This window comes from Chryseobacterium edaphi (assembly GCF_025628985.1).
In the GTDB taxonomy this organism is placed as follows: Bacteria; Bacteroidota; Bacteroidia; order Flavobacteriales; family Weeksellaceae; genus Chryseobacterium; species Chryseobacterium edaphi.
The window spans coordinates 230,687-288,357 of sequence record NZ_JAOTEM010000004.1 but is presented as its reverse complement, the minus strand read 5'-3'; the positions used below and the strand labels follow the sequence as shown (position 1 = coordinate 288,357).

The following is a 57,671-nucleotide window of genomic DNA, read 5'->3' as shown; positions in this document are numbered from 1 at the left end:
TTAATCTGCTTCATCTGCAAAATCTGTAGGAGTAATTTATTAGCAGAGATTTATCCTAAGTAGATCCGTGTGATATTTGGGAAGCCTTAGAATCTTTCCCAGAAAAAAGGAGGTTCAATTCCTAAAGCTCTTAGATAAACAAATCCTTGTCCGCGGTGATGAACTTCATTATCCACAAAATAAAGGATATTTTGATACACCGGAAATTCGTATTGACCAAATAAATTAAAAGTTTCCTGAAATCTTTCTTCTGAGATTTGGTTAAAATAATGATTAATCACTTCCGTTTCAGAATCCCATTTTGTTAAAATTTCTTCTTTCGTTTTTGGTTGAAAAGCTTCTTCAGAAAATTCATTTTCCTGTGTCTCAACAATTCCTTTCAAAGCCGGACCTGCAATGCTGATCAATTCTATGGCTAATTTTGCAAATGGTCTCATTCCGCCAATTGAAAATTCGAATAATTCTTTTTCAGGGAACATTTCAATCACTCTTCTTGTCAGATTTCTGTGACCTTGCCAATGTTCTAATAATTGTGCTGAAGAGATAAACTGTTTCGTTGCTGTCGCTGTAGTTGTCATAATGTTTTGTATTATTTGTTAATGTTAAGACAAAGGTATGAACCGGTGATGACAACAGTTTGTCAGTAGGGTTTTTTATGTTTAAAAATTATTTTATTTCTTTTCAAATAATTATATATTTCTCACGTTAGATGGATATCCGATACACAAATGTTTCAAACGAAAATATGTAGAGGTAGATAAATAATTTTGAGTGAGGCCAATCTTTCGGGGTTGGTCTTTTTATTTTATTAAATTTTTTAGGAGCTTAATCCGGCTATCCGCTGTATCTTTTTTTTTCAAAAAAAGGATGCCGCTTCTATCCGGGCTAGGAATTCAGTTTTTTTCAGAACATTTGGGTTTTCATTTTTTCCTCTTTGTAAAAAAAACTAATTTAGTATCATGAAAAAGCCTTGATTGATTGGGCATTCAGAAACCATGATAATTTACCTATGAAAATATATACTAAGACAGGAGATAAAGGACAAACCGCTTTATATGGTGGAACCAGAGTTTCTAAAGCCAGCGCAAGAGTAGAAAGCTACGGAAATATTGATGAGCTCAATTCATTTATCGGAATTTCAAAGAGTCATATTACGGACGATGAGGTTTTAAAGCAACTGAAAAAAATTCAGTTTGACTTATTTACAGTCGGTTCTGAAGCAGCAACTCCTGTTGATAAACTGATGTTAGCGAATGGAAAATCCCGTCTTCCGTTAATTATTTCCGATACAGAAATTGAAGAATTAGAAAACTGGATGGATGCTTTTGAGGAAAAACTAGAACCATTACAATATTTCATCCTTCCCGGAGGCGGAAAATCTGCAACATTTTTACACGCCGCAAGAACGATTTGCAGAAGAGCAGAACGGTCATTGGTTTTTTTAAATGAATCGGAAGAAGTGCGACCGGAATTGATTAAATATTTAAACAGACTTTCAGATTATCTTTTTGTTTTGGCGAGATACATTTCAAAAATCAACAACGAACCGGAAGAATACTGGAATCCGAACGAGAGATAATATGAAAAAGATATTTCTACTCTTACTAATTGTGTTTTCTCACTCATTCTTTTGTCAGGATATTACGGTTTATCTTGACGAAGGAAACGAATTGATATCCAAAAATAAATTTTCTGATGCTGAAACTACTTTTAGGAAAGGATTGAAAGAAGATCCCGAAAACCCGATTTTAAAATCGCAGTTGGCTTTGGCTTTAATCAATCAGGATAAAAATGATGAAGCAGAAAAAATAATTGGTGAGATTTTAGTCAAACAGCCGGAATTCACGGCTGCACTTTGGTATGGCGGAATCAATAATTTCAGCAAAAGCAAGCCGGATTTCAGAAAAGCGATCGATTATTTTGAAAAAGCTTACAATTTAATTGATTCAAATTCACAGCAGTATTTTGCGGTAAATTATTATGTCGGAAGATCTTACAGAAAGCTGTTGTATTCGGAAGGTCTCACTTATCAGGAAGTTGACCGTATGCTGGAAACCTACAAAAAATATGTAGAACTGCAACCCGATGCAGAAGATAGTATTGATGCAAAAAGTTTTATAAAAAAAGTGGAAGAGAAAAGACCCGGCAAAAATGTTGGGAAATGGATTATTACAACTCAGCAGAATATTGAAGAAATGATTAATAAAACTACAAAATGAGCAGAAAAGTTTTATTATTCATCAACGGTGACGCTCCAAAATCACTTCCAAACCCTGAAGATTATGATTTGATTGCCTGCACAGACGGGGCTTTTCATTATCTGAAAAATCTGCATTTCCCTTTAGAAAAACTGGATTTTATCTCGGGTGATTTTGATTCGCATTCAGGGGCAGATGAAAATGTATATGAAGATAAATTTATTTTTACTCCCGATCAGGAAAAGACCGATTTTCATAAAGCTTTAGAAATTATTGCAGAAAAAGGCTTCAAAGATATCGATGTTTTTGGCGGAAGTGGAGGAGAACAGGATCATTTTTTGGGAAATCTAACGGTTGCTTATTCATTTAAAGAAAATTTAAGCATAAAATTTTATGACGAGTTTTCTGAATATTTTTTTATACCCAAAACTTTTGTTTTAAAAAATGTGAAAAACAAACTCGTTTCACTGTATCCTTTTCCTCTTGTTGAAAATGTAACAACTAAAGGTCTGAACTGGCCATTAACCAATGAAAATCTGAGTATTACCACAAGAATTGGTACTAGAAATTTTGCACTTGAAGATAATGTTTTGATAGAATATGAAAAAGGAGATTTGCTTGTATTTATAGGAAGAGATTATCTCTGATTTTTACATAGAAAATACCGATTTAAGTGATTATAAATCTGTGAAAACTTTAAGAAAATTTAAAACTAAAAAATCAAACTTTTTTAGCAATTTTGCATTCTTAATTCACTTGTCAGAAAATGAAAATAAAATACTCGGAACTTATTGATCAGACATTGTATTTTCCAACGGAAGAATTCAATGTTTCTGAGAACAATTTGTCTTTTCACGATATTCCTTTGATGGAAGTTGTTGAGAAGTTTGGAACGCCTCTTAAGGTAAGTTACCTCCCGAAGATTTCTCAAAATATTCAGAAAGCAAAAGGCTGGTTTAAGGAAGCTTTTGAGAAAATCGATTACAAAAAAAACTACAGATACTGTTACTGTACAAAATCCAGCCATTTCAAATTTGTGATTGAAGAAGCTTTGAAGAACGATATTTCTATTGAAACTTCGTCAGCTTACGATATGGATATTGTAAAATCACTTTACAACGAAGGTAAAGTGACCAAGGATATTGAAGTGATCTGCAACGGTTTTAAAACCGATGATTATCTGGCTAAAATTTCAGATATGATCAACAGTGGTTTTGAAAACATCACGCCAATCTTAGATAATTACCGTGAACTTGATAAATTAACGGAAAGCATTGATACCACTTTCGATATCGGAATCAGAATTGCTTCTGAGGAAGAGCCGAAATTCGAATTTTATACCTCAAGATTAGGAATTGGGTACAAAGACATTATCCCATATTACAGTCAGAAAATTGCAGAACACCCGAATGCAAGACTGAAAATGCTTCACTTTTTCATCAATACAGGAATCAAAGACACGGCGTATTATTGGAATGAACTGTACAAATGTCTTCGTGTGTACGCACGTTTGAAAAAAATTGCTCCTGAAGTTAATTCATTGAATATCGGTGGTGGTTTTCCAATTAAAACTTCTCTGAATTTCGATTACGACTACCAGTATATGGTTGAGGAAATCGTTTCTCAAATCAAAAAATTCTGTGAAGAAGAAGGAGTAGAAGAACCGAATATTTACACAGAGTTTGGAAGCTTTACAGTAGGAGAAAGCGGTGCTAATTTATATAAAATCATTTCTCAGAAACGTCAGAACGACAGAGAAAAGTGGAATATGATCGATTCATCTTTCATGACTACACTTCCAGATACTTGGGCAATTTCAAGACACTTTATCATGCTTCCTCTGAACCGTTGGGAAGATTCTTACGAAAGAGTTTTCTTGGGCGGATTAACTTGTGATTCTGATGATTATTATAATTCTGAACAACATACAAACGCCATTTATTTACCTGTTTTCAGCGATACAAAACCTTTGTACATTGGTTTTTTCCACACGGGAGCTTATCAGGAAACGATTGGTGGTTACGGCGGAGTTCACCACTGTTTGATGCCTCAACCGAGACACATCCTGATTCAAAAAGATGAAAACGGTGAGTTTCAATATGAGATTTTCAGAGAAAGACAGGAACCTGAAGATATTTTGAAAATTTTGGGTTACTAAAATACTGTGCTCTGAGCGAAGTCGAAGAGTAGACAAAACTTACAAAAAAACAGCTCCCGAAAAAGAGCTGTTTTTTTATTTAAAAGAATTTCGAAATCTTCTCTACTTCCAATTCAGCATAATCTGAAACTACAATATTCGCTAAACTATAATCCTGATTATGGGTATGCTCACTTTTATATGCTGCGCAGAAAATTCTTGCTCGGTGAGCCGCCAAAATTCCGTTGGTAGAATCTTCAATGACCATGCAGTTTTCTGTTTTTTGTTGAGCCATTTCAGCTGCATTAATGAAAATCTCCGGATGCGGTTTTGATTCTTTTAAATCGGCACCACTGATTTTTCCGCTGAAATATTTTTCTAATTCAAATTTTTCAAAAACCATATTTATTGTGGTCATGGTTGCAGAAGAAGCAAGAATTAATGTAATTCCGTTTTCGTAATAATGCTGAATCAATTCTCGGACTCCCGAAATTAAATCAAATTCTGAGTCGTTATAAAAGTAATCTTTAAAGTGCGCTCTTTTGATTGCAGCAATTTCTTCATAGGTTTCAGAAAGACCAAATTTCTCAATTAAAGTATCGCAAACTCTTTTCGTAGAGGCACCTGTGAGAGAGGTGTACAATTCTTCGGAAACGTCAATTCCCAGTTGATTAAATGTTTTGAAATACGCTTTTCTGTGCAAAGGTTCTGTATCTACAATAACGCCATCCATATCGAACAGCACAGCTTTTAAGGACATGTTTTGAATTTTTCACAAAGGTATGGAAATTTGCATGGAAGCATTAAGAAGAGCGGGCGAAGTTTAAACTTAGGTTATTTAAATTGCTAATACAAACTTCAAGCATCCGTCTTCCGGCTTCAAACTATATCCAAACTTATTCATAACTTTAACTCAATATTTAATTATAAAACTGTTTCAAAATAGATTTAAATTCCACAAGAAACGGATTTTTTCTTTCAGTTTTTCTTTGGAAATTTGTAAAACAAAACGAAATAAAAATGTTGACACAAGACGAAATAGATTATCAGAGAATTGCCAAAGCAATAGATTTTATTCAAAGCAATTTTAAATTTCAACCAAACTTGGATGAGGTTGCTGAGAACGTAAATTTAAGTCCGGCACATTTTCAGAAAATATTTACAGATTGGGCAGGCACGAGTCCGAAAAAGTTTTTACAGTTTATCAGTCTTGAACATGCAAAAAGTTTACTGAAAGAAGAAAAAGCCACGCTGTTTGATGCTGCACTGGAAACCGGACTTTCAAGCACGAGTAGATTGCATGAATTGTTTGTGAAAATTGAAGGAATGTCACCTGCGGAATATAAGAACGGCGGGAAGAATTTAAATATCAATTACAGTTTTTCAGAAAGCCCTTTTGGAAAAATAATTACCGCTTCTACAGACAAAGGAATCTGCTATATGGCTTTCGAAGAAAATAGTGAAAAGGCGTTAAGGGATTTGGTCAATAAATTTCCCAATGCATCTTTTTATGAAAAGCATGACGAGCTTCAGCAAAGTGCATTATCCATTTTTAATAAAGATTGGACGAAATTGAATACTATCAAGTTACACCTGAAAGGAACCGATTTTCAACTCAAGGTCTGGGAAAGCTTATTGACCATTCCGATGGGGAAGTTATCAACATATGGAAATTTGGCCGATAAAATTGGTAATCCAAAGGCGTCAAGAGCTGTTGGAACGGCGATTGGAAGTAATCCCGTCGCGTTTTTGATTCCTTGTCACAGAGTGATACAATCTTCAGGAAAAATAGGTGGTTATATGTGGGGAAGTGACAGGAAGCAGTTGATGATTGGCTGGGAAAGTTCGAAGGTTTATTCTAATAATTCTGTTTAAAATTATGCGGTTTTGTCATTCCGTAGAATCTAAGCCAATATTTTATCTAACCGGGAGATTCTTACGGAATGAAACGCAGTACTTGTTTATAAAAATCAATTAATTTTTTCTAAAACATAACAATAATGCTTAATCTATTTGAAGATGTACAAAAGTTCCCCATCAATATTCTTCCCAAAGATGGAGTTGCAGATTATTATGGCAAAATCTTTTCTGATCAAGAATGTGAAAAATATTACCAATATTTATTCAATCAAATTCCCTGGGAAAATGACGAAGCGGTGATTTTCGGAAAACTGATTTATACCAAAAGAAAGGTAGCATGGTTTGGGGAAAAACAATTTGAATACACCTATTCCAAAAGAACAAAATATGCAAAACTTTGGACTCCGGAATTATTAGCTTTAAAACAGCGATGCGAAGAAGTTTCCGGCGAAACTTACAATTCTTGTCTTCTAAATTTATACCATGACGGAAATGAAGGAATGGCGTATCACAGCGACGGCGAAAAAGATTTAAAAAAGCATGGAGCCATTGCGTCTCTAACTTTCGGAGCAGAGCGTAAATTTTCATTCAAACATAAATTTTCCAAGGACAGAATTGATTTGATGCTTGAAAACGGAAGTCTTTTGGTTATGAAAGGAAAGACCCAAGAAAACTGGCTTCACAGACTTCCGCCTACTACCAAAGTGAAGATGCCAAGAGTGAATCTGACCTTCAGAACGATTGAGGAATAAAAAAAGCAGTGTAAATCACCGCTATTTTTTGTAAGCTTAATTTCGCTCTAACTTCTAACTTCTAACTTATTTCAAAACCTCAACTTCAATTGAGGAATCTTCAAACACTTTAATAAAAGCTTTCGTGTAATCTTCTTTTGTCGCCATATTTGGATTGTCTAAAAACTTCTGAGGATTTACTGAGAAAAGGGGAAACCATGTAGAAGAGATCTGAATCTGAATTTTATGTCCTTTCTTGAAAGTATGAACAACATCCTGCAATTTGAAATTCACCGCAGTTTTTTGATTGGCAACCAAAGCTTCCGGCTTTTCTCTAGAATTTCTGAATCTTGCAGGCATAATTTCACTTCTGACCATTTGGTGATAATTTCCGTAAACTACGCCTTCTTTCTTTTCTGCTGGCTTGAAATCTTCCGGGTAAACATCAATTAATTTAACTGCAAAATCGGCATCTGTGGAACTTGAAGCAATATTTAATTTCGCTAAAATTTCTCCTGCGAAAGTCATATCTTCTGTCAAAACATCAGTGGTGAAAGTCAAAACATCGGGTCTTCCCACAGCAAATCTTTGATCTTCCGACATATAATTTCTTGGAGTAAATCCGTTAAAATCTTTCAGATTGTCAGAACTTAAAACAGGATTGTTCGGATCACTGTAGTATTCTGATGCTCCTTGTCCGACTGTGTTTTTTAAAGTTCCGTTAGTTAAATAAAAACTGATTTTCTGTGCATTTTTTGGAGGATATTGTGCAAATTCTTTCCATTCTTTGGCTCCGGTATCATACATTAGAGCTTCCGGCAAACCGGCGTCTTCTTTCGTATTTCCTTTTAAATAATGATTAAAAAATTTAGTCTCGATATTTTTCTGGTAATACGTTGCAATGCTGTCTCCAAAATAAATCTGATTATGAAAATGTTTTCCCTGCTCGTAAGACCAAGCTCCATGAGAAAAAGGTCCCATGACGATGGTGTTTTTAGCTTTTGGACTTGTCTTTTCGATCGTTTTGTAAATGTTTAAAGGTCCGGAAAGATCTTCTGCATCGAACCATCCTCCAACAGTCATTACAGCATGATTTACATTTTTAAGATGTGGAAGAAGATTTCTTTTTTGCCAGTATTCATCATAGTTTGTGTGATTCATAATCTCGGTCATAAAGAAATTATCTTTATAATATTTCTCGTAAGCATCTTTCAAAGTTCCCAATTCTCTGTAGAATTTTAAACCATCTTCTGAGGTTGATTTAATCATCGAATCAGAATACCATGCTTTTTGTTCAGGTTTTGTTTTTTGAACTCCAAAAACAGGAAAAGTTCTGAAATAACCCAACATAAATTTCCCGTTATGCAGAAAATCGTCATTCCAGAAATCTGAAATCGGAGCTTGTGGTGAAGAAGCGACCAAAGCCGGATGTTGCGCCAAAGTTCCTACAGCCGTGTAAAATCCGGGATACGAAGTTCCGTATTGTCCGACTTTTCCGTTGTTGTCTTTGATGTTTTTAATGAGCCAATCAATAGTATCGTAGGTGTCGGTGCTTTCGTCGACATCTTTTTTTGTTTTTCGTTCAACTTGTGGCGTCATATTGGTAAAATTTCCTTCACTCATATATCTTCCGCGAACGTCCTGAAAAACAAAAATATATTTGTCTTTCATTAAATACTGATTGGGACCTAGCTTGGTTCTGTATTCATTTTCACCATACGGCGCAATGCTGTAGCAGGTTCGTTGCATCAGAAAAGGATATTTTTGCTTTTTTGAAATGTCTTTCGGAATGTAAACAGATGTGAAAAGTTTTACACCGTCACGCATCGTAATGTAAAATTCTCTTTTGGTGAAATTATCTTTCACAAAACTTTCTGTTTGAGCCGGATTTTGAGATTTTCCTAAAATAAAAAAGAAAATAAGTACAATTGAAAAAGGAATCTTCATAATGGAAATTTGTCGCTAATTTAAATAAAAATCTTCTTTATATTTGAGATAAATTTTGATACAAATGGCTATTTGGCAATACACTTTAATATTTATTCCAATTAATAATTTTGAGGAAAATTATAAAAAGTTTATATGTCAGATAGAAACAGATTACAGAAAGGAAACTTATTTCTTTTGGGAAAATTATTATTTAAATAAGAATTCGATAACTGAAAAAATAAATTCTAATATTTCTGGATGTAAGAGCGAGACTAAAAATTCAATTTTTTGGAAAGGAGATGCTGAAAAATTTAAAGACAATGACTGCGATTTAATTTTTGATGGAGATAGTATAATAGAATTTACGATTAGATTTGATCTTAGAGATAAAGAAAATACTAAAACATTTATTGATTTAGTTTTAAAAACAGCTTCTGAACACCAGCTTAAATTTATGAATTTAAAGTATCACTTTTTTGAAGCGAACAGGGAACTTCTTATAAAAGATATAATGGAATCTAATGCAGTTAAATTTTTGACTAATCCAGAAGAGTTTTTAGCATCACTTACTGATAACAAGTAGAAAATAAAAGAAATTCAAAAAAGAAAATGACCAGAATTTCTCCTGATCATTTCAAAATATATAAAGGTTGGTTTGGTCTCTTCAAGTACTTAAAGTACGACGTTGACTTGCATTCAAAATCGTTGCCAAAACTTACATTTATTAAATTTTTTTTTTAGAAAAATCAAAGAGGTTGATATACTATTATATAAGATTATTTAAATAAAAAAACACCTCCCAAAGGAGATGTTCATTATAATTTGTAATTATTATTTTTTTAAGCTTATGCTTTCAAATATCTTGAATATGCATAACCTTCCTGACCGTCAGAAGTTTTTACTTTCCACCAATCGTCAGAAGTTTGCTCTACCAAAGTAACTGAAGTACCTTTTGCTGCTTTACCAACAATAGCAGCTTCCGTAGAAGGCTCTTGTCTGATGTTAAGATTAGAGTCTTCTGTTGCGATAGTAAGTGCTGCACCAGCTGCAAGACCTGCAACCTGTACATCAATATTAATATCTGAAGCAGAATAAGTAGAATCGATTGCTCCTAAAGCATTCCAAACTGCATCTTTTGCTGCAGTGTTAGAAGCGTTTCCGGAGACGTAAAGAATTCCATCCTGCTCCTGAACCTGAAGATTTGATACTCCTGCAGATTGAGCTGCAGAAACCACACTTGAATATTTATCTTGTAATGTGCTCATCTTTAATTATTTTACGGTGTAATTATAATTTACTTTTCCAACTTTCAAAGCATCCACAGATTCTTTGATTTTTCTAGCCTGAGCCGAAGAAGCAGTTCCTGTAAGAGTCAGTTCTCCGTTTACAACTTCCACATTTACAGATGGGAAATCTTTCAATGCATCTTTTACTTTTTGCTGAACCATAGGATCTACAGCTGTAGTAGTAGTTACAGGTTCAGGAGCTGTTACTATTGGAGCAACAGTTGCCATATCGTGCACGTCTTTTACACCTTTGATTTCTTTTAGAGATTTGATAGCTGCGTCTTTTTCAGCCTGTGTAGCAAATGTTCCACCTAAGTGTGCAACACCTTCTTTGATTTCTACAGTTGCTCCGGGATTAGTAGAAACAATTGTAGTAGCTGAAGTCTGAAGATCAGCATCAGAAACTTTCTTTTTACACGAAATAGATCCAAACGATACTGCCAAAGCTAAGGCAGACATTGCGATTGTTTTTTTCATAATTGATTTAATTTAATGTTTTAATTAGACTCAAATGTAATAATAAAATCTATACCAATTATGTTAAAAATTAATAAATCTATCAAGGTTTTAATTTAATCGTTTCATTATCTGTATATTAATTTTTCATCATTGAATTTTAAGTAATTTTAACATAAGTTTAGGCTTCAGCCGAAAAACCTTTATATTTGTGGCAATTGAACTCTATATATGAAAGGACAGAATAAATTATTTATTGCAATCATAATCGCATTGATTGTAGGTGTAGCAATTGGTGGATTTGTACATATTCAATATCCCGAAAGTGCAAAACCTTTCGCCGCTAATATTAAACTTCTGGGAACTGTCTTTATCAGATTGGTACAGATGATTATTGCACCTTTGGTTTTCACAACATTGGTGGTGGGAATTGCCAAGATGAGTGACATCAAAATGATAGGCAGAGTAGGATCAAAAGCAATGCTTTGGTTTATTTCTGCTTCATTAATTTCTCTTTTTATAGGTTTGATTTTGGTGAATTGGTTAGAACCTGGTCATGTAACAAAACTTCCGATTCAGGATGTTGCTTCTGCTGATGAACTGTTAAAATCGAGTAAAGGTTTCTCAATGGAAGACTTTGTAAAGCATATTATTCCTAAAAGTATTTTTGAAGCTTTTGCTACGAATGAAGTTCTTCAGATTGTAGTTTTCTCCATTATGTTTGGGGTTGCTCTGGCCAATTTGGGTGACGAATATTCGCAGCCTGTCATCAAATTATTTGACATCATTGCTCATGCAATTCTGAAAATGGTAGGTTACATTATGTGGTTTGCCCCGCTTGGAGTTTTGGGAGCAATAGCGGCTGTTGTAGCGACCAATGGTTTTGAAATTTTTAAAGTCTATGCCATTTACCTTAGAGATTTCTTCTTTGCTATAGCAGTTTTATGGCTTGTATTGTTAATAGTTGGATATTTAATTTTAGGAAACCGACTCTTTGAATTATTAAGAAGAATAAAATCACCATTATTGATCGCTTTCTCTACTACAAGTTCGGAAGCTGTTTTCCCTAAATTGGTTGAAGAATTAGAAAGATTCGGATGTAACAATAGAGTAGTATCGTTTATTTTGCCTTTGGGATATTCATTTAATCTGGATGGAAGTATGATGTACATGACATTTGCGTCAATTTTCATTGCTCAGATCTACGGAATTGAAATGACGGTCGGACAACAAATTACCATGCTTTTGGTATTAATGTTAACTTCAAAAGGAATTGCGGGAGTTCCGAGAGCTTCTTTGGTAATCATTGTAGCAACCTGTTCAATGTTTGGAATTCCGCCTGAAGGAATTGCTTTAATTTTACCAATAGATCACTTCTGTGATATGGCAAGAAGTATGACGAATGTTTTAGGAAATGCTTTGGCAACTTCTGCCGTTTCAAAATGGGAGGGTCAGCTTGATAATCATGGTGGAGATATGTAAATAACAAATAATCTTACTATTTTAATGTTTGATGAAATAGAATTTAAAAACAATATCCAATCTAAATATATAACAGAATATGGAGCGGAAATTGGTGAAGTCTTTTGTCGTATTTTCGAAAGAAGTTTAAACAATGATATATTGGATGATTTGTTTAATGAAATAGAAAAATTTGGTTTTTTTGACCGCGAAAAATTTGATAAAAAATATTTAGTTGAGACAAATATTATTGAGTCAAAAAATGCTATGATTTCAGCAATAATTAAAGAAAGTAAGTATAATGAGCATTTCATGACCTGGGAAAAAGGAAGTGAATTTTTAGAAAAATTCTTAAATCAGTTTGATAGAATTGAGAATGTTTATCAAAATGCGTATTGGGAAAAATCTACGTCAAACAATTCGTATAAAGATGAATTAGACATGATGGGATGGTCAGGAATCAGTAAATACAATTATTATGATTACGGTTTTGTAATAATCAGTGAGAGAAAAATTGGAATTTTATGGTTTGGTGACGATAGTTAAAAATAGACAAAATAAAATATAATCTGAATCTAAAAACTTTAACTCCAAAAAAAAATTAAACTTACAATGTTGAATTTACAACAATATAAAACTACAATTGCTGATAAAGGATTTTCCGTTATCAGCAATGTTTTTTCTACGGAAGAAATTGAAAAAATAAGTGAAGTCATTCAGAACGTAGACACTTCAAAAGACACCTTCAGAAAATCAGAAGATCTTTTTGCAATCAGACAGTTTTTAAAAGAAATTCCAGAAGTAAGAAATTTGATTTTTAATGAAAATTTAAAAACAATCATTAAAGAAATTTTTGGCGAAAAATATTTTGTCGTCAAAAGTATTTACTTCGATAAACCCGAAAAATCAAACTGGTATGTCGCTTATCATCAGGATTTGACCATTTCAGTGGATAAAAAAGTTAATCTGGAAAATTTCGGACCTTGGACGACGAAACAAAATCAGTTTGCCGTTCAACCTCCTTTAGATATTCTTGAAAATATTTTTACGATAAGAATTCATTTAGACGATACCGATGAAAATAACGGAGCTTTAAAGGTAGTTCCAAAATCTCATTCGAAAGGAATTTACAGACCCGAAATCATCGATTGGGATGTGGAAACAGAAAATATTTGCAACGTTGAAAAAGGTGGAGTTATGATTATGAAACCTTTGCTTCTTCACGGTTCCAATCGTACGACGAATGGTAAAAAACGGAGAGTAATTCATATTGAATTTTCAGATAAAGAACTTCCTGAAGAATTGAATTGGTCGGAGAGGATTAATTGATTTTATTCAAATACAAAACATAAACTTTGACTAAAGCCTGATTTGATATTCGTGTAATTGTTAAACGAGCTAAACCCGTTCCTCTGCATATAAAACAAAAACCTCTTCCAAATCGAAAGAGGTTTCATTATTTTAAATTAAAAATTTCTACTTCACAGAAATCTCATCCACAAAAATATAAGCATCTCCACCCGCACCTTGATGCCATTCCGGAAGTTTTCCAAAGTGATAGGCTTTTACTTTGAGGTAACGAGCTTCAGTAGGAAGAATTTCCGTTGAAAAATCTTTTACCTGAACTGTTTCGTCTTTAGCATCAATGTTATTTTCCAAAGTTTTTAGGAGAATGAAAGTTTTTCCATCCATTGAAGCGTAGTATTCCACTTTTTTCGGCATTAAAATCCAGGCTCTGCTGTCTTGTAAGTATGTTGAAGAAATCTGGCTGATCTGTTGAGGAGATTTAAAATCAATAATCGCTTCAACAGTTTGTCCTTGATAACCTTGCCATTCACCTTTTCTCCAGTTTACATCCCCGTTGATTCCGTCAATTAAAGCAAACTTTCCACCAGCAGTATATTGCGGATTAATGTTAGCGTTGATGGAAATATCCCAATGATTGGGTCTTCTGTTGAAATTGGCAGTTGTGATTCCACTTTTTTCTCCATTTCTTTCAGCGTAAGTAGAAACCTGCGTGGTTTTATTGATCATAAAAGGCTCTTTGTAGACTTTAAAAGTTTTTCTCACATTGGCATCATTTTCATCCATCGTCATGTAATATACTTTGTCTTTTTCGTTCAACGGAGTGATTTTCACCTGAGTGGTAAAATCAAACAGTCGATCTGCGGCAATGATAGGAGAAGCAGTTTGTTCAGGATATTTTAAATCTTTTGCAACTTTTACATTTTCAAAACCTAAATGTTTCAGTTCACTTTTCGGAGTGTTTTTAGTAATAATTCTCGTCGTTCCGTCTTCGAGATGTAATTTAATTTCATCAAAATAAGGCGTTACGGTTTCCCACTCAGGTTTCCCTGGCGTCACAGCATAAATTCCCATAGAACTTAAAATAAACCATGCACTCATTTGTCCGCAATCTTCATTTCCGATCAATCCATCCGGCGAATTTTTGTAGAAATTATCAAGAATATACTTGATTTTTGCTTCCGTTTTTTGTGGCTTATCAACGAAATTATAAAGGTAAGCAATGTGGTGACTTGGTTCGTTTCCTTGAGCGTATTGTCCCATTAATCCTGTAATATCCACCTGTTCTCTTCCTGTTGTTTTATCAGAAGCTGAGAAAATAGCATCAATAAACTGTTCAAATTTTTCTTTTCCGCCATGCGCTTCAATCAACCCCGGAATATCCTGTTGAACCGAATATGAGTAATGCCACGAGTTTCCTTCCGTATAATTGTTGTTGACTTCGCTTGGATCAAACGGTTCGTACCAGTTTCCGTTTTTTCTTGCCTGCATAAAACCGTTTTTCGGATTGTAAAGGTTTTTCCAATTCTGAGAACGTTTCATGAAGTATTCGTAATCTTCTTTTTTATTTAAAATTTTCGCCATTTGAGCGATACACCAATCGTCATAAGCATATTCAAGAGTTTTAGAAACACTTTCGTGCTCATCATCAATGCTGATGTAATTGTTTTGTTTGTAAGCATTTAAACCAAAAATATCCTTCATTGCTGAATTCTTTGAAGCTTCAAAAGCTTTTTCATAATCAAAACCTGTAATGCCTTTTGCCATCGCATCTGCAATAACGGAAACGCCGTGATAACCAATCATACATTCGGTTTCGTTGGAAGCTAGTTCCCAAACCGGAATTCTTCCTCCTTGTTCACGCTGTTTGATGAAAGTATTGACGAAATCTGCCGTTCTTTTTCTGTCGATTAAAGTCATCAAAGGATGCGCTCCTCTGAAAGTATCCCAAAGCGAAAAGACGGTGTAGTATCCGAAATCTTTCGCCATGTAAAATTTGTTGTCTCTACCACGATATTTTCCGTCAACGTCCATATTGATATTGGGTTGCGTGAAAACATGGTACAAAGCAGTATAGAAAACGGTAAGTTTATCTTTGTCAGAAGATTTTACTTCAATTTTTGAAAGTTCTTTGTTCCAATCTGCTTCGGCTTCTTTTTTAATGGTTTCAAAATCATTCGATTTTCCTTCAGCCAGCATATTTTTTCCTGCACCTTCGTAATCTGTAGGAGAAATTGAAACTTTTACACTAATTTTTTCACCACTTTTCACCGCAGTTGTGAATGCTAAAGCCAATTTGGTCCCTGAGAATGTATTGTTTTCATTTTTACCATTAAATTCCTTTTTTGAAATCTTCATCGGCTTTGAAAACTCAATTCTTGCATAAATGTGCTGGTTCGTCGCCCAAGCTTCACTTCTTCTGAAAACTTCGATGGTTTTATCATCAATGATTTTTACTTCGCCTTCCAGCAATTTATCTCTGTGATTTAAATCTAAAATAATATTCGCATTTCCGGCTTTATTAAATGTGTACTCGTGATAACCGACTCTTTTTGTCGTCGTTAAACGAACATCAATATTGTGTTTGTCCAATTTAACCGAATAAAATCCTGCCGTCGCTTTTTCGTTTTTGTGCGAAAATTTTGATGAATATTCTTTAGAAGTCAATCCAGGATTTCCCATTGTTGGAATCAGCATAATATCTCCGTAATCAGAAACTCCGGTTCCGTTCAAATGTGTATGAGAAAATCCGTAAATCACCGAATCGGAGTAATGATAACCGCTACAGCCATCCCAACTTCCGTCGATTCTGGTGTCAGGAGAAAGCTGTACCATCCCGAAAGGCACGATTGCGCCAGGAAAAGTGTGACCATGACCACCCGTTCCGATAAATGGATTCACGTATTGCGAATAATTTTGTGAAAATAAATTATGACTGATCAATCCTAAAAGAATGAAGAAAAATTTTTGCATGAGTTTAAAATTAAAATCCCCCTAAAATACTACAATAATTCGTTCTACAAAAGAATTTATCTATCGCCATCTTTATTGATTCTAAATAGGTAAAATTTCCGTAAATTTGTAGACAATTTATATTTTTATGTTGACTAAAGAAAAGGTTCAGGATTTCCTTAAAGAAATAGAAGTAGATGATTTGGTGAGTAACTTTCAGGTAATGGGCAGCGATGTATACATCGACATGACCGCTCATTCACCGGCAATGCACGAAAAAAAGAAGCTTGAAGCAGCAATGAAGCAGGCTTTTGCAAGTGAATTTGGAGATGATATTAATTTAAAATTAAAGATAGTTTCTCCCGAGCCAAGCGAAGTTCAGCTAAGTCAGATCAAAGGAAAACAAATCCCTGGAATTCAAAATATTATCGCCATCGCATCCGGAAAAGGTGGTGTTGGTAAATCTACGGTTGCTGCCAATCTTGCGGTAACTTTAGCTAAAATGGGTTTTAAAGTCGGAATTTTAGATGCCGATATTTATGGTCCGTCTGTTCCTACCATGTTTGATACAGAGGGTCAGAAGCCGATTTCTGTAGAAATTGACGGAAAAAATTTGATGAAGCCTATCGAAAATTATGGTGTGAAAATGCTTTCTATCGGATATTTTTCAGGAGCAAATCAAGCGGTAGTTTGGAGAGGTCCAATGGCTTCTAAAGCTTTAAACCAAATGATCAGAGACGCAGCTTGGGGAGAATTGGATTTCCTGTTAATCGATCTTCCTCCAGGAACTGGTGATATTCATTTATCAATCATTCAGGAAGTTCCGGTTACAGGAGCGGTGATTGTAAGTACACCTCAACATGTTGCATTGGCGGATGTTAGAAAAGGAATTGCAATGTTCCAGATGGAAAGTATCAACATTCCGGTTCTTGGATTGATAGAAAATATGGCGTATTTTACACCGGAAGAATTACCTGACAATAAATATTATATCTTTGGAAACCAGGGAGCGCAATATTTGGCAGATGATTTAAAAATTCCTGTTTTGGGTGAAATTCCGTTGATTCAGAGCATCAGAGAAGCGGGAGATGTGGGAAGACCTGCAGCGCTTCAGGAAAATTCAAAAATTGCAGAAATCTATGTAGAAACTGCAAGAAAAATGGTAGAGAGCTTGGTCGAAAGAAATAAGTTTCTTCCGCCAACAGAAGCCGTGAAAATCACGACGATGGCTGGTTGCTCACCAAAAAAATAAATAATGATTTCAAATTAATTTTTGAAAAACCAAATTCAAATATGGAGACAAATATAGCACACGAACAAACTGTAACAAAGGTAATGGAAGCTCTTGAGAGCATTCGTCCGTTTCTGAACAAAGACGGTGGAGATATTGAGTTGATTGATGTGAAAGAAGACACTGTTTATGTAAAGCTTTTGGGAAACTGCTCCGGCTGTTCTCTGAACTTTTCAACCCTGAAACTGGGTGTTGAAAACACCATCAAACAACACGCTCCTGAAATTACGAAAGTAGTGAACGTAGAATAAAAAATACCCTAATATATTTTTTGAAGACAGACTTTTTAGTGTGTCTTTTTTTGTTCTAAAATGTGTAGTGTCTCCTTAGTGAGGTTAAGATCTTATGCTAAAATTCAGTTGAAAATCAAATTAATTTTATATTCTTTAAAAATTTCTACCAGATCATTAAATTTTTTTCTTAGTATTTTTTTACTTCTTAAATGATTCATCCATGTAATTTTAGAAATTGATTTAACTCCAAAATCTCCTCTTAAACAATCGTTGAAGGAACCAATGTCTCTTCCAAAATAACCAGTAATTCCATTTATTTCTTCACCAATTACACAGAAAAATTCATCTAAATTGTTGAAATCATTGCCATCAATTATTATTTCAATAATCTCTTTTTCTTCTGTTAATTTATTACTGCATAAAGCAAAAACCAGCCAACCTTGCAGCTCGTCTTTTTTGAATTCCCTCCATTTGTTTTTTGTAGTTATTTCGTTATTACCAAACAGTTTGAAGGCTTTTAAGAAACCTTTTGGTTGATGCCATACGGAACCGCTTAAAGTGATATTGTTTTTCTTTGACTTAATCACTTTAAGTTTACTGATAAAAGTATAAGTGATAACTTCTTGATTTTCGTTTAGATAATGAATAAATCCATTGTTATCATAATTGATTGTTGCTTCATCAATTGTCGCTTTCAACCGTGCAATATTTTCTACATTTAAAAGACGTAATTCTCGGTAACCAATACTTTTATTATTACTTTCCAAATTTTTCACATCCTCTATAATTGTGATAAGCTCAGGTGGGTGGTGACCCGAATCTAATGAAAATCCAAACATTATAATTAAATTTAAGTGAAAGTACTGAATTTCCTACAAAACTAAAACTTGTCAAGATTATCATCAGTCTATAGATTAACCTTGACAAGGCTGACTTTAAGGCAAAGGTTAATTTCACAACAAGCTTTTCCATAAAAAAGCCCCGCAAAAACCAGGGCTACATTAAAATCAAATATATAAAAGTTACTTTACAATGATTCTTTTCACTTCACCTTCTGAAGTTTTAATTAAATAAACTCCTGTGTTTAGTTTTGAAGTATCTATCGTTAAAGCATTTTTCTCTTTTCCTAGAAGTTTTCCGCTCATATCGTACAATTCGTAACCTTGTGCTCTGTTAAAATACAATGTATTTCCTTTGTTTACAGGATTTGGGAAGATATTGAAGGTTGATTTTTCAGTTTTCACTTCTCCTGTAGATAAAGTTGGAGAAGGATTAACTTCGTACATTGATAAAGTTCCGCTGATTTCGTTGGCAACAATTACATACCCTTTTCCTGTCGTTGTGTTTGCAGGTGAGATGTACGTGATTCCTTCCGGCCCATTGTCACCACCGTATGAAGATGTCGTTCTGGAATGTTTGTAATCTGTGAACGTTACGTTGTTCGGATCTGTTACGTTGTAAACCATTACTCCGCCTGTTCTTTCTAATGTGATGAAAGCGAAAGTTTGAGTTCCGATTGTTCCTAAAGTTACTCCTTCCGGTTCAGGACCTTTTGCACGGCTTCTGTTTTTAGCACCGTTGGCTTCGTTATCAGCATTGAAGATCAATGGATGATTGGCTGCAATATATCTTTCAAACTGATCTCCACTATCGTAAACAATCTGCTTGCTATCGGCATTGAAAATTGAGAACGAACGGGCTCCCAAAGCATGAATTTCTTCATATTCTGCATCGCCATCTGTATTTCCGTTTACATTGGTTACTCTGAATCTTCCTAAATTATTTGAAGATTTAAGAACCGCAGCATTCGGGAAAACTGTTGAATCTAAACCGTAAGTTGCTGCACCCACAGTAGTTCTTTCACTGAATCCTCCTAAATCTTTCTCGTCTCCTTCGTTTGCGGTAACGATGTAGTTTGTACTTCCAACTTTATAAGATGCCATTGCATCCGGATTGTAATAAGCTTTTACAGGCCAATTGGCAATTAATACTTCTCCATTATTGTCAGAAGCATCAAAACCGTTTCCTGGAAGACTCATGTCTTTTTTACCTAATCCCCAAATGCTTGTTAGTGTTTTTGTAGCTAAATTTACCTCAATTACTGCATTGTTTTCCTGACAAGAAACCCATGCTTTCTGGTTGTCTGCACTTATTGCAATGTATTCCGGTTCAAGATCCTGAGCCAAAGTGCTTGTAGATTTTACTTTTCTTACTCCTGAAGCAGCCAATGTTGCTTCCTGGCCGTTAAACTGTGTAAATCCAAGTGTAGTTACATTCGTTTGTGTTAATGCCTGAATTCCCGCAACCGTTAAAGAAGGAATGTCAATAATACTGATCGAACCTTCCGGATCTACCGTGTATGCATCATTTGGTTCTCCTTCGTTAGCGGTCATTACTTTTGTTCCGTCTGGTGAAAAAGTGATCATATCCGGTAAAACTCCTACAGAAAGCTGTTTCAGGAAAGTTCCGTTGATGTCAAAGAAAACAACAGATCCGTTTCCTTGTGCGTTGGTTCCGTTTGGAGAAGCTACAGCGATAATTCCGTTTTTCACGGCAATGCTTGTAATTCCACCGTAAGGAAGCATATTTACTGTGCTGATAACGGTTGGTGCAAGTGGATTGGCAAAATTGATAATATCAAAAACATCTGTCAAAGAACTGATGGTGAAAAGTCTTTGTGTCGCAGGATCGTGAACTACAATTTCTGTTGAGCTCGTGCTGTTTCCTGAAGGATCAAAGCTTCCGATGTAATTTAACTGAACCTGATTTGACGCAACCGGAGCTGCTTTATCATTATCAACAATATAAACTGTAGATAATGCTTCTCCTGAAATAGTTGCTCCTACAGGATTTTCAAGACTTAAAACAAAATATTCAGCCATTTGCTCTTCCAAAGTATCATCGATAATTGGAATATTAACGGTAACACTTGTCGTTGTCGGAGTTATATTGATAGTTTGATTTGCTAAAGTAAAGTCAGTGCTGTTTGCCGTACTGAAAGGTGCAGGTTTTACAACCAGATTCACTGTCGCATTTGAAGGATTGTTAACATTGATCTTGAATGCCAATGTTCCTGCATTTTCATTAACCTTTACAAATGTTTTATCTAATGAAATTGTTGTTCCTGCTGTTGTGAAAGTGGTAGAAGTAGTTGTGGTTAGCGCATTATCGCTTGTATCTTCCACCATATTTGGTTTTAAAGCTAAATAATATGCTTGATTAGGAACCAAACCTGCAGTAGGAATTACCGTAATCTTATTGTTGCTGAATGTTGTTGTGAAAGGTACAACTGCTCCTGTAGCATTTGTCAGTCTTAATTCTACCAAACTCTGAGCATTTGCGGCTGTAATCGCAGAATTGTCCAGCAATCTTACATTTTCGTTAAAAGTAATTGTGGGATTTACTGTTGTAGAAGCGTTGTTGACGTTGTTTGCCGGTAAATAAGTTACAGTCGGTGGAGTGGTGTCAACACCGCCAACTGCCGTTGCGTCGACTGTGAAGTTATCGAAACGATTGTTTCCTACATTTCCTCCTGCGCCTGTTGTGAACTGAACTTTAAGTTTGAAATTTGGATTGTTGGCAACTCCTGAAATTGTCGAAAAGTCAAATGTGATCAATTGAGGATTGGCATCCAGCGAAGTCACCGTTTGATACGGAATAAAAGTAGTTCCGTCCAGAGAATAAGACCAAGACTGTGTTCCTGCTCCTGAACCTGATCTTCTTGTCGTGAATTTTACAACTACATTATTATATCCTGTTGTAGGTAAATTAAACTGTACATTACCATTGATCGGATAATTATATCTCAAATGCGTACCTGAAGCGTCTCCGTTTCTTGCATTTAAATTCTGAACGTCAAAATTTTGGGATGTTCCGCCTGCAAAATCGATGAAAGTATCTGTATTTCCTGTTCCTGTGGAAGTTGCAGCAATAGAACCATTCAAAAGCGTTGAAGTTGGAGTCGTGATGGCTGCAACCGAAGCGTTGTTGTTAAAATTCCAGTAATGAACCAAAGTCGTCTGTCCTGAAACTGCACCATGAAATAAGGCTGCAATCGGTAACAAACTTCTGAAAAGGTATTTGTTCTTCATTTTTACAATATTTAGATTGGTGCAAAAATGAAGAATTATCTGTGTGAAGGTTTTAATTAAACTTTAACAAATGATTAATTATAAGTATTGTATTTTGAATTATTTCGCTAAATTCTTAATATCTTCAATTTCCAAAACAGATTGTGAATAACCTCGCTTTACTACATTGATCATTGCTTTGCCCACCTGATTCAGCGTAAGTGTTTTCGATGGAGAAATCATTGGAAAAAACCAAATGAAAGGCTTGAAAAGTGTCTTCACATTTTTCTGACCTTCTACAGGCTTCATAAAACCGGGACGAAAATTGTAAACACCTTTAAATCCAAGTTTTTGTAAATCATTCTCGGTTTTTCCTTTTACTCGTGCCCACATCATTTTTCCTTTTTCGGAACTGTCTGTGTGACTTCCGGAAACGAAATTAAAAATAAGTTCAGGATTTTGACTGAGAACTGCTTTTGCAAAATGTAAAGTTGTGTCATAAGTGATTTTGGTATAATCTTCTTCGTTCATTCCCATGCTGCTGATTCCTGCGCAGAAAAAACAGGCGTCATAACCTTTGAAGTTCTCGTCGTTGAGGTTTATTTTTAAGAAATCAGGAACGAGATATTCTTTCAATTTTGCGTGTTTTTTTTCTGATGGTTTTCTGCTCACACTTAGAATTTCAGAAACATTTGGGTTTTCAAGACATTCCATTAAAACTCCTTCACCTACCATTCCTGTTGCTCCCGTTAAAATTACTTTCATTTAAAGTTTATTTTTTAGTTGTTTTAAATGACGTTTGTTTCTTTGTGTTTACTTTAAAAATGATGAATTTAAATTTAACATTTGAACTATTAAGAGTTCAAGTAGATTTTAAAAAAAATCGTATCGAGAACTTTTGATTTATGGGCTGACTGAAGTCCACTGGTTCTCGATACAAAATTTTTTCAGAATTTGACTCGAATTGACGACAGTTTCCTAAGTCCAAATTCTGTCAAAATTATTGATTTCTCTCGAATTGATGACGATCACTTTTAGCCCCGATTGCAGTGGCATCCTTTTTTGCAGTTTCCTGAGCGGAGCCGAAGGGAATTGCAAAAAAGATACAACGGAAAGCGGGAAATAGCTCCTGAAAAAATCCGGTCACAAAATGCAACCGGATAGTATAAAAATAGATTGTTTCTGAGAATTTTTCGTCAATTTTTATTCTGAAAAAATGTATTTAAAATGATTTACCATTCTCTCCATTCTTCAGTAATATCTTCTTCAGGCGTATTATAGCCTTTTTTGCTGCTTTCTACAATCAGAATTTCTGCAATTTGTTCACGTTCGGATGTTTCGATAAGTTCAAAATTGCATTTTTCATTGAGCTTATTTAGCTTTTCAACGGTAGTTTTTACAATTTCCATTCCTTCATCTCTCGATTTGGAATTTGATATTTCTGAAACATAATTATTTAGAATCTTTGTGCATTCATCTACATCAATTCTTGTATAAGAAGGATTTGCAGTTTCCATATATTCTAGCATTGATTTTTCTAGTATAGAAATTTTATTTTTTTCTCTCGGCATTGCAGTATTTGTTTTAATTTCTACTTTATTTTTTGATGAATCAGCATTTTTCTTCTGTCTGTCACAAGAATGTGTGAAAAAAAGGAACGCTAAAATAGAGGTAAGAAATTTGATTTTCATAAAATAAAATTAGTTCTAATCATTCTTTAGATATTTATAGAGTTATAGAATGCCTGTTTATTCCTCCGCAGAAACCCTCTCATAAATATTATGAATCAATCCATCCGCTACAGAAATTTTCGGAACGAAAATCTTGTTGATTTCTGCCCAATGCATGACAAAATTATAGATTTTTAAGGCATGCACCAATACATCGGCTCTGTCTTCCCTGAAACCGTATTTGGTCATTCTTTCCTCGACGGTAAGATCATTGAATTCTTTGTAAGCTTTCTTCAAATAAGCAATGGACATCGGTTTTCCGTCTTTGGTTTTGCTCATTGAGAACACTTTATTGATGTTTCCACCCGAACCGATGGCTACAATCTGTTTTTTGCTGTTGATGTTGACTTTTATTTCTTCTTTCATTTCTCTCCAGTTGTCTTCTGTCACTAGATTGTTGAGAAGACGGATGGTTCCGATGTTGAAAGATTTTTCGTAAATCATCGTATCGTTTTCATAGAATGTCAATTCGGTAGAACCTCCGCCAACATCTACATAAAGATAGGCGAAATCTTTGTCGAGACCTTCTGCAACATGGTTTTCATAAACCAAAGTTGCTTCTTCGTCTCCGGAAATGATTTCGATATTTATTTCTGAACTGTTTTTTACTTTTTCAATAATTTCTTTTCCGTTAGAAGCATCACGCATTGCACTTGTTGCGCAGGCTCTGTAATGTTCAACTTTATAAACTTTCATCAGATCGCTGAAAATTTTCATTGAGTCTAAGACCATTTTTTCCCTTTCCTGTCCGATTTTTCCTAAAGTGAAAACATCCATTCCCAATCGTAAAGGAATTCGCAGAAGATTTAATTTAATAAATTCTGGCTTTCCGTTTTGAATTTTCACCTCGTTAATTAAAAGCCGGGCTGCATTACTTCCTATGTCTATCGCTGCAATGATCATTTCTTTGATTGGTATTTTATTGAATTTCAGTTGTTTAATTAAAACAGGTTAATTTTAAAAGCCGAATTTACAAAAATTAATTCTTTAAGTTACTTGTAAAGACTGTTTAATGCTTATTCTTACCATTTTAAACATTAAGAATATTGAGTTACTAAGAATTATTAAGAATCAAAAAATTGATTCAAGCATTCTGCTTAATGGATTTACCTTCGTAAATTTTAAAAATTTAAAGCTTATTTATCCTTAAAAATTAAACACTCTTAATGTTTCAAAAATCTATTTCCCTGTGGTTTTTGCTTTCAGATATTTATAGGTTTCTATTTGAGAGCGACATTCTTTTTCGTCGTTGCTGATGTATTCGTTGCTCAGTTTTTTATCTAAAATTCTTGCTTTTACGTTATCTTTTAACTGAATGTCGAGAATATCTTTCAGTTCTTTTTTCAGATTTTTGTCGGTAATTTTCGCTGCAGCTTCTATTCTGTAATCAAGATTTCTGTTCATCCAGTCGGCAGAAGAAATATACATATCTTCAGCACCTTTATTGTAGAAATACATTACTCTAGCATGTTCCAGATATTCATCTACAATACTGATGGCTTTTATTTTTTGCTTAAAATCTTTCTGATTAATGGCACAGTAAATACCTCGCACAATCACTCTGATCACAACTCCCGCTTCTGCAGCTTCATACATTTTAAGGATAAGTCCGCGGTCACTTACAGAATTGGCTTTGATGATCATCTCTGCTTTTCTACCTGTCTTTGCTTCTTCAATTTCCTTATCTATATGATGCACGATTTTTTCACGCATAAATTGCGGACAAACCAAGAGATTTTTGCAGGTTTTCAAAACAGCCAAATAATCTTCTTTTGGCTTTTTAAGTACATTAAATACTTTGTTGATATCTGCCATCACGCCTCTGTCAGAAGTCATGATTAAATGATCACCGTAGATTCTTGCTGTTTTTTCATTAAAATTTCCGGTGCTGATAAATCCGTACTGAACCGTTTTGTTGTGAACTCTCTTTTTGATGACACACAATTTGGCGTGAACCTTTTTGTCAGGAAGTCCGATCAAAACGGTGATTCCTTCAGGCTCCAGCATTTCTTTCCACATCAAGTTCGATTCTTCGTCAAATCTTGCCTGAAGTTCGAGCATCACGGTGACATCTTTTCCGTTTCTGGCGGCGTAAATTAGGGCATTGATGATTTTTGAGCTGCTTGCCAAACGATAAGCTGTAATCTGGATTGATTTAACATCCGGATCCATCGCAGCTTCACGTAAAAGATCAATAACAGGAGTATAAGTATGGTATGGAAAACTTAATAAAACATCTTGTTTTAGAATTACATCAGTTACTCTTTCGCCATGCTCAAAGGCTGGATGTGCAAATGAAGTTCGCTCAATAGGTTTTTTATAATATTCAAAGACATCAGGAAAATCCATGAAATGTTTAAAGTTGTGAATCTTTCCACCAGGAATGATGCTGTCTTTTTTGCTTAAATTTAATTTTCGGATGAGCAATTCTAGCAATGCTTTGTCCATATCTTTATCAAAAACAAAACGTGTTGGTTTTCCTTTACGCCTGTTTTTAAGACCTTTTTCTATTTTTTCTGCAAAATTGGTTCGGATGTCATTATCAATATCCATTTCTGCATCTTTTGTAACTTTAAATGCGTTGGCAGAAAATTCGTCATATCCGAAATAAGAGAAAATATGAGGAAGATTAAATGTAATGACATCTTCTAAAAGCATAACATTTTTCTCCTCTAAATCTTCAGTTGGCAACAAAACAAATCTACCCACAAAACGCGAAGGAATCTCAATAATTGCATAATTGCTTTGATATTGCCAGTCTTTTTTTCTCATAGCCACACCCAGATACAAACTTTTGTCTCTATAATACGGCATCGGAGTATTTTCGTGAAGAAGAATAGGAATGACATTAGATTCTACAACTTCGTCAAAATATTGTCTTACGAATTCTTTTTGTCTGGCAGTGAGGTTTTTTGAAGTTTTAATGAAAACTTTCTGTTCTGCCATTTCAACCTGTATTTTTTTCCAGGTTTTATCGAAGTCTGCTTGTTGTGTAATGACAATTTCGTTAATCCTCTGAAGTATTTTTGAAGGTGGTTGATAAAAAGATTCAGCAATTACTTTTTCTTTAAAATCCATAGCACGTTTAAGACCTGCAACACGCACTCTGAAAAATTCATCTAAATTATTAGAGAAAATCCCAAGAAATCTGATTCTGAGATGAAGCGGCACATTTTCGTCCATCGCTTCCTGCAAAACTCTTTCATTAAACGCCAACCAGGTAATATCTCTGGGATTAAAGTGTACTGACATAGATATTAGTAAAATTTATCAAAAATACTAATAATTAGTAATCTTTCATAAATGCTAAAATTAATATTAGATTAATTTTTTTATATTTGATAGTACACGTTTTCAATCAAATTATTATATTTGACGAAAAAAATGAAGAAGTATTGTATACTCTTAGCAACAACTTTTAGTTTGGGGCTTTTCTCACAACATGTTAGATGTAATTTTGACGAAAAATGGAATGAATTTTCAAAAAAACATCCGGAAGCAAAACTTAAAAATGACCAATTATCTGAATTTTTAAAAAATGCTGACAATATTGCACCCCATTTAAAAAATGTTCAGACTGTAGTCACTATTCCTGTAGTAGTGCACATTCTGTATAAAAACGCAACTCAAAATGTGTCCGACGCACAAATTCAGTCGCAGTTGGCAGTTTTGAATGCCGATTTCAGAAAACTTAATTCTGACTTTAATACAGTAGTTCCTGCAGCTTTTCAATCTTCAGCAGCAGATTTAGAAATCAACTTTTGTCTGGCAACAAAAGATCCTAATGGAAATACGACAACTGGGATTTTGAGAAAATTAGTATCTAGTAATTTTGTTTTTGATGATTATTATTACAGTGCAGCAAATGGTGGTGATGCAGCTTGGAACACTACAAAATATTTAAATATCTGGGTCGGAGCATTTACTGATACTGATTTATTGGGATGGGCTTATCCTCCTGCAGCAGCCGGTTACGCAGATGATGGGTTATGTATTGCTTATCAGGTTTTTGGTACAACGGGTACGGCTGGAACTTATCCTTATACAACATATAACAAGGGAAGAACTGCTACTCACGAAATAGGGCATTATTTCGGTTTAGATCATATCTGGGGAGAAGGAAATTTACCTCAAAATCCAAATCCTACAGTTTGTGGAACTACAGGATGGAGTGATGGATGTGCTGATACTCCCGCTACGTATTATGCATATTTTGGAACACCTACATATCCAACCAATACATATGCATGTACACCAACTGCAAATGGATCAATGTTTATGAATTATATGGATTATGTAGACGATATTTCAATGGCTATGTTTACCAATAATCAGAAAACAATTACTCAAACTGTGCTTTCATCACCACGTGCAAGTCTTTTGAATACCAATGCATGTACTTTTCTTTCTGTAAATGAGGTTGAAAAGGCAGGCTCAATTAATATCTTTCCAAATCCGACAACACAGTTTATTTCTATTGCTTCACCGTTTGTAAATATTAATGAAGTAGAAATTTTCAGTTCAGAAGGAAGATTGGTGAAAAGAGCTTTTATTAAAAATGAAACAGATAAAATAGATGTGAATGATTTTGCTTCCGGAGTTTATTATGTAAGAACTTACGATGGAAAAGAATTCATCAAGTCTATGAAATTTATTAAGAAATAAGTCATAATATTTCCAATTTGTACTAAAACAAAACTCTGATTTAATCGGAGTTTTGTTTTTTTGTGTCAATTTGTCACAAAAAATCTAATGGTACAGATATTGAGAAAGTGAGAGTGTAATTAAATTTAAAAATTAAAAATATATAATATTATGAGTAAAATAATTGGAATTGACTTAGGTACTACCAACTCTTGCGTTGCGGTAATGGAAGGTAAAGATGCTGTAGTTATCCCTAATGCAGAAGGTAAAAGAACAACGCCATCAATTGTAGCGTTTACAGAAGACGGTGAAAGAAAAGTAGGAGATCCTGCAAAAAGACAGGCAGTAACAAACCCTACGAAAACTGTATATTCAATCAAAAGATTCATCGGAACACATTTCAAAGACGATGCTTCTGAAGTTTCTAGAGTTCCTTATGGTGTTGTAAGCGGACCAAATGATACCGTAAAAGTAAAAATCGACGATAGAGAATATACACCACAGGAAATTTCTGCAATGATCCTTCAAAAAATGAAGAAAACTGCTGAAGATTATCTTGGACAGGAAGTGACAAGAGCGGTAATCACTGTTCCTGCTTATTTCAACGATGCTCAAAGACAAGCTACTAAAGAAGCTGGAGAAATCGCAGGTCTTACAGTAGAAAGAATTATCAATGAGCCAACAGCAGCAGCTTTGGCTTACGGTATGGATAAAGCTCACAAAGATCAGAAAATTGCAGTATACGATTTAGGTGGTGGTACTTTTGACGTTTCTATCCTTGATTTAGGAGACGGAGTTTTCGAAGTATTGTCTACAAACGGAGATACTCACTTAGGAGGTGATGACTTTGATGATGTAATTATCAACTGGATGGCAGACGAATTTAAGTCTGAAGAAGGTGTTGACTTGAAATCTGATGCAATCGCATTACAAAGATTGAAAGAAGCAGCTGAAAAAGCAAAAATCGAGTTGTCTTCTTCTCCTCAAACTGAAATCAACCTTCCTTATATTACAGCTACAGCTACAGGTCCTAAACACTTAGTGAAGACTTTAACTAAAGCTAAATTTGAGCAGTTATCTGCTGACTTGGTAAGAAGATCTATGGAGCCTTGTAAAAAAGCGCTTTCTGATGCAGGTCTTTCTATCTCAGATATCGACGAAGTAATCTTGGTAGGTGGTTCTACAAGAATCCCAATCATCCAGGAGGAAGTTGAAAAATTCTTCGGTAAAAAACCTTCAAAAGGAGTTAACCCGGATGAGGTTGTAGCAATCGGTGCAGCTATCCAAGGTGGAGTTTTAACTGGAGACGTGACCGATGTACTTTTATTAGACGTTACGCCACTTTCTTTAGGTATCGAAACTATGGGTTCAGTTTTCACTAAATTGATTGAATCTAACACGACAATTCCTACAAAGAAATCTGAAGTATTCTCTACAGCATCTGACAACCAGCCAGCTGTAAGCATCAGAGTAGGACAGGGTGAAAGACCAATGTTCAACGATAACAAAGAGATCGGTAGATTTGATTTAACAGATATTCCACCAGCACAAAGAGGAGTTCCTCAGATTGAAGTAACTTTCGATATCGATGCAAACGGAATCTTGAGCGTTTCTGCTAAAGATAAAGGAACAGGAAAAGAGCAGTCTATCAAAATCCAGGCTTCTTCAGGACTTTCTGACGAGGAAATCGAAAGAATGAAAAGAGAAGCTCAGGAAAACTCTGCGGATGATGCGAAAAGAAAAGAAGAAGTTGAGATCTTCAACAAAGCTGACGGATTGATCTTCCAGACTGAAAAGCAATTGAAAGAATTTGGAGATAAATTGTCTGCTGACAAAAAAGCAGCAATCGAATCTGCTCATGCAGAATTGAAAACTGCTTATGAAGCTAAAAACGGAGAAGATGTAAAAGCTAAAACAGAAGCTTTAGATGCAGCTTGGATGGCAGCTTCAGAAGAAATGTATGCAGCAGGACAGCAAGGTCAAGGTGCTGATGCAGGAGCTCAGAATCAAGGAAATGCTGGAGGTGCAGAAGATGTACAGGATGCAGACTTTGAAGAAGTAAAATAATACTCATTGAGTCAAGTAATAATAAAATCCCCGAGCGTAAGCTTGGGGATTTTTTGGTTTTAATATTGAGATTGAATTTTTTCATCCTTCCATGCTTGTTTAATCATTTCTAGCGTTTCAATTCTATTTGGAATAAATTTTTTATCGATTTTATTAAATTCATTTAAGTAATTTTTGAAATCATCAAGCTTAAAGTCTTCAAAAGTTCTTATTTCATCTTCGGAAAAAAATAATCTCAGTTCTTTTTCGTCTTTTTCTTTTATGTATTGATAATCTTCAAAATTTTTGATACTGTAAATAATTTTTGAACGAATATTACTTAAAGCCATATCTTGATCACTTATAACACATCCCATTTTCTGTTTATAAGATAAAGGAAATTCAGAATAATATCTATATAAATAAATAATTCTCTTATCATTTCTTTCTATTAAAGGTGAAATTGAATGCACTCTAACAAATGTATTTCCATTTAACGCCAAGTAGAACAATTCATCATTTGTTGCGATTTTTGACGCTTTGGTAAACATTTTATCTAGATCAGAATATTCTTCCTCGTTATAATTTTCAGCAAGCATAATTTTAAAGTATTGTTGATCGAGTGGTTCAATCATTTTTTTCAAATTATTACTTATTTGCGCAGTGCAAAAAAATATTTGAGATAGAAATAATATGGTAATTTTAAATTTAACTTGCATAATTTAATTCAAATCATAAGTTTTTAAAAATATGTAATTTTTAATTTAAAGTTAAAAAAACTTTAAATCTAACTTACGGACATTTTGCGAAAGAAATTACAAAAAAACGACTAGTGTTTGCCTAAATAAAACGACAGCGCCCAAACTAAAAGCTTGGGCGCTGTCTATTGCAAAATTTAATTCTTCTTAAACATGATCTCATCCAGTCGGGTCTGATTAAGATAGATCTGCTGAAATTCGATCGGCATAAACTGGTACAGAATGTTCCACTGTTGAATGTCAGTATGCTTTTTAAGGCTTCCAAATGATCTGATAAACAGATTTTCAATAATGTGTTTTACTGTGAAAGTACCATTTTTGTAAAGCCATTCCATCATTTTGATGTTTCGGTTGACGATGTTGATTTTAGACTCTTGTAATAGAACTTTTAGATAATCAACCGTCGACTGTATGATTGCAGGAAAGTTATTTTGTGCAGAAAGCTGCGAAATTTCGTTCTGAATTGTTGGATAAAATATTTTTAAATGCTCAATTGCCTGAGTTTCATTAATAGTATCCGCTTCAAAATTCTTCATTGTTAAAATATTTTTTAAACATTCTATGTGTAACTAAAAGTGTACCAATTTATAGAAATGCAGCAAAAATAAATACGGCGACAATTACAGCGACATGTGTGATCAGAATTTCCGCATTATGCTTTGTAGTTGATGTTTTCCAGTTTTTCCAATCTGATATTTTTCTGATTTTTGTTTTCATAAGTTTAAAATTTGGGTTTATTTTTTGTAATAAGATGTGAAAATTATGTAATGAAAGTGTATCTTGCCTGTTTTAATTTGTCTTAACTAATGAGTTTAAGGTATCATGTAATATGATAATTTAGTAATTCAATTTAAAATAGACTCCATAAAACTGCCACTACAACTGATAAAAAAGTTAGCAGTAAAATCGTATTAGATTTTAACCATTTGGGAGTTTGTGGTCCTCTGCTTTTCAGTCTTCTGAGTGTGTCGATTTTGTTTAAAGTTTTTAAATCCATTTTAGTAGGTTTAAAACTATGGATACCAAACGTATTCCTTTTGTGTACTTTATTATCTATCTTGTTTTAAATCAATTAATTGTATTTAAATGATTAAATAGAAATGATTTCAAAATGATAATGTTTTTATCAAAATGAAAGGTAATAGATTGTTTGATTTAATTAATATATTTGCAGTCCACAAAAAATCAAAGATGTTTTCAAAAATTGTAGTACACAGAGTCGGAAATAAAATTAATGGAGAATCTCTTTTACTTTCTCAGGAAGAACTTGAATTAGATGAAGGAACTGTTGAGTTATTGGAGAATTATTTTTTAGGATCATTCAAAACTGAAGAAACGTATCAGTTTTACAGCGATTCATATTTAGTCAATAATCCTGTTTACAGTTCTGTTTCCGAAATTTTTGAAGACAAAGCAAAGTTTCTATGGGAATCTGAAAACCTCGCAAAGCATCTTTTTGAAGCTGCCGAAAATCCAAGAGTTCAGGGTGGCGAGTTATTTATTGTTTACTTTGAAGACGATCGTGAAGGTGACGATAAAGTTGATAAAATCGGGATTTTCAAAACCGAAAAAAGAGAGTCTTTCTTGAAAATTTTTCCTAAAAACGAATCATTCGAAATCGATAAAGATCAGGGGATCAGTCTTTCGAAAATTGATAAAGCTGCGCTGATCTACAACAGCAGTAAAGAAAGCGGATATGTGCTTTCTGTAGTTGACAACAATAAAAACGGTGATATGTATTACTGGTTCGAAGATTTCCTCAAAGTAAAACAGCGTGACGATGAGTATTTTCATACGCAGGAAGCTTTGATGGTTTACAAAGACTATATCACCAAGCAGCTTCCGCAGGAATTTGAGGTTTCAAAGGCAGATCAGGCAGATTTTTTGAATCAGTCGATCAATTTCTTTAAAGAAAAAGAAGAATTTAAATTAGACGAATTTGCTGCCGAAGTTTTAAAAGACGAGCACGTTATTGAAAGTTTTAACAATTTTAAAACCGATTACGAGCAGGAAATGCAGATCAATATTTCAGAAGAATTTCCGATCAGTGAAGCTGCAGTGAAGAAAACGCAGAGGCATTTTAAAAGTATTATCAAATTAGACAAAAATTTCCATATTTATATTCATGGAGACCGGAAAATGCTCGAACAGGGGCAGGACGAAAAAGGAAAATATTATATGCTTTACTTTGATAAGGAAGTTTAAAAACTAATATTGAGTTTTTGAAATTTCCTTGTCAATTGGTGAATTATATATTTTTAAATTATAAAACGATTCAGAATTGTATTGATAAATTGTAAATTTTTAATACAAAATATGAAAATAATGTTAATGAAACATTAAAAAAATATAATTACTATTAATTATAGGTGTAAATTTGATATTGAGTACCACAAAGTAACTTTTGGGCGAAAAAATCATTAACTTTGATTCTTTAAGTGTTATCTATGAATTTTGTTGAATGTCATGAAGAACCCATCCATATTCCGGGTTATATACAAAGTTTTGGTTATCTGATTGGCATCGATGCGGAGTCTAAAACCATATCTTTTTTCAGTGAAAATATTTCAGATATTTTTAATATTGAAAACTCTGAAACCTTTTTTGGAAAGAAACTGACAGACTTTCCGGAGCTTTTTCATACCGTCATGGCTTCAGATATTTTCGAATCTTTAGAAAATCTTATCCGACGAGACAACGAAACTTATTTTGATAGAATTTTGATCGGGAACAAAGAATATCACTTCTCCGTTTTCCGTAGTCAGGATCATATTTTCTTTGAATTTGAGGCCGTTATCGGAAATCCTAATAAAAGAATTACCAACAAATACGACAATTTCTATATTATTGATAACGAAAAAGAAATCTGGGATCAGCTTTTGGGCACCCTTTTCAATATTATCAATTATGACCGTATCATGGTTTATAAATTCATGGAAGACGGCTCTGGTAAAGTAATAGCTGAAAAAACCAATGATAACTTAGAAAGCTATTTGGGACTTCATTATCCAGAATCTGATATTCCGAGACAGGCAAGAGAACTTTACAGAAAAAAAAGAAAAAGAATTTTCAGTAATGTATATTCTGAGCCGGTAAAAATTATCAGTAAAAAGATTGACAAAATAGATCTTACTTTTGTGGCATCACGTGCGATGTCTCCAATTCATGGTCAGTACATTAAAAATTCTGGGGCGTCATCAAGCTTTAGTATTTCAATCATTATTGATGATAAACTTTGGGGTTTAGTGACTTGTCAGAATTCTGAAGCTAAGCATATTGATCTGGAAGATCGTGTACAGGCAGGAATTTTCACTGTTTTGGCATCCAATGCTTACTCATCTTTCAAGTCTAAAAAAGAACTCGAATATCGTTTAGATTTAAGTTTAAGAGCATCGCAATTAAAAGCCGAATTTTTAAAATATAATACTTTATTTGAATCACTTGTTGAAAACAAATCCGCAATCAGAAATTTACCTGAAGCAGACGGTTTGGCAGTTGTTTCAGAAAATTATATCGTCACCGACGGAGTAGCTCCGAAACACGAAGCCATCCATAAAATTGTAGATTGGGCATACCAAAATACAGAAGAAATGCTTTTTATCAGCCGAAGTTTTCTGAAGGATTTTGGAGAAGAATTAGGTCTTGACGAAACTGTTGGCGGGATTGTTATTTATTTTGTTGAAAAAAGTAAAAACGAGTTGCTGATCTGGTTCAGAAAAGAATTTGACGATCATATCAACTGGGCAGGAAATCCTGAAAAGAAAATCGGTGTATTTTCTCAGAACGGAGAAGAAAAAAATATTGTCTCACCAAGAACGTCTTTTGAGGTTTTCAAAGAAGATATTAAAGGAAGTTCAAGAAGATGGAGCAGTAGAAATGAGATTGCTATACAGTCTATCCGGGATGTGATTTTGGAAACTTCCCACCGACAATATGTTACTATAAAAAGACTCAACGAGCAGCTTAAAAAGGTAAATGAAGAATTGGATAGTTTTTCATACACCATTTCCCATGATTTGGGAACTCCATTAACTGTAATGAAGCTGAATGCACAGATGTTGCTGAAAAGCCTTTCTGAAACTTCAGATAAAAATAAACATAAGATCAGTTCTATTATCGATGAAATCGACAATATGGCTGAAATGATGAATGATGTACTACAGTTAAGCCGAGCAAAACACAGCGAGATTCAGCTCGAAAATCTGGAAACGCAACAAGCTATTGAGAAGATCACAGAGAATGCAAAATTGACCTTTGACAGTCCGAACAGTATTGTGATTATCAAAGAATGTCCGAGTGTTTTGGCGGATAAAACGTTGTTGCATCAGGTTTTTCTGAACATCATCAATAATGCAATCAAATATTCTTCAAAGCAAGATCAACCTGAAGTTTTGATAGAGGGTATGGAAGACGGAGAGCAGGTTATTTACAAGATCACCGACAATGGTATCGGAATTCCTGAAACTGAAAAACATAGAATGTTTAAGATCTTCAACAGGATGGATAATGCCCGAAAATTCAAAGGAAACGGAATCGGACTTTCAATCGTTCACCGAATTATGAACCGAATTGGAGGAAATGTAGATTATGAAAGCAGTATTAATGGGACTTGTTTTATTTTAACGTTTCAAAACCCTAAATTTGTGAAACAACTTTAAAATTTTAAACAAAAAATGGTTTCTGAATATTTAAAACAAAACACCGCTGAGTTTCATGATGCAGCAGAAAAATTATTTAGTTCTGATAAAATTTTCAGCAAAACTTTCACTTTAGAAGATTACAAAAAAATCATCAATACCAATTATTTGATGCTTCTTAATAGTGAAGACAAAATATTCAGCAGTCTTTCCGATAAATTCTCTGAAAAACTTCATTTGGATAAAAGAGTAAAACTTCCTTTGATTGAAAAAGATCTGTTAAGTTTAGCTTTAGACAATCAAACGGCTTCTCACGATCTCGAATTTGCCAATGAACATGAAGCTTTAGGAGCAATGTATGTGATTGAAGGTTCTACTCTGGGTGGAAATGTCATTGCAAAACAGCTTTCTAAAACGGAAGGTTTTGACGAGGTAACCTTCAACTTTTTCGGATGTTATCAGGAAAATACAGGACCAATGTGGAAGAGCTTCAAAGAGGTTTTGGATACTGAAGTGACAGAAGAAAACTACAACGAAGTATTGTCCGGAGCTAAAAAACTTTATACGTTTTTACTAAACGTTAATTAATTTCTTTAAATAATAATTAAAATTCCCGAAAGATTGCCCAATTTTTCGGGAATTTGTACATTTGGGAAGCAAAAATTAAAACTAACAAAATAAATAATAAAAAAGTAAATATTATGAAAGTAACCGTAGTAGGTGCAGGTGCTGTAGGAGCAAGTTGTGCAGAATACATCGCAATGAAAGATTTCTGTTCAGAGGTAGTTTTAGTAGATATCAAAGAAGGATTTGCTGAAGGAAAGGCAATGGACTTGATGCAGACTGCATCTTTGAACGGATTTGATACTAAAATTACAGGTACAACAGGAGATTACAGCAAAACAGCAGGTTCTCATGTAGCGGTAATCACTTCCGGAATCCCAAGAAAACCGGGAATGACGAGAGAAGAATTAATCGGTATCAACGCGGGAATCGTAAAAGAAGTTACTGAAAATTTAGTAAAAAATTCTCCTGAAGTAATCATCATCGTGGTTTCTAACCCAATGGATACAATGGCTTATTTGGTGCACAAAACTTCAGGTCTTCCTAAGCATAAAATCATCGGTATGGGTGGTGCTTTGGATTCTGCAAGATTCAAATACAGATTGGCTGAAGCTTTAGAAGCTCCAATCTCAGATGTAGACGGAATGGTAATCGCTGCTCACAGTGATACAGGAATGCTACCTTTATTAAGCAAAGCAACTAGAAACGGAGTTCCTGTAACTGAGTTCTTGGATGATGCGAAACAAAAATATGTAATCGACGAAACTAAAGTGGGTGGAGCTACACTAACTAAATTGTTAGGTACTTCAGCTTGGTATGCACCGGGTGCTGCAGTTTCTGTAATGGTTCAGGCTATCGCTTGTGACCAGAAGAAAATGATCCCTTGTTCATTAATGCTTGACGGAGAATATGGCGAAAGCGATATCTGTTTAGGTGTTCCTGCAATCATCGGGAAAAACGGTGTTGAAAGCATCGTAAACATTTCTTTAACTGAAGAAGAGAAAGCTAAATTTGCTGAAGCTGCACAAGCGGTTAGAGAAGTGAATGGTGATTTGAAGTTTTAATTTTATTAAAATTTATATAAATGAAAACCGTCCCGAATTTTCGGGACGGTTTTTTATGTAATTATTCTTTATCCAACAATATGTAAACCCTATTAAATTTTTATCAAAAGAAAAATCACTTCACCACCGTCGCTTCCATCTCCACTTTCAGCGTTTCAAATAATGTTTTGACTTCAATTACATTACTTGCCTGCTGAATTCCATGCTTTGTGATCCAGTTTTGCCAGATGTCAAAATTTTCGAAAAACGCAGGGTGATCTGTCGTGTAAACATTGAGACGAACAATATTTTTCAGTTCAAAATCTGCCTGCAGAATTACTTTTTCCAGATTTTCAAATGTTTTGATGATCTGCGTTCTCATATCGGCATCGCTAGTAATTCCGTTGTCGTCGATTGCAGTTTGCCCGGAAACGTAAAGTGTGCTCTGTGCATTTTTAACTTCCACAGCTTGTGCATAATTTCTGTCGTCCTGCCATGTCCACGGGTTGATGATTCTTTTTTCCATTTTGAAATATTTTAATTTAATTAATGGAACAAAGTTCGGCAGAGTTTGAAAATTGATGCTGTGATCTACATCACTATTTAGATCTTTTTAAACCCGATTCTAAATACAATCGGCTCAAAGTTTCTCTTGACACGCCTAAATATGCAGCCAAAATAGTTTTGGGAACTCGTTGGATAAGTGTAGGATAGTATTTCAGAAATTGCTCATACCGTTCTTTTGCACTCATGGTCATCAATGACAGGATTCTTCTTTGGTTTGAAATATGTCCACCAATGGCTTTTTTTAGAAAGAAATCGGTCATTTTTGGAACCTGATTAAGAAGTTGCTGATAATCGTCAAAGGAAAGTTTTAAAACTATTGTATCTTCAAGACATTGCAATGACTGAGTTGCCTTTGTTTGAGTGTAAAATGCTGCATAATCACTTTCCCACCAATCTTCCATGGAAAAAGAAATGATGTGTTCTTTAGCTTCAGCATCGGTATAAAAAAGTTTTAGAAGACCTGAAACAATGAAATAAACGTGGTTAACCTGATCATTTTCACTAATAATCATTTCGCGTTTCTTAATATGTTGTTTCGTGAAAAATGACTCAACAACTGAAAATTCTTCGTCGGTCAGGGAAATTGTTTTGTTGATATGGTCTTTTAGGACATTCATTTAGTTTGATTTAATAATCAGTTTTGCTAATTATCTATACAATTCAAGGTCAAGAAAATTGTTGTTTTTAACTAAATTTTTCTTAGCCTTTTCCGTTCCTGCTTTTCTTAATGCATTGGCATCCATTTCATTCCCATTTTCATCATAGGATTTGAATTGAGTAATTTGTGGATTCATCAGCAAAAACTGTTCGTTTGCACTGATCGGATTTTTCCTGAAATCGTTCCACTTTTTATTAAACTGTTTCCTATTGACCTTATAGTTTTTTAATAAATGAAATGCTTTCATAACAGAAGTGCCATCATTGGTTTTATAATTGGCGATGAGTTGAAAAGAATGATGTTTTTTTGAATCTTCAATAGTCACAATCAAACCCGGAAGTTTGCAGAATATATGCGGACCATCCTGAAATGGCAATTCTGTTGTAAACCAGGCCGTCCATTCTCGCCTGCCAAATTTTAAAATTGCTTTCTGGCAATTATAGTTTTGAATCTTTTTTGTTTCATCAATTAATGTCCAGTTAAAATCAGTTTCATCGGTTACTTTATAAGATTCCATTCCAACAAATTCTGTCGAGTAGTTTTTGCTATTATTTTTATTTTTCCAAACAAAAGTTTTAATATTTCCCGGTGAAAGGTCTGTGCCAATTTTGCCATTGTTTTTCTGTGAAGATTTTACAATGGCAGAATCTCTCTTAGCTTTCATTTCGCTCAGAAATTCAGAATGATCTTTGAAAATTGTGAGACGCATATTTTCGGTTAAAACGCTGTCAACTTTTGTAGAATCGGGAACATATTTATATTCGTAGATGAATCTCTGATTCTGCGCATTGAGCTTTAAAACGATGACGAAAATTAAAAACAGGAAAATTTTATTCATTGAGATTTGATATAACTGTTCAAATCTACAAAATTGATCGAATAATCTATTCTTATTTTAAAAACAATCAGATACCAGTTCAGCGTTCACCATTGCACCAGCAGCATTTCCCGTATAAACGGCATTTGCAACCGAACGCATCGCACTAGAATTGTCACCACATGCAAATAATCCTGTAATATTCGTCTTTTGGAATTGATCTATTTTGATATGACCCATTTCTGTCATTTCGCAACCTAAAGATTCGGCAATGTCTGATTGCTGAGTAAAGGGAGAAGGACCATAGATCACGTCAAAATTCAAAACTTTGCCATCAGATAAAATTAGGCTTTCGACCATTCCATTTTGATGTTTCAATTCTTTAATCTCAGTTTCAATGATTTGAATATTATTTTTTTTCAATTTTTCATGTTGCTGATCGTTGAAAATAGCTTTTCCCTGAGTAAAAATCGTTAGGTCTTTTGTTAAATTATTTACCAAAGAGATAATATGAAAACCACGGTCGCCATTTGCAATAATTCCTGTTTTCTTACCTTTAAATTCGTAACCATGACAGTACGGACAGTAAATAAGTGAGATTCCCCAAGATTCTTTAAAGCCTTTGATGTCTGGAACCTGATCTACAATTCCTGTAGCAACAATCAGCTTTTTCGAGTTGAATTTCTCTCTATTTTCGGTTGTAATTTCAAATCCGAAATCAGTTTTTCTAGCTAAAATCGCTTTCCCATCATAAAAGTCAATTGTTTGATATTTTTCAACCTGATTTTTTGCCAAAGTTGAAATTTCAGAAGGAGAACTACCGTCCTGTGTCAAAAAATTATGAGAATGTGGAGTCTGGATGTTGCATGGTTTTCCGTTATCAATGACCAAAATAGTTCTTAAAGATCTTCCTAAAGACATTGCAGCAGATAATCCTGCGTAACTTCCGCCGATGATGATAACGTCAAATAGTTTGGTTTCGCTCATATTTTAAATCTCTTTTGTTAGAATTAAATTAAAATCGACTTCATTAAGTTCAAATTTTCCTAAAATTACTTGCCAAAGTTAATACAATTTTTTATTATTGCAACATTATCGCATTAATAAAATGAAAAGAAGAAGTACTCCTACAAAAGAAGCTGTTTTATCATTACTTACCAATGCCGGAAAAGCAATGAGTCAGGATACAATCGAGAAAAATATTGAAGTAGATATTGATCGCGCAACGATTTATCGGGTGCTCAACCGTTTTTGCGAAGACGGAATTCTGCACCGGATCGTTGCTGAGGATGGCAAACAGTATTTTGCAGTCTGCATCAAATGTGAAGAAAAGAAACTCGCAGATCATCATTTTCACTTTCGATGCACCAATTGTCAGACTATAGAATGTCTTCCGGTTCCGGTGCAGTTTTCTTTACCTCAAGGTTATCAGGTAGAAAATGTGAATTGTATTTTGACGGGAGTTTGTAAGGATTGTGCTTAATTAAAGTTCTGTACAAATATTTTCTCTCGCTAGAAATTTATTTGCTTAAGTTTTTCCCTCATTCAGAGATATGTTTATAAAGAAAAATTATTTGCAAGATGTTAAAAATGATGGAATCACAAAGTTTTAAGTTTTCAATAATCATTCAAAATATTTATAGCGACTTTCTTAGTAATCATTAATTAAAAATACCAGAGCAAATATTTGCTCTGGTATTTTCAATGATATATAACTCAAAAGAGATTATCTGTTAATTAAAAATCATAACCGACTTTAAAGCTGATATTTAAAACAGTCTGCAGATCATAATTTGGTTTTAATATTTTTCCAATACCCAATCCAGCCTGAATTTCATAATTAAAATTATTCAAGAAATTTCTTCTTAAGCCCCATGTCGGAACTACCGACAGCATTGGGTTAACCGTAATTTCATCAACATTAGAAATGACAAATAAGTTAGGTATATAGCTAAAATTTGCTGTTATGTAATCTGCAGAGTTATTCTTAGTATTTTTTAAGGCTTCTTGTCTTTTGCTCATATTATAATACCATTTTGGTGCTATTTTTATTTCCGGTGTGACTGCAAATCCTGTTTTACTATAAAGATCTCCACCCCAAATACTTGGTGAAAATTCAATATCTCCTCTTACTGCAAAACTTTCAGAAATATTTTTTTCATAATATATATTTGCACCAAAAAAACCAGCTTGTACGCCTAGAAAAGATTCTTTTTCGCCACTTACATTTTGTGCATGTAATGAATAACTAATTGTCCCTATCAAAATTAGAAATATTTTATTCATACTATTATTTTTTATTTAAGATACAATCACCTGTAGAATTACCTTTTGTCCATTTTGCATTTATTGTCAAGTCATTTAGATAGCCAAAGAAATTTAAACCACTCTTAGTAGATGCATCAAATTTTCCACTTATTGGAACGTACCCGGACAAATTTTCAGAAGCAGTAGCATTATCATATTCAACAGAACCTTCTAAATTGCCTGTATCTGATACTTTGAAGGAAATTTTACCTGATACACTACCATTAAAAACTCCAATATAGTTCCCTTGAAATTTGGAGTTTTCCTGTAGATTTAGATTTTCTTCTGAAGTACAAGATGTAAGTATTATTAAAAATAAAAGCAATATATATTTCATAATTTCATAATTTCTTAATCAATGATTAACTTAGCTCCATGCCAACCACCATTTTTCTTTGCAATTCCGTACATATTAACATTAACAGCTGTTGGTTTAGAAAAATTCCAATTATAGCTTGTAACAGCAACACCATTACCCGTTCCTCCTCCAAAGGTATATGTAAATTGTGGAGTAGCAATTCCCCAATCAAAAATTCTTTCAATCACGTCTTGGTTATTTTCAACTTGACTGAAATCGTAATATTTCACATAAGAAGCATTATACGAATCTACTATGAAAGCAACTCTATTTAGCTTTTTATTTTGACCTTCAAGAAACTGATTTGCCTGTTTCCATGCATTTTCCCAAAATAATTTATCTAATTGTTGTTCAGTTAAACCACTTTGATCAACAACAAATTGTATAACACCGTCTAATTGAGAGGCGAAAGGCAAAGAAGGTATATTTTGATTTTGTGAAAAACTAAATGTTATTCCGCTAGCTGAACTAAAATACGCATTACTCCCAAACCAATAGGCTTGTTTAGGAACTCCTGCAGGTGAGCTCATATTCACAGGGTGGCTAAATGTCCATTTTATGGAATTTACTCCAATCCCTAATTGATCAGCGTTTTCACCTCTCCAAATTCCTGTCCATCCTTTATATTGATGTTTTACTTTACATCCGATTGCATATACAAGATAAAGATTTTGCGAATAAAACTTAACTTTCACTCTTCTTTTACTTTCATATTTATCATCTGTTTCCCAAGTTTTACCAAAAATGTTACCTAGCAATGGTTTTCTTATATCACCAACTTTTAACCCCTCTACAATACTAGCAAATGACGGTTCTACAGCAGGAGTAGAAGTACTTCCTCCACCAGTACTTCCCCCAACCGTGCTCCCTCCACTATATCCTCCTCCAGGGTATAAAGTTGCTGGACTGCTACCAACAGGATTAGTTTCGTCAGTTGGATAGATAGATTGTGAAATAAAATAGTTAATTTTATTGTTGGTATTTTGAAGTGTTTGTAATTCACCTCCAATTTTACCCGCAAGAAAATCTTCTCTAAATTGAGGCTCAGTAGGTTCCAGAAGATTTGAAGAAATTTGTCTAACCTCAAGATAAGTTTCTAAATTATTATAGTTTTGTTCTTCTGTAACAAATAATCCAACATCAGTATATTTATAGATGTTATTTGCTACTTGTATTTCAGCACTACCATTCAGCATGGCTGCAAAAGTTTCATCCCCAACAATCTCTTCCAAATCATCTAAATCTTCATAAATGTCTTGATCTAATACTGGACTTATTTCCCCGGAAACTCTTGAAGCATTTTTTGCGAGATAATTTGTTTTTCTTTTCTTCAATAATTCAATAACCTGCTGTTCACTGTTCTCATTGATAATAGGTACTAAAGATTCTATACCTTTTTCTTTCACATATTGATCAACGTACTTATGATTTTTACTTTTAAGTTCTTTGAAGGTTGCATTTAAAGATTCTTTATTAGGAAAGAAAAGTCTACCGTTTTTTAAAGTTCCTTCGACAATGGCACTATTATCTACTGTTGTATTTAGTAATTCATCACTACATGAAATAGTAAATGCGAAAATGCCTAATAAGGCAATTTTTAAAATTCTAATTTTTCTCATTTTTGTTGTTGTTATTTTAAATATTTATAGTGCGCACGATAGATATTTAAGTTTTCTTGCCTAAGTGATTTTTAGGTTTGCAAATGTATAAATTTATTTAGTTTTCAGAAAATAAATTTAATAAAAAATAATAACTGTGTATTATATACTATGGAAAGAAAAAGCCAGCGCAAAAAATTACGCTGACTCGTCTATGAAATTGATATAATAAAAGTTACCAAATGAAATGGCAGTATGATTCTGTCATTATGAATTAAAAGCGCTAAACGCACCTTCCGTTCCTGCAAAGAAATTCTGATACAGTGATTCTGTATTTCCTACACGAACTTCATATTTATTTTCCTGAAGAGCTTTTACCAAATCATTGGCAACATCTGAAGGCGGAATTCCGTTTTCTTTTCCTCCGATTTCAGCAGAGAAATCGGTATTGACTAATGGTGGCATTAATTCAAAAACTTTTACATTAGTCTCTTTTGCCAATTCATGTCTTAAAACTTGTGTGTAAGAATGCAGTGCTGCCTTTGAATCTGAATAGGTGGGAAGATATGCACCGGGAACCAATCCGACAATCGATGAAACGTTGACGATGGCAGCTTCGTTTTGTTCTTTCAATAAAGGAAGAAATTTTTCTGTCAGTCTGATTGGTGCAAAGTAATTGGTTGTAAATTCTGCCAAAGCTTTATCATGGGCGTTTCCATCGTTTGCAATATTGTAAACATATGCATTTCCGGCATTGTTGATCAGAATATTCAGTTCTCCGAAAGTCGTTTTTACTTCTTCGTACAATCTGTTGACGTCGCTTTCATTGGTTATATCGGCTTGAATGGTGAAAATGTTTTCCAGATCTTTTGCAGCTGCATCCAATTTTTCTTTGTTTCTTCCAACGATGATGATTTTGTTGGTAACGCTTAATGCTTTTGTGATTTCTAAACCGATTCCAGATCCTCCTCCGGTAATCAAAATGGTGTTGTTTGTAATGTTCATAATGTTTTTTTTAAAATGTTTAAATTGATGTTTAATATTGTACTATTTGGTACAAAATAAGATAAAAAAATTTTAATCGAGTAATTTTAAATTAATTTCAATAAGGCTTTTAAGAACTTCCGGAGAACTTTCAAGGCGTCTTGTAACGTGAATTCCGTTCCATAAATTGGTTAAATGCCACGCAAGAATTTCAGGATTTTCTTTGGTTTTAATTTGATTGTTTTTCTGTGCTTTTTCAATGACTCCGGCAAAAAGCTGTTGTAAATTTCTCATGATTTTGACAGAAACTTTCTTTGTCTGTGCATCTTTTTCAGATAACTGAACGAGTGAATTTCCCAAAAAGCATCCTCTTTCTTTTTCGCATTCGGTAGAGTAGGCCTGACTTAAAAAAAACTGTTTGATGAATTCAATCCCGTTTTCAGATTTTTCAATACCTTCAGATAATATTTTATAAAAATTTTCAGAAAATTGTTCGATAGATTTTACATACAATTCCTGTTTTCCGCCTTTGAATGCCAAATAAAAACTTCCTTTCCCGATTCCCATTGCACTCAACAATTCATCTGCAGAGGCTGTATCGTAGCCTTTGTTTCTAAAAACTTCAGTCGCTTTTTCAATTGCCTGATTTTCGTCAAATATTTTGGGTCTTCCTGCCATTTTTTATTTTGATGAGACAAAGATATGTAATTGTACTAATTAGTACAAAATTAATTTTCAAATATCTTTTATAGTTTTTGTCAATTAATTTTAGGATTATTTCATTTGATCCAAAACTCTCTCAAATTCAAGATCCCGACCTTCAAGAAAATCCTGATCTTTATATTTAATTAGTTCATCAATTCTGATTCCTGTTTGCTGCGTTTGAGAATTGTCAGGGTAGAAAATTCCGTTCCCGGTAAACTCTAAAAGATAATCACCAGGAAGATTAACCTTTACCAAATCACCATCTCCACCTGAAGTTTGCTGACCAATTGTTAGCGATTGTGGAAAGATTTTCTGCAGACTCATCGAATACCATTCACTTGCGCTTCTTGTATCGGGATTGACGAGAATGAAAACTTTTCCTTTATAATTATGGACTGTTTTTTCAGGAATTGAAGGAAAATAAGTGATACTTTGATCTTTATAAGTAAACGTTCCGATATTTTTCAAGTTCGGTTGATAGTACTTTCCAAAATAATTTTCAACAGTAGAGAAGTATTTGTAAAGATAATGAAAAAAGAACCCGCCCCAGTCCGGATATGCTCTCATATCGAAGACGATGGCTTTCTTTTGTGCGGCATTGCTCAAAATGCTGTCCATAACGGCATCTATTTTATCATCATCTACCTTATTGATAAAGCCGAAAGTTTTGCTAACTTTAAAAAAAGCAACATCTTGATGATCAATTTTACGGTTTTCTATTTTCGTGATTTTATCCTGTAAATAATTAACAATCAAATCATATTTTTCCTTATCGGAAGGATCAATCATGTCAATTTTTGTAGAGAATTTCTTATTGCTTCTCGCTGATTTTACTTCTAAATCCCTATGCCTAAGATCGCCAATCCAGATGAGATTGTTTTCATATTTTGACAGGACAAATATCAATTTTTCTGTATTGGAAGTCGATAATAATTCTCCTTTTTCTTTAATGATTTGAGGAATAGTTTTACCGTTTATAGCAATGATTTTGTCCCCAACATTGATTTGAGCTTTCGAGCAAATTTCAGGAAAAATAAGTTTTGTAACCAAAATATGATCGTCAACAATCTGAAAATCATACGGTGCAAGATAACTGCCGTGGAAAATTTCTTTTCTGTAATTCAATTGTTTATAAAAACTAAATGCATGGCTGTCCTTAAATTTAGAAACCAATTTCGCCAATATAATTTCAAAATCTTTTCTTGAATTTATTTTTGAATTTTCTTCTAAACTTTTCTTGAAAAAATCATCAAACCCTTTATCCATAATATATTTGTGCGGGAAAAGATAATCAACAATCCCCTGAATTTTCGCCAACGTCAGCAAACGATATTCAACCGGAAGATTTTCATTTTTTGGGAATGAATATTTCTTCTCATCATTTACGGATTTTTCTTCTTTTAAAATTTCAAAATTGTATCGGTGATTATAAACAGAATTTAATAAAGCTTTGTTTTCAGAACTTATTTTCCCATTTTTCTGGAACCAATCGAAATTCTGATTTTTTGTTAAAACATCTTTTGATGTTTCAATCGGAGCAAGAGTTGTGAGATTTTTATTTAAATTTTGTGACAGCTTTTCAATGACAGAATTAAAATCATCTTTAGAATCAATGCTTTTGATTTTAACTAAAAACAAACTGTCGGAATCAATTTTTCCACTTGCAACATCGGGATGGTAATATTTAATGAAATTCCATGTTTTGATGAAATTATAATATTGATCTTTTTGAGCGAAAAGGTTTTGCTGAAATAAAACTAACAATAATAAAAAGAAGCTTCTTTTCATATCAAAATGTAGGTTTAGGTAATTTTTATTGATTTGGAATTATTTTCAGCTGTAATCTAAGCTGAAAGCTAACTTCTCAAATTTAAATAAAATTTCACATTCCAAAACTTTCAAAACCCGTAAATTTGTCATCACAAAAAAAGTTATTCGATGCTTAAGAAAATTACGATTGCTGCAGCATGTTTTATGTCGGTGGTTACAATCAGTGCTCAAAAAAATAAAAATTCTCAGGTAGAAAGACCAAAATTGGTCGTTGGTTTGGTCGTAGATCAGATGCGTTGGGATTATCTCTACCGTTTTTACAGCAAATTTGGAAACGATGGTTTCAAAAGACTTCTCAATAAAGGATATTCTCTAAATAATGTTCATATTCCTTATGTTCCTACAGTTACTGCTTTGGGACATACTTCAATTTATACAGGTTCTGTTCCTGCCATTCACGGGATTGCCGGAAATGACTGGACAGACAAAGAAACCGGTAAAAATGTTTATTGTACAACAGACGAAAGTGTGCAGCCAGTAGGAACTACAAATGCAAGAGTTGGAAGCCATTCGCCCAGAAATCTTTGGTCAACAACAGTGACTGATGAATTGAGACTGGCAACCAATTTTCAGGGAAAAGTAATTGGAGTTTCTCTAAAAGACAGAGCCTCGATTCTTCCTGCAGGTCATACTCCGAACGGAGCATTCTGGTTTGATGATTCTTCGGGAGATTTTATCACAAGTTCTTATTATATGAATGAGTTGCCTCAATGGATGAAATCTTTCAACGCACAAAATTTACCGGATAAATTGGTTGCCAACGGCTGGAATACTTTGCTTCCTATCAATCAATACACAGAAAGTTCGCCCGACAATTCTTCGTGGGAAGGACTTTTGGGAAGTGCAAAAACACCAACTTTTCCGTACACCAATTTGCAGGCAGATTATCAGGCTAAAAAAGATAACATCCGTTATACACCTTTCGGAAATACTTTAACTTTAAAACTGGCTGAAGCTTCTGTAGAAGGTGAAAATCTGGGTCAGGATCAGATTACCGATATTTTGGCGATCAATTTGGCATCAACAGATTATGCGGGTCATAAATTTGGACCAAATTCTATTGAAGTTGAAGATGTTTATTTAAGATTAGATCAGGATTTAGCTCAATTTTTTAATTATTTAGATTCAAAAGTTGGAAAAGGTCAGTATACGGTTTTTCTTTCTGCCGATCACGGTGGAGCGCATTCTGTAGGTTTTCTGCAGGAACATAAAATCACAACAGGATTTTTCGGTGAAGGGATGGAGAAAGATTTAAATCAAAAATTAAAAGATAAATTCGGAGTTGATAAATTAATCAACGGAGTCGATAATTATCAGATTTATTTCGACAGAAAATTGATGAGAGATAACAAACTTGAGCTTGAAAGTATCAAAGAATTTGCAATTCAGGAATTGGAAAAAGATCCGACTATTTTGTATGCAGTTTCTACAACAAAAATACAGGAATCATCAATTCCAGAACCAATCAAGCAGAGAATCATCAACGGAATCAACCGACAGAGAAGTGGTGATATTCAGTTGATTTCACACGATTCTATGCTTCCGACTTACGCAAAAACAGGAACTACACACAGCGTCTGGAATTCTTATGACGCACATATTCCTTTGGTTTTTATGGGATGGGGAATCAATCATGGTGAAAGCAATAAACCATATTTTATGACAGATATCGCACCGACGGTTTCGGCGTTATTGCACATTCAGTTTCCAAGCGGAAATGTAGGAAATCCTATTTCTGAAGTTTTAGGAAAATAAAATTATTTATTAAAGATAAAACCCCGCAAAATTTGATTTTGCGGTTTATTTTTTATGAAATTTGAAAGTTATTCTTCTTCGCTTTCTTCTTCATCCTCATCTTCGAACTGCTCAAGGAAATATGAAAATGTAAAATCTTCTACTTCATCTTCTGCATCTTCTAAAGTGGTCAGCAGATCTTCAAAAATTTCCAGCTGATCAACGCTTAAGTTTACAAACTCAATATGAAGCGGCATTTTTAGTTCACCAGAAATAACATCCGAAAGCGCATCAAGATTGTCCCCAAAATGATCCGGAAGTTTTATTTTTTCTTTCAGATGAGCATAGAAATCTTCGTAATCTCCAATGTCTGTAAAGTCGATGTATGTTGTATTCATAGTTTTAATAATTTATTTTTGGTAAGCATAGTTCTACTTTTTTTCAAAGCTTTTATAATGATCTTGAGTTAAATACACCTCACCATTTTTAGTATAAACAATACGGTGACTGTTTCTGTTTCCACAAGTGTAATTTACGTCTGCTTCAAAATATTGCACTCCGATTGGAAGTTTTTTTTCACGATTGCTAAAATGATCTCCGCCAATTGCTTTTCCGGGAAGAACTTCACAGAGATTTCCCTTTGAAGGATCCCATCCTTGTCTTTTTGCTTCGTTTTTAGTGATGTAAAATTTGGGAAGCTTATGATTCTTTTTCACATATTCAATAATCGACCTAGATTCAGTAATGATTGTAATTTCACTTACATTTTCAAAGTAATCATAGTTATTTGATGTTTGAGAAATTGTAGTTTGAGTTTTTTTCTCCGCAATGAAATTATTGTAGATATACATCACCGACATTCCGAAAAGAAGTCCGAGACAGGCGAAAAATAAAGAACGGATTTTAGTATTCATAGCTTTATAGTCAATGGTTAATTTAACTGCGTTATTGAATTGGCAATTTGATTTATAATCGAATTGCAAAATTCACGATTGACAATTCATTTGCAAAGCAAAATTCACCTTATCCTCTCCATTCTTCTGGAATATCACAAACCGGAATCGGAACCATCTTATGTTGAGCAGCTTTGTGCATTCTGTCGAAAATCAAAAATACTTCTTTATCTCTTCCTTCGTATTCTTCGGCAGTTTTTGTACCGTATTCTTTCTGAATTTTTTCCAGTTCCGGATAAGTTGCACCAATTTGATCTTCATCGGTTCTTTCCGCATCCCAAAGTCCGTCTGTAGGAATCGCATTCTGAATACTTTCGATAAGATCTAAATCTTTTGCTAATTGGTACACCTCAGTTTTATAAAGATCGGCTATTGGAGAAACATCTACGCCGCCATCGCCATATTTAGTATAAAAACCAATTCCAAAATCTTCCACTTTATTTCCTGTTCCGCAAACTAAAAGTCCGTGAAGTTGTCCGAAATAATAAAGATTCAACATTCTGAAACGTGATCTTGTGTTTGCCAGCGCAAGATTATTGCTCCATCTACCTTCTACGTGATCGTGAACAATGTTTTCAAAACTTTCAAAAACAGGAGTCAGATTGATTGTCTTTCCCTGAACGTTCGGAAATTTTTTCTTTAAATCTTCAATGTGATCCTGTGCACGGTTTACCTGATCTTCTTTCTGACGGATTGGCATTTCCAGAAGCAGAACTTCAAGCCCGGTCATTGCACAAAGCTTAGAAACAACTCCCGAATCTACACCGCCCGAAACTCCGATTACATATCCTTTTACATTTGCTTTTACAGCATAATCTTTCAGCCATTGTACGATATGATCGATTACTTTTTTTGTCTGCATTGTTTATTTCTTTTTTATAATTTAAAATTTTCTTTTTTTAATTCGTACCAAAAACAAATTCCGTCTGGTTCGGTAAATTCACCTGTTTTTTCGAAACCTAATTTGGTTAAAACATTATGGGACGCAGCGTTTTCTTGATGAGCATAAGCGTAAATGATTTCAATATGTAAATCATTAAACCCAAAATCCAACGAAGCTTTTGCAGATTCAAAAGCATAACCTTTTCCCCAACTTTCAGGAAGAAATCTGTAGCCTAATTCATAGAAATTTTGGTAACCGTTGATTTCTCCGGTATATAATTTCAGTCCGCTCCAGCCAATCAAAAGTCCCGACTCCTTTTCGATGACGGCCAATCTTCCCAATCCGTTATCTTGGTATTGCTGCTGAATCATTTGAATAACCTTTTTTGATTCTTCAAGTTTTGAAAGAGTTGGAATACCGATATATTTCATTACTTCAGGATTAGAATCGAGAAGAAACATACGTTCTGCATCGTGATCTTCTAATTTTCTGAGAATGAGTCTTTCGGTTTCCAGTTTCATGTTTGATTTTGCAAGTTTTTTATTTTCATTTTAAAACAGGTTTTAAAACTACAAAATATTCGTTTTTCAGCATGAGTTTGTATTTATATCCTTATTTTTGTAAACTCAAATTTCATGTAAAAATAATGAAGATTTTTAGAATTGCCGCACTTTCATGCCTTTTAGTTTTAAGTTTGAATTCTTGTAAAAAAGAGCAGGAAACTGAATGGAAAGTTGAAATAAAAAATCCTGCCGAAAAGGTAGAAATGACCGATATATCAAAAGAATTTTACGATCAGAATGTTCCTTTGGAGCAATTTACCGCAAAATTTCCGTGGTTTCAGGGGACTGTTCCTGATGAAGATTTTGGGAAAAGAAGAGCAGACGCGCAAGAGATAAAAATTTATAAAGAAGCGATTGCTAAAATTGATCAGAAGAAATTACAGAACGAACTTCAGGATTTGTTTTCTCATATTAAATTTTATTTTCCACAATTTAAGAGTCCGAAAGTTTTTTTATTTTCATCGGCTTTGCAGATGATTCAGGATCCTCTTTTATATGACGAAAAAACCAATTTTCTGTTCATCGATATTTCCGGTTTCATGGGAGATAAAAATGCGAATTACAAAGGCTTGGAATTGTATTTTCAGAAATCAATGAATCCAAGTAATATCGTTCCTAAAGTATCAAGAATGTTTGCTGAAAATATTGTTCCTTATAAAGGCGACAGTCAGAAATTTATTGATTTATTGGTGTATAACGGTAAGATTATGATGTTACAGGATGCATTTTTACCTGAAACTCCTGATTACCTTAAAATGGATTACACCAAAGAGCAATACGACTGGTCTTCTGCAAATGAAGCCAATATTTATAATTATTTTGTTGAAAATAATCTCATTTTTGGCGACGATCACAGATTGGCAGAACGTTTTATCACTCCTGGTCCGTTTTCAAAATTTTATACGGAGATTGATAACAATTCGTCTCCGATGGTAGGGATTTTTACAGGATGGCAGATTTGCAGAGAATATTTCAAGAAAAAACCAGATACAAAATTGGTTGATTTCCTGAAAATGGATGCCACTCAAATTTTTAATGAAGCAGGTTACAAACCGAAATTAGAAGAATAAAAGCAGGAAGTTGGAAAATGGACTCAAGAAGTGCAGATCTCTCAAAATTAATGCTTAAAAATAATAAAGTTTAGAAAAAATAGAAAAAATGAGAAAGACTCAAATAACGATAGATGTAGAGCTGGATGAAAACCACATTCCGGAATTGATGACCTGGAACGCTGCAGATGGCGGAGTAGAAAAAGAAGAAACAAAAGCAGTAATGATTTCCGTTTGGGACGAAAAAACATCCGAAGCTTTAAGAATCGATCTTTGGACGAAAGATATGCCAGTTGATCAAATGAAAATGTTTATGCATCAGATTTTCGTTTCATTGGGAAGTACTTACCAGAGAGCAACAGGAGAAGATGATGTTGCTGCATGGATTGAGCAGATTGCAGAAGAATTTGCAGTGAAATCGGCAATTAAGATGTAAGATGTTTTTGCTGCAGGATTTTTTTAAATATGTAAGACTTAAAAATAGAATAAATCATATTTCTTTTTTTCTTGCTTTTATCTTAGACATCATTTTTATTGTCATTTTTAATCTGACTTCTTATAAAATTGCCTGGTTTGTAGGAATTATCATTTTTTACATTGCTTTGATTTCTTTGTTTGAAAAATTATTTGCTCGCAGATATTTTAAGGATAAAAAAAACATCATCAGCTATATTTTTTTTAGAGAATATTTCGGTGACAAGAAATATAATATTCACGATAATTTCACTAAAAAAGAAATTGAAGAGTTTATTGAAAACTTAGATTGTAAGGCCTTTATTTCAGAGAATAAAATTCCGTCAGAATATTTTTTTGTGAAAAATGAAAGTTATAGTATCTTGAAATTTGAAAATGAACATCTTAAACATTACACCAGAATAATTCCTTGGGAAATTGTATCATGGAAATACTCTTTTCAAGATAATGAAGGAATTGAGGAGTTTTTAGAAATTGAATATGTGAACGATAGTAATGAAACCATCAAAGAAGAAATTATCTCTGATAGAATAAAACAAAAAACTTCATTTCACCTCTTTTTACTATTTGTAATACATGATTTGAAGTATGGAAAAAGACTTTCTCTTCAAAGAGATTATCATATGAAAAAAAGAAGCTCTTTCAAAATTGCTGTATTTGAATAAATCTTACGGAAAGACAAATATAAATAGTTAAACAATGTTCGAAGACCAGATATTGGGAGCTTATGATAAAATCTGGCTTCCATCATCCAACTTCCAACAAAAAATATAAAAAAATGAATTTTAATACAAAAGTTATACACGGAGGTCAACATCACGAATCTGCAACAGGTTCTGTGAATGTACCAGTTTTTTTAACGTCAACATTTGCTCAGAAAAGTCCGGGAGTACATTCAGGATACGAATATTCGAGAGCGGCAAATCCTACGAGACAGGCTTTGGAAGATTCTTTGGCAAGCATCGAAAACGGAGCAAGAGGTTTAGCTTTTGGTTCTGGTTTGGCTGCGATTGATTGTGTTTTGAAATTATTAAATCCTGGTGATGAGGTTGTAGCAGTTGATGATTTATATGGTGGAACGTACAGAATGTTCACCAGACTTTTCGAAAAATATCAGTTGAAATTTACTTTCGTGAATTTTGATGATGCTTCAAAAATCGCTGACGTCATTACTGATAAAACAAAACTGATCTGGATTGAAACACCGACCAATCCTTTAATGAAACTGGTTGATATTAAAGCGGTTGTAGAAATTGCAAAAGGAAAAGATATCCTTGTTGCAGTTGATAATACTTTTGCAACGCCATATCTTCAAAGACCAATCGATTTAGGAGCAGATATTGTGATGCACTCAGCAACAAAATATTTAGGAGGTCATTCTGATGTGATTGCAGGAGCTTTGATCGCCAAAGATGCTGAATTGGGAGAAAAACTTCACTTCATACAATTTGCAAGTGGCGGAATTTTAGGACCTCACGATTCTTATTTGGTTTTGAGAGGGATAAAAACTTTAGCTTTAAGAGTTCAGAGACATTCAGAAAACGGAATGGCTGTCGCAAAATATCTAGAATCGCATCCAGCGGTTGCTCAGGTAATTTATCCGGGATTGGAATCTCACCCGCAATACGAATTGGCAAAATCCCAGATGAAAGATTTTGGAGGAATGGTTTCTTTCACTTTCAAATCTGGTAAAAAAGAAGATGCCGTTAAATTTTTAGAAAAAGTAAGAGTGTTCACTTTAGCAGAATCTTTAGGTGGAGTAGAATCTCTGGCAAATCATCCTGCTCTGATGACTCACGCTTCAATTCCTGCTGAAAAACGTGCAGAATTGGGAATTACCGATGATTTAGTTCGTCTAAGTGTCGGGATCGAAGATGCGGAAGATCTGATCGCAGATCTGGAAAGAGCATTTTCTTAAAATAATAAATCATAAGCATCCGTTTTTTCAGCGGATGTTTATTTTTAATTGAATTTGATATGGAAAATATAAGAAGAGCATCAATTAATGATCTAAGCCAATTATCAGAATTATTTGATCAATACAGAGTTTTTTATCATAAAGAATCTGATATTCCTTCTGCAGAGAATTTTCTTAAAGAAAGAATTGAAAAACAGGATTCTGAAATTTATGTTGCTGAAACTGATGGAATTTTAGTTGGTTTTGTTCAATTATATCCCTTATTTTCTTCCACAAGAATGAAAAAATATTGGTTGTTAAATGATCTTTTTGTCAATGAAAATTACAGAGGAATAGGTTTTTCAAAAGAACTGATTGATGCAGCTAAAAAAGTCTGCACAAGTTCAGATGCGTGCGGAATTTTACTGGAAACCGGAAAATCAAACGACATCGGAAACAAGCTTTATCCAAGTTGCGGGTTTGAATTGTACGATGAAGTGAATTTCTACGAATGGTCAAATAAATAATTGTCAATCGTGAAATTGTAAATTTTTATAATTACTCATTACCAATCACTTATTACTACTATTAATATGTCAGATTTTCAAAAATATATTCAGAGATATTTAGATTTAATTCCATCTGAAAATTGGTTGGAAGAGTTGAAATTCGTAGGTGAAAAAACCATTTCACTTTTCTCATATTTAACGGAAGAGCAATCGAAATTCGCTTATGCAGAAGGAAAATGGACTTTAAAAGAAGTTTTGCTTCATTTGTCAGATACGGAAAGAGTTTTTCAATACAGAATTTTAGCATTTGCTAGAGATGAAAAATCTGAATTGCCGGGTTTTGATGAGGAAAATTATGCTGCCAATTCTTTTGCCAATGATAGAAGTTTAGAATCTTTATTGAAGGAGTATCAGTTGGTAAGACAGTCTTCTCAGATTTTATTGGAGAATTTAGATCTATCAATTTTAAAAAATATCGGAACAGCCAATGGAAACGAAATTTCTGTAGAAACGATTTGTCAATTGATTGTTGGTCATAATATTCATCATTTGAATGTTGTGGAGGAAAGATATTTGCCGGAAATGTAAATATGCAAGAAAGATTTAATATGTAATAATGAATAGTAATTTTACAATTTCAATGCAATATTCACTGTTTTCAATTTTGTTTATTGTGGCTTCATTTCTTTTAGCGTACAATTTTTGGTGGCGAATAGATTATAACTCCGCCGAATTTTTTATCCTTGTACTTGCTACAATGATATGTTGGATTGGAATAGGCTATTTAAGTACGTTAATTGCTGGCAAGATAATTTTTAAAACTCTGCAGGAAGTTGGTTTTGTCTCACCGTTCAAATTAATTAGCAGTGGTTTTTTCTATGAAACAAAAGGAATTGAAATAGCAAAGAAATTTAAAACGATGTTTTCAGCGTTCGCTTTCCCTGTGCTTATGATACTCATTTTTTTGTTTTATCAAATTGTAAATTTTATTGAAAAAACAGATTTGGCTTATTATGGTGTTGAAAAAATGGCAAAAATTGAAAAAATCTCCTATTTTAAAGGTGTGAAAAGAGGACATATAACATTTGAATTTGGAAATTATAAGATAAAAAAAATTGTTTATCTGAGCGATACTCTTAAAAATGTTGGAGATTATGAAGCAATAGTTTTTTCGTCAAGAAATCCCTATATAGTTGAAAATCTATCAGAATATAAATAAAATTCGAATCATGGAAAACATCATACAAATATTAAAATCCGGTGGCACCATCCTTTATCCAACAGACACAATCTGGGGAATCGGTTGTGATGCTACAAATATAGACGCCATCAACAAAATTTTTGATATCAAGAAGCGTGAAAAAAATAAGTCGATGATCATTTTGGTGGAAACTGAAAAAAGATTGCAGGATTTGGTTGACGTTCCGGAAATGGCTTGGGAAATCATGGATTTGAGCGAAAAGCCTGTAACTTTAGTTTACCAAAATCCAAAAGGTTTGCCGAAAGAATTGCTTGCTGAAGATGGAAGCATCGGAATTCGCTTGGTAAAGAACGATTTCTGTAAAAAGCTGATTACAAAACTTAACAAACCTTTGGTTTCAACTTCAGCGAACTTCAGTGGTGATAAAAGCCCGCTGAAATTCTCAGATATTTCGAAAGAAATAATTGATTTGGTTGATTTTGCAGTGGAAGAAGATCGTGAAAAAGTCTCTCAATATTCAGGTTCATCAGTCATAAAAATCTGGAGTGATAACAGAATAAAGGTTTTAAGAGAATAGTTTTTGTCCCGCAGATCTCACAGATTTTCACGGATTTTTTAGAATGGCAAATTGAAAATCTTTGATTTTCAAACTTATGTGTTCTTCTTTTTAAACATATTTTAACTCAAACTCATGTGACTCATGTGTTAAGAATCTTTTGCGACTTTTTACTTTGTCGAATCTTCGATTTGTGGTTAATATAATCTTTTAATGTAAATATCTATCTTTGCAAAATTATTGACCATTAAGAAGTTGGAAATTTAGTTCTAAACTTTAAATCTTATGTCTTAGTGGTTTTCAATTAGATCAGGATTCAATTATCAAGTGATTGTAAATCTAATATCTAACATCTAATATCTAACATCTTTTAAAAAATGTTCATCAATCTTAATCAAAATAAAAATCTTAAACTTTTCAAAATAATTTCTGAGGTCGCATCAGCAAACAATCAATCAGTGTACATTGTTGGGGGATTTGTGCGGGATCTTCTGATGAAAAGAGAAGCTTCTACAGATATTGATTTTGTGACCGAACAAAGCGGAATCGAACTTGCCCAAAACGTAGGAAAAGAAATCGATCCTAAAATGAAAGTTTCTATTTTTAAAACTTACGGAACGGCAATGATCAGATATAAAGATCTTGAGCTGGAATTTGTAGGTGCAAGAAAAGAAAGCTATACCGAAGACAGCAGAAA

58 protein-coding genes (1 of these 58 cut by a window edge) are annotated in these 57,671 nt (G+C 33.8%); 29 read left to right on the top strand and 29 right to left on the bottom strand.

Annotated features, from left to right (window positions below):
* Positions 1 to 86: 86 nt before the first annotated feature.
* A complete protein-coding gene (locus tag NZ698_RS15770; RefSeq protein ID WP_263004160.1) occupies positions 87 to 578 on the bottom strand; it encodes a DinB family protein in 492 nt (163 codons plus the stop codon).
* A gap of 431 nt (positions 579 to 1,009) precedes the next feature.
* Between NZ698_RS15770 and NZ698_RS15765 the strand changes: the two genes are divergently transcribed.
* The 4 genes from NZ698_RS15765 to NZ698_RS15750 all read left to right on the top strand — a co-directional run bounded on the left by NZ698_RS15765 (position 1,010) and on the right by NZ698_RS15750 (position 4,356).
* Positions 1,010 to 1,579, top strand: coding sequence for a cob(I)yrinic acid a,c-diamide adenosyltransferase (locus NZ698_RS15765; protein WP_263004159.1), 570 nt, complete (start codon positions 1,010 to 1,012; stop codon positions 1,577 to 1,579).
* Between the two features lies 1 nt (position 1,580).
* Positions 1,581 to 2,219: a tetratricopeptide repeat protein gene (locus NZ698_RS15760; RefSeq protein WP_263004158.1), complete on the top strand. Its 639-nt coding sequence runs from the start codon at positions 1,581 to 1,583 to the stop codon at positions 2,217 to 2,219.
* Positions 2,216 to 2,845: a thiamine diphosphokinase gene (locus NZ698_RS15755; RefSeq protein ID WP_263004157.1), complete on the top strand. Its 630-nt coding sequence runs from the start codon at positions 2,216 to 2,218 to the stop codon at positions 2,843 to 2,845. The genes NZ698_RS15760 and NZ698_RS15755 overlap by 4 nt, the downstream gene beginning before the upstream one ends.
* Before the next feature lie 119 nt (positions 2,846 to 2,964).
* Entirely contained in the window at positions 2,965 to 4,356 is a 1,392-nt protein-coding gene (locus NZ698_RS15750) for a type III PLP-dependent enzyme domain-containing protein (protein WP_047442472.1), read from the top strand.
* A gap of 79 nt (positions 4,357 to 4,435) precedes the next feature.
* On the opposite strand, the gene NZ698_RS15745 is transcribed toward NZ698_RS15750, so the two are convergent.
* Entirely contained in the window at positions 4,436 to 5,095 is a 660-nt protein-coding gene (locus NZ698_RS15745; RefSeq protein ID WP_263004156.1) for an HAD family hydrolase, read from the bottom strand.
* 260 nt (positions 5,096 to 5,355) lie between these two features.
* Here NZ698_RS15745 and NZ698_RS15740 point away from each other — a divergent pair, with 260 nt between their 5' ends.
* Complete coding sequence (locus tag NZ698_RS15740; protein WP_263004155.1) at positions 5,356 to 6,210, top strand: bifunctional helix-turn-helix domain-containing protein/methylated-DNA--[protein]-cysteine S-methyltransferase; 855 nt, start codon at positions 5,356 to 5,358, stop codon at positions 6,208 to 6,210.
* A gap of 125 nt (positions 6,211 to 6,335) precedes the next feature.
* The gene (locus tag NZ698_RS15735) at positions 6,336 to 6,947 is read left to right on the top strand and encodes an alpha-ketoglutarate-dependent dioxygenase AlkB family protein (RefSeq protein ID WP_263004154.1); all 612 of its coding nucleotides are present in this window, start codon (positions 6,336 to 6,338) and stop codon (positions 6,945 to 6,947) included.
* A gap of 66 nt (positions 6,948 to 7,013) precedes the next feature.
* On the opposite strand, the gene NZ698_RS15730 is transcribed toward NZ698_RS15735, so the two are convergent.
* Entirely contained in the window at positions 7,014 to 8,873 is a 1,860-nt protein-coding gene (locus NZ698_RS15730) for a CocE/NonD family hydrolase (protein ID WP_263004153.1), read from the bottom strand.
* Positions 8,874 to 8,937: 64 nt separating this feature from the next.
* On the opposite strand from NZ698_RS15730, the gene NZ698_RS15725 reads away from it, so the two are divergent.
* The gene (locus tag NZ698_RS15725) at positions 8,938 to 9,438 is read left to right on the top strand and encodes a hypothetical protein (protein WP_263004152.1); all 501 of its coding nucleotides are present in this window, start codon (positions 8,938 to 8,940) and stop codon (positions 9,436 to 9,438) included.
* A 262-nt stretch (positions 9,439 to 9,700) separates the two neighbouring features.
* Here NZ698_RS15725 and NZ698_RS15720 read toward each other — a convergent pair whose 3' ends face one another.
* Together NZ698_RS15720 and NZ698_RS15715 are read right to left on the bottom strand one after the other, a co-directional pair.
* Positions 9,701 to 10,120 (bottom strand): SH3 domain-containing protein, encoded by a 420-nt coding sequence (locus NZ698_RS15720; protein WP_263004151.1) that lies wholly within the window; start codon positions 10,118 to 10,120, stop codon positions 9,701 to 9,703.
* 6 nt (positions 10,121 to 10,126) lie between these two features.
* Entirely contained in the window at positions 10,127 to 10,618 is a 492-nt protein-coding gene (locus NZ698_RS15715; RefSeq protein ID WP_263004150.1) for a BON domain-containing protein, read from the bottom strand.
* A 210-nt stretch (positions 10,619 to 10,828) separates the two neighbouring features.
* Between NZ698_RS15715 and NZ698_RS15710 the strand changes: the two genes are divergently transcribed.
* The 3 genes from NZ698_RS15710 to NZ698_RS15700 all read left to right on the top strand — a co-directional run bounded on the left by NZ698_RS15710 (position 10,829) and on the right by NZ698_RS15700 (position 13,387).
* Positions 10,829 to 12,079: a dicarboxylate/amino acid:cation symporter gene (locus NZ698_RS15710; RefSeq protein WP_263004149.1), complete on the top strand. Its 1,251-nt coding sequence runs from the start codon at positions 10,829 to 10,831 to the stop codon at positions 12,077 to 12,079.
* 24 nt (positions 12,080 to 12,103) lie between these two features.
* The gene (locus NZ698_RS15705; protein WP_263004148.1) at positions 12,104 to 12,604 is read left to right on the top strand and encodes a hypothetical protein; all 501 of its coding nucleotides are present in this window, start codon (positions 12,104 to 12,106) and stop codon (positions 12,602 to 12,604) included.
* Positions 12,605 to 12,670: 66 nt separating this feature from the next.
* Positions 12,671 to 13,387, top strand: a complete 717-nt coding sequence (locus NZ698_RS15700) for a phytanoyl-CoA dioxygenase family protein (protein WP_263004147.1) — start codon at positions 12,671 to 12,673, stop codon at positions 13,385 to 13,387.
* 147 nt (positions 13,388 to 13,534) lie between these two features.
* Here NZ698_RS15700 and NZ698_RS15695 read toward each other — a convergent pair whose 3' ends face one another.
* Positions 13,535 to 16,336, bottom strand: a complete 2,802-nt coding sequence (locus NZ698_RS15695; protein WP_263004146.1) for a GH92 family glycosyl hydrolase — start codon at positions 16,334 to 16,336, stop codon at positions 13,535 to 13,537.
* A gap of 127 nt (positions 16,337 to 16,463) precedes the next feature.
* On the opposite strand from NZ698_RS15695, the gene NZ698_RS15690 reads away from it, so the two are divergent.
* Both NZ698_RS15690 and NZ698_RS15685 read left to right on the top strand, forming a co-directional pair.
* Positions 16,464 to 17,567, top strand: coding sequence for an Mrp/NBP35 family ATP-binding protein (locus NZ698_RS15690; RefSeq protein ID WP_263004145.1), 1,104 nt, complete (start codon positions 16,464 to 16,466; stop codon positions 17,565 to 17,567).
* Between the two features lie 41 nt (positions 17,568 to 17,608).
* Entirely contained in the window at positions 17,609 to 17,857 is a 249-nt protein-coding gene (locus tag NZ698_RS15685; protein WP_263004144.1) for a NifU family protein, read from the top strand.
* A gap of 104 nt (positions 17,858 to 17,961) precedes the next feature.
* On the opposite strand, the gene NZ698_RS15680 is transcribed toward NZ698_RS15685, so the two are convergent.
* The 6 genes from NZ698_RS15680 to ppk1 form a co-directional block, all read right to left on the bottom strand.
* Positions 17,962 to 18,678, bottom strand: a complete 717-nt coding sequence (locus NZ698_RS15680; RefSeq protein ID WP_263004143.1) for a barstar family protein — start codon at positions 18,676 to 18,678, stop codon at positions 17,962 to 17,964.
* Between the two features lie 183 nt (positions 18,679 to 18,861).
* Positions 18,862 to 21,930: a choice-of-anchor I family protein gene (locus NZ698_RS15675; protein ID WP_263004142.1), complete on the bottom strand. Its 3,069-nt coding sequence runs from the start codon at positions 21,928 to 21,930 to the stop codon at positions 18,862 to 18,864.
* Positions 21,931 to 22,029: 99 nt separating this feature from the next.
* Positions 22,030 to 22,674 carry an NAD-dependent epimerase/dehydratase family protein gene (locus NZ698_RS15670; protein ID WP_263004141.1) on the bottom strand — a complete coding sequence of 215 codons (645 nt, stop codon included), beginning with the start codon at positions 22,672 to 22,674 and terminating at the stop codon, positions 22,030 to 22,032.
* 467 nt (positions 22,675 to 23,141) lie between these two features.
* A complete protein-coding gene (locus tag NZ698_RS15665; RefSeq protein WP_263004140.1) occupies positions 23,142 to 23,600 on the bottom strand; it encodes a hypothetical protein in 459 nt (152 codons plus the stop codon).
* A 57-nt stretch (positions 23,601 to 23,657) separates the two neighbouring features.
* Complete coding sequence (locus tag NZ698_RS15660; protein ID WP_263004139.1) at positions 23,658 to 24,542, bottom strand: Ppx/GppA phosphatase family protein; 885 nt, start codon at positions 24,540 to 24,542, stop codon at positions 23,658 to 23,660.
* Between the two features lie 276 nt (positions 24,543 to 24,818).
* Entirely contained in the window at positions 24,819 to 26,891 is a 2,073-nt protein-coding gene (ppk1, locus tag NZ698_RS15655) for a polyphosphate kinase 1 (protein WP_263004138.1), read from the bottom strand.
* A 132-nt stretch (positions 26,892 to 27,023) separates the two neighbouring features.
* On the opposite strand from ppk1, the gene NZ698_RS15650 reads away from it, so the two are divergent.
* Together NZ698_RS15650 and dnaK are read left to right on the top strand one after the other, a co-directional pair.
* A complete protein-coding gene (locus NZ698_RS15650) occupies positions 27,024 to 28,304 on the top strand; it encodes a T9SS type A sorting domain-containing protein (RefSeq protein WP_263004137.1) in 1,281 nt (426 codons plus the stop codon).
* A gap of 150 nt (positions 28,305 to 28,454) precedes the next feature.
* Entirely contained in the window at positions 28,455 to 30,350 is a 1,896-nt protein-coding gene (gene dnaK, locus NZ698_RS15645) for a molecular chaperone DnaK (RefSeq protein ID WP_263004136.1), read from the top strand.
* 59 nt (positions 30,351 to 30,409) lie between these two features.
* Here the strand turns inward: dnaK and NZ698_RS15640 are convergent, their stop codons facing one another.
* From NZ698_RS15640 to NZ698_RS15630, 3 genes are all read right to left on the bottom strand, one after another.
* Entirely contained in the window at positions 30,410 to 30,964 is a 555-nt protein-coding gene (locus NZ698_RS15640) for a hypothetical protein (protein WP_263004135.1), read from the bottom strand.
* A 260-nt stretch (positions 30,965 to 31,224) separates the two neighbouring features.
* A complete protein-coding gene (locus NZ698_RS15635) occupies positions 31,225 to 31,623 on the bottom strand; it encodes a DUF7674 family protein (RefSeq protein WP_263004134.1) in 399 nt (132 codons plus the stop codon).
* Positions 31,624 to 31,672: 49 nt separating this feature from the next.
* Positions 31,673 to 31,804 (bottom strand): hypothetical protein, encoded by a 132-nt coding sequence (locus tag NZ698_RS15630; protein ID WP_263004133.1) that lies wholly within the window; start codon positions 31,802 to 31,804, stop codon positions 31,673 to 31,675.
* A 474-nt stretch (positions 31,805 to 32,278) separates the two neighbouring features.
* On the opposite strand from NZ698_RS15630, the gene NZ698_RS15625 reads away from it, so the two are divergent.
* The 4 genes from NZ698_RS15625 (at position 32,279) to NZ698_RS15610 (ending at position 37,352) form a co-directional block, all read left to right on the top strand.
* The gene (locus tag NZ698_RS15625) at positions 32,279 to 33,292 is read left to right on the top strand and encodes a nucleoid-associated protein (protein WP_263004132.1); all 1,014 of its coding nucleotides are present in this window, start codon (positions 32,279 to 32,281) and stop codon (positions 33,290 to 33,292) included.
* Between the two features lie 242 nt (positions 33,293 to 33,534).
* Positions 33,535 to 35,745 carry an ATP-binding protein gene (locus tag NZ698_RS15620; RefSeq protein WP_263004131.1) on the top strand — a complete coding sequence of 737 codons (2,211 nt, stop codon included), beginning with the start codon at positions 33,535 to 33,537 and terminating at the stop codon, positions 35,743 to 35,745.
* Positions 35,746 to 35,760: 15 nt separating this feature from the next.
* Positions 35,761 to 36,312, top strand: a complete 552-nt coding sequence (locus NZ698_RS15615; protein WP_263004130.1) for a biliverdin-producing heme oxygenase — start codon at positions 35,761 to 35,763, stop codon at positions 36,310 to 36,312.
* Between the two features lie 113 nt (positions 36,313 to 36,425).
* A complete protein-coding gene (locus NZ698_RS15610) occupies positions 36,426 to 37,352 on the top strand; it encodes a malate dehydrogenase (RefSeq protein ID WP_263004129.1) in 927 nt (308 codons plus the stop codon).
* A gap of 115 nt (positions 37,353 to 37,467) precedes the next feature.
* Here the strand turns inward: NZ698_RS15610 and NZ698_RS15605 are convergent, their stop codons facing one another.
* The 4 genes from NZ698_RS15605 to NZ698_RS15590 form a co-directional block, all read right to left on the bottom strand.
* On the bottom strand, positions 37,468 to 37,857 hold the full coding sequence (locus NZ698_RS15605) for a RidA family protein (protein WP_263004128.1): 390 nt from the start codon (positions 37,855 to 37,857) through the stop codon (positions 37,468 to 37,470).
* A gap of 73 nt (positions 37,858 to 37,930) precedes the next feature.
* Complete coding sequence (locus NZ698_RS15600; RefSeq protein ID WP_263004127.1) at positions 37,931 to 38,515, bottom strand: Crp/Fnr family transcriptional regulator; 585 nt, start codon at positions 38,513 to 38,515, stop codon at positions 37,931 to 37,933.
* A gap of 30 nt (positions 38,516 to 38,545) precedes the next feature.
* Complete coding sequence (locus tag NZ698_RS15595; protein WP_263004126.1) at positions 38,546 to 39,394, bottom strand: GLPGLI family protein; 849 nt, start codon at positions 39,392 to 39,394, stop codon at positions 38,546 to 38,548.
* Between the two features lie 57 nt (positions 39,395 to 39,451).
* Positions 39,452 to 40,360, bottom strand: coding sequence for an NAD(P)/FAD-dependent oxidoreductase (locus NZ698_RS15590; RefSeq protein ID WP_263004125.1), 909 nt, complete (start codon positions 40,358 to 40,360; stop codon positions 39,452 to 39,454).
* 121 nt (positions 40,361 to 40,481) lie between these two features.
* Between NZ698_RS15590 and NZ698_RS15585 the strand changes: the two genes are divergently transcribed.
* Entirely contained in the window at positions 40,482 to 40,856 is a 375-nt protein-coding gene (locus tag NZ698_RS15585; RefSeq protein ID WP_263004124.1) for a Fur family transcriptional regulator, read from the top strand.
* 254 nt (positions 40,857 to 41,110) lie between these two features.
* Here NZ698_RS15585 and NZ698_RS15580 read toward each other — a convergent pair whose 3' ends face one another.
* The 6 genes from NZ698_RS15580 to NZ698_RS15555 all read right to left on the bottom strand — a co-directional run bounded on the left by NZ698_RS15580 (position 41,111) and on the right by NZ698_RS15555 (position 47,113).
* Positions 41,111 to 41,659, bottom strand: a complete 549-nt coding sequence (locus tag NZ698_RS15580; RefSeq protein ID WP_263004123.1) for a hypothetical protein — start codon at positions 41,657 to 41,659, stop codon at positions 41,111 to 41,113.
* Positions 41,660 to 41,663: 4 nt separating this feature from the next.
* Positions 41,664 to 42,017 (bottom strand): hypothetical protein, encoded by a 354-nt coding sequence (locus NZ698_RS15575; protein WP_263004122.1) that lies wholly within the window; start codon positions 42,015 to 42,017, stop codon positions 41,664 to 41,666.
* Between the two features lie 14 nt (positions 42,018 to 42,031).
* Positions 42,032 to 43,657, bottom strand: a complete 1,626-nt coding sequence (locus NZ698_RS15570) for a hypothetical protein (RefSeq protein ID WP_263004121.1) — start codon at positions 43,655 to 43,657, stop codon at positions 42,032 to 42,034.
* Between the two features lie 246 nt (positions 43,658 to 43,903).
* On the bottom strand, positions 43,904 to 44,641 hold the full coding sequence (locus NZ698_RS15565; protein WP_263004120.1) for an SDR family oxidoreductase: 738 nt from the start codon (positions 44,639 to 44,641) through the stop codon (positions 43,904 to 43,906).
* Positions 44,642 to 44,713: 72 nt separating this feature from the next.
* Entirely contained in the window at positions 44,714 to 45,298 is a 585-nt protein-coding gene (locus tag NZ698_RS15560) for a TetR/AcrR family transcriptional regulator (protein WP_263004119.1), read from the bottom strand.
* A 96-nt stretch (positions 45,299 to 45,394) separates the two neighbouring features.
* Positions 45,395 to 47,113 (bottom strand): S41 family peptidase, encoded by a 1,719-nt coding sequence (locus NZ698_RS15555; protein ID WP_263004118.1) that lies wholly within the window; start codon positions 47,111 to 47,113, stop codon positions 45,395 to 45,397.
* A gap of 150 nt (positions 47,114 to 47,263) precedes the next feature.
* Between NZ698_RS15555 and pafA the strand changes: the two genes are divergently transcribed.
* Positions 47,264 to 48,910 carry an alkaline phosphatase PafA gene (gene pafA / locus NZ698_RS15550; RefSeq protein WP_263004117.1) on the top strand — a complete coding sequence of 549 codons (1,647 nt, stop codon included), beginning with the start codon at positions 47,264 to 47,266 and terminating at the stop codon, positions 48,908 to 48,910.
* Between the two features lie 68 nt (positions 48,911 to 48,978).
* On the opposite strand, the gene NZ698_RS15545 is transcribed toward pafA, so the two are convergent.
* From NZ698_RS15545 to NZ698_RS15530, 4 genes are all read right to left on the bottom strand, one after another.
* Complete coding sequence (locus NZ698_RS15545; RefSeq protein WP_263004116.1) at positions 48,979 to 49,287, bottom strand: barstar family protein; 309 nt, start codon at positions 49,285 to 49,287, stop codon at positions 48,979 to 48,981.
* A gap of 33 nt (positions 49,288 to 49,320) precedes the next feature.
* The gene (locus NZ698_RS15540) at positions 49,321 to 49,803 is read right to left on the bottom strand and encodes a ribonuclease domain-containing protein (protein WP_263004115.1); all 483 of its coding nucleotides are present in this window, start codon (positions 49,801 to 49,803) and stop codon (positions 49,321 to 49,323) included.
* Positions 49,804 to 49,912: 109 nt separating this feature from the next.
* Positions 49,913 to 50,704, bottom strand: coding sequence for an NAD(+) synthase (gene nadE, locus NZ698_RS15535; protein WP_263004114.1), 792 nt, complete (start codon positions 50,702 to 50,704; stop codon positions 49,913 to 49,915).
* Between the two features lie 14 nt (positions 50,705 to 50,718).
* On the bottom strand, positions 50,719 to 51,246 hold the full coding sequence (locus NZ698_RS15530; RefSeq protein WP_263004113.1) for a GNAT family N-acetyltransferase: 528 nt from the start codon (positions 51,244 to 51,246) through the stop codon (positions 50,719 to 50,721).
* 125 nt (positions 51,247 to 51,371) lie between these two features.
* Here NZ698_RS15530 and gldB point away from each other — a divergent pair, with 125 nt between their 5' ends.
* From gldB to NZ698_RS15485, 9 genes are all read left to right on the top strand, one after another.
* The gene (gene gldB / locus NZ698_RS15525; protein ID WP_263004112.1) at positions 51,372 to 52,358 is read left to right on the top strand and encodes a gliding motility lipoprotein GldB; all 987 of its coding nucleotides are present in this window, start codon (positions 51,372 to 51,374) and stop codon (positions 52,356 to 52,358) included.
* Between the two features lie 88 nt (positions 52,359 to 52,446).
* A complete protein-coding gene (gldC, locus tag NZ698_RS15520; protein WP_263004111.1) occupies positions 52,447 to 52,773 on the top strand; it encodes a gliding motility protein GldC in 327 nt (108 codons plus the stop codon).
* A gap of 175 nt (positions 52,774 to 52,948) precedes the next feature.
* Positions 52,949 to 53,476: a hypothetical protein gene (locus tag NZ698_RS15515; RefSeq protein ID WP_263004110.1), complete on the top strand. Its 528-nt coding sequence runs from the start codon at positions 52,949 to 52,951 to the stop codon at positions 53,474 to 53,476.
* Positions 53,477 to 53,538: 62 nt separating this feature from the next.
* Positions 53,539 to 54,729 (top strand): cystathionine gamma-synthase, encoded by a 1,191-nt coding sequence (locus NZ698_RS15510; RefSeq protein ID WP_263004109.1) that lies wholly within the window; start codon positions 53,539 to 53,541, stop codon positions 54,727 to 54,729.
* A gap of 59 nt (positions 54,730 to 54,788) precedes the next feature.
* Positions 54,789 to 55,235: a GNAT family N-acetyltransferase gene (locus NZ698_RS15505; RefSeq protein ID WP_263004108.1), complete on the top strand. Its 447-nt coding sequence runs from the start codon at positions 54,789 to 54,791 to the stop codon at positions 55,233 to 55,235.
* A 66-nt stretch (positions 55,236 to 55,301) separates the two neighbouring features.
* On the top strand, positions 55,302 to 55,805 hold the full coding sequence (locus tag NZ698_RS15500) for a DinB family protein (RefSeq protein ID WP_263004107.1): 504 nt from the start codon (positions 55,302 to 55,304) through the stop codon (positions 55,803 to 55,805).
* A 28-nt stretch (positions 55,806 to 55,833) separates the two neighbouring features.
* Positions 55,834 to 56,436 carry a hypothetical protein gene (locus NZ698_RS15495; protein ID WP_263004106.1) on the top strand — a complete coding sequence of 201 codons (603 nt, stop codon included), beginning with the start codon at positions 55,834 to 55,836 and terminating at the stop codon, positions 56,434 to 56,436.
* 10 nt (positions 56,437 to 56,446) lie between these two features.
* A complete protein-coding gene (locus tag NZ698_RS15490; protein ID WP_263004105.1) occupies positions 56,447 to 56,995 on the top strand; it encodes an L-threonylcarbamoyladenylate synthase in 549 nt (182 codons plus the stop codon).
* 356 nt (positions 56,996 to 57,351) lie between these two features.
* A protein-coding gene (locus NZ698_RS15485) for a CCA tRNA nucleotidyltransferase (protein WP_263004104.1) crosses the window boundary here: on the top strand, positions 57,352 to 57,671 show its 5' end (the start). 1,099 nt of this gene lie beyond the right edge of the window; only the first 320 of its 1,419 coding nucleotides appear in the window; the start codon lies at positions 57,352 to 57,354; its stop codon lies off the right edge, out of view.

Coding starts and splice junctions, on each gene's coding strand:
- NZ698_RS15770 (WP_263004160.1), bottom strand. CDS start 578: ATGACAACTACAGCGACAGCAACGAAACAGTTTATCTCTTCAGCACAA.
- NZ698_RS15765 (WP_263004159.1), top strand. CDS start 1,010: ATGAAAATATATACTAAGACAGGAGATAAAGGACAAACCGCTTTATAT.
- NZ698_RS15760 (WP_263004158.1), top strand. CDS start 1,581: ATGAAAAAGATATTTCTACTCTTACTAATTGTGTTTTCTCACTCATTC.
- NZ698_RS15755 (WP_263004157.1), top strand. CDS start 2,216: ATGAGCAGAAAAGTTTTATTATTCATCAACGGTGACGCTCCAAAATCA.
- NZ698_RS15750 (WP_047442472.1), top strand. CDS start 2,965: ATGAAAATAAAATACTCGGAACTTATTGATCAGACATTGTATTTTCCA.
- NZ698_RS15745 (WP_263004156.1), bottom strand. CDS start 5,095: ATGTCCTTAAAAGCTGTGCTGTTCGATATGGATGGCGTTATTGTAGAT.
- NZ698_RS15740 (WP_263004155.1), top strand. CDS start 5,356: ATGTTGACACAAGACGAAATAGATTATCAGAGAATTGCCAAAGCAATA.
- NZ698_RS15735 (WP_263004154.1), top strand. CDS start 6,336: ATGCTTAATCTATTTGAAGATGTACAAAAGTTCCCCATCAATATTCTT.
- NZ698_RS15730 (WP_263004153.1), bottom strand. CDS start 8,873: ATGAAGATTCCTTTTTCAATTGTACTTATTTTCTTTTTTATTTTAGGA.
- NZ698_RS15725 (WP_263004152.1), top strand. CDS start 8,938: ATGGCTATTTGGCAATACACTTTAATATTTATTCCAATTAATAATTTT.
- NZ698_RS15720 (WP_263004151.1), bottom strand. CDS start 10,120: ATGAGCACATTACAAGATAAATATTCAAGTGTGGTTTCTGCAGCTCAA.
- NZ698_RS15715 (WP_263004150.1), bottom strand. CDS start 10,618: ATGAAAAAAACAATCGCAATGTCTGCCTTAGCTTTGGCAGTATCGTTT.
- NZ698_RS15710 (WP_263004149.1), top strand. CDS start 10,829: ATGAAAGGACAGAATAAATTATTTATTGCAATCATAATCGCATTGATT.
- NZ698_RS15705 (WP_263004148.1), top strand. CDS start 12,104: ATGTTTGATGAAATAGAATTTAAAAACAATATCCAATCTAAATATATA.
- NZ698_RS15700 (WP_263004147.1), top strand. CDS start 12,671: ATGTTGAATTTACAACAATATAAAACTACAATTGCTGATAAAGGATTT.
- NZ698_RS15695 (WP_263004146.1), bottom strand. CDS start 16,336: ATGCAAAAATTTTTCTTCATTCTTTTAGGATTGATCAGTCATAATTTA.
- NZ698_RS15690 (WP_263004145.1), top strand. CDS start 16,464: ATGTTGACTAAAGAAAAGGTTCAGGATTTCCTTAAAGAAATAGAAGTA.
- NZ698_RS15685 (WP_263004144.1), top strand. CDS start 17,609: ATGGAGACAAATATAGCACACGAACAAACTGTAACAAAGGTAATGGAA.
- NZ698_RS15680 (WP_263004143.1), bottom strand. CDS start 18,678: ATGTTTGGATTTTCATTAGATTCGGGTCACCACCCACCTGAGCTTATC.
- NZ698_RS15675 (WP_263004142.1), bottom strand. CDS start 21,930: ATGAAGAACAAATACCTTTTCAGAAGTTTGTTACCGATTGCAGCCTTA.
- NZ698_RS15670 (WP_263004141.1), bottom strand. CDS start 22,674: ATGAAAGTAATTTTAACGGGAGCAACAGGAATGGTAGGTGAAGGAGTT.
- NZ698_RS15665 (WP_263004140.1), bottom strand. CDS start 23,600: ATGAAAATCAAATTTCTTACCTCTATTTTAGCGTTCCTTTTTTTCACA.
- NZ698_RS15660 (WP_263004139.1), bottom strand. CDS start 24,542: ATGATCATTGCAGCGATAGACATAGGAAGTAATGCAGCCCGGCTTTTA.
- ppk1 (WP_263004138.1), bottom strand. CDS start 26,891: ATGTCAGTACACTTTAATCCCAGAGATATTACCTGGTTGGCGTTTAAT.
- NZ698_RS15650 (WP_263004137.1), top strand. CDS start 27,024: ATGAAGAAGTATTGTATACTCTTAGCAACAACTTTTAGTTTGGGGCTT.
- dnaK (WP_263004136.1), top strand. CDS start 28,455: ATGAGTAAAATAATTGGAATTGACTTAGGTACTACCAACTCTTGCGTT.
- NZ698_RS15640 (WP_263004135.1), bottom strand. CDS start 30,964: ATGATTGAACCACTCGATCAACAATACTTTAAAATTATGCTTGCTGAA.
- NZ698_RS15635 (WP_263004134.1), bottom strand. CDS start 31,623: ATGAAGAATTTTGAAGCGGATACTATTAATGAAACTCAGGCAATTGAG.
- NZ698_RS15630 (WP_263004133.1), bottom strand. CDS start 31,804: ATGAAAACAAAAATCAGAAAAATATCAGATTGGAAAAACTGGAAAACA.
- NZ698_RS15625 (WP_263004132.1), top strand. CDS start 32,279: ATGTTTTCAAAAATTGTAGTACACAGAGTCGGAAATAAAATTAATGGA.
- NZ698_RS15620 (WP_263004131.1), top strand. CDS start 33,535: ATGAATTTTGTTGAATGTCATGAAGAACCCATCCATATTCCGGGTTAT.
- NZ698_RS15615 (WP_263004130.1), top strand. CDS start 35,761: ATGGTTTCTGAATATTTAAAACAAAACACCGCTGAGTTTCATGATGCA.
- NZ698_RS15610 (WP_263004129.1), top strand. CDS start 36,426: ATGAAAGTAACCGTAGTAGGTGCAGGTGCTGTAGGAGCAAGTTGTGCA.
- NZ698_RS15605 (WP_263004128.1), bottom strand. CDS start 37,857: ATGGAAAAAAGAATCATCAACCCGTGGACATGGCAGGACGACAGAAAT.
- NZ698_RS15600 (WP_263004127.1), bottom strand. CDS start 38,515: ATGAATGTCCTAAAAGACCATATCAACAAAACAATTTCCCTGACCGAC.
- NZ698_RS15595 (WP_263004126.1), bottom strand. CDS start 39,394: ATGAATAAAATTTTCCTGTTTTTAATTTTCGTCATCGTTTTAAAGCTC.
- NZ698_RS15590 (WP_263004125.1), bottom strand. CDS start 40,360: ATGAGCGAAACCAAACTATTTGACGTTATCATCATCGGCGGAAGTTAC.
- NZ698_RS15585 (WP_263004124.1), top strand. CDS start 40,482: ATGAAAAGAAGAAGTACTCCTACAAAAGAAGCTGTTTTATCATTACTT.
- NZ698_RS15580 (WP_263004123.1), bottom strand. CDS start 41,659: ATGAATAAAATATTTCTAATTTTGATAGGGACAATTAGTTATTCATTA.
- NZ698_RS15575 (WP_263004122.1), bottom strand. CDS start 42,017: ATGAAATATATATTGCTTTTATTTTTAATAATACTTACATCTTGTACT.
- NZ698_RS15570 (WP_263004121.1), bottom strand. CDS start 43,657: ATGAGAAAAATTAGAATTTTAAAAATTGCCTTATTAGGCATTTTCGCA.
- NZ698_RS15565 (WP_263004120.1), bottom strand. CDS start 44,641: ATGAACATTACAAACAACACCATTTTGATTACCGGAGGAGGATCTGGA.
- NZ698_RS15560 (WP_263004119.1), bottom strand. CDS start 45,298: ATGGCAGGAAGACCCAAAATATTTGACGAAAATCAGGCAATTGAAAAA.
- NZ698_RS15555 (WP_263004118.1), bottom strand. CDS start 47,113: ATGAAAAGAAGCTTCTTTTTATTATTGTTAGTTTTATTTCAGCAAAAC.
- pafA (WP_263004117.1), top strand. CDS start 47,264: ATGCTTAAGAAAATTACGATTGCTGCAGCATGTTTTATGTCGGTGGTT.
- NZ698_RS15545 (WP_263004116.1), bottom strand. CDS start 49,287: ATGAATACAACATACATCGACTTTACAGACATTGGAGATTACGAAGAT.
- NZ698_RS15540 (WP_263004115.1), bottom strand. CDS start 49,803: ATGAATACTAAAATCCGTTCTTTATTTTTCGCCTGTCTCGGACTTCTT.
- nadE (WP_263004114.1), bottom strand. CDS start 50,704: ATGCAGACAAAAAAAGTAATCGATCATATCGTACAATGGCTGAAAGAT.
- NZ698_RS15530 (WP_263004113.1), bottom strand. CDS start 51,246: ATGAAACTGGAAACCGAAAGACTCATTCTCAGAAAATTAGAAGATCAC.
- gldB (WP_263004112.1), top strand. CDS start 51,372: ATGAAGATTTTTAGAATTGCCGCACTTTCATGCCTTTTAGTTTTAAGT.
- gldC (WP_263004111.1), top strand. CDS start 52,447: ATGAGAAAGACTCAAATAACGATAGATGTAGAGCTGGATGAAAACCAC.
- NZ698_RS15510 (WP_263004109.1), top strand. CDS start 53,539: ATGATAAAATCTGGCTTCCATCATCCAACTTCCAACAAAAAATATAAA.
- NZ698_RS15505 (WP_263004108.1), top strand. CDS start 54,789: ATGGAAAATATAAGAAGAGCATCAATTAATGATCTAAGCCAATTATCA.
- NZ698_RS15500 (WP_263004107.1), top strand. CDS start 55,302: ATGTCAGATTTTCAAAAATATATTCAGAGATATTTAGATTTAATTCCA.
- NZ698_RS15495 (WP_263004106.1), top strand. CDS start 55,834: ATGAATAGTAATTTTACAATTTCAATGCAATATTCACTGTTTTCAATT.
- NZ698_RS15490 (WP_263004105.1), top strand. CDS start 56,447: ATGGAAAACATCATACAAATATTAAAATCCGGTGGCACCATCCTTTAT.